This window comes from Nocardia sp. NPDC006630, assembly GCF_040611495.1.
Classification (GTDB): Bacteria; Actinomycetota; Actinomycetes; order Mycobacteriales; family Mycobacteriaceae; genus Nocardia.
Window position 1 is genome coordinate 1 of record NZ_JBEXOK010000019.1, and the last position, 55,846, is coordinate 55,846.

56 protein-coding genes and 3 pseudogenes (1 of these 59 cut by a window edge) are annotated in these 55,846 nt (G+C 65.7%); 27 read left to right on the top strand and 32 right to left on the bottom strand.

Annotated elements, in window-relative coordinates; genetic code table 11:
- From ABZX86_RS37835 to ABZX86_RS37845, 3 genes and pseudogenes are all read right to left on the bottom strand, one after another.
- Positions 1–175: pseudogene (locus tag ABZX86_RS37835) on the bottom strand (helix-turn-helix domain-containing protein); the annotation flags it as partial.
- Between the two features lie 105 nt (positions 176–280).
- A pseudogene (locus ABZX86_RS37840) lies at positions 281–376 on the bottom strand (hypothetical protein); the annotation flags it as partial.
- Between the two features lie 174 nt (positions 377–550).
- Complete coding sequence (locus ABZX86_RS37845) at positions 551–967, bottom strand: helix-turn-helix domain-containing protein (RefSeq protein WP_355130893.1); 417 nt, start codon at positions 965–967, stop codon at positions 551–553.
- Positions 968–1,064: 97 nt separating this feature from the next.
- On the opposite strand from ABZX86_RS37845, the gene ABZX86_RS37850 reads away from it, so the two are divergent.
- The gene (locus tag ABZX86_RS37850) at positions 1,065–1,937 is read left to right on the top strand and encodes an alpha/beta hydrolase (RefSeq protein WP_355130895.1); all 873 of its coding nucleotides are present in this window, start codon (positions 1,065–1,067) and stop codon (positions 1,935–1,937) included.
- A 185-nt stretch (positions 1,938–2,122) separates the two neighbouring features.
- Here ABZX86_RS37850 and ABZX86_RS37855 read toward each other — a convergent pair whose 3' ends face one another.
- The 3 genes from ABZX86_RS37855 to ABZX86_RS37865 all read right to left on the bottom strand — a co-directional run bounded on the left by ABZX86_RS37855 (position 2,123) and on the right by ABZX86_RS37865 (position 4,566).
- Positions 2,123–2,509, bottom strand: coding sequence for a hypothetical protein (locus ABZX86_RS37855; RefSeq protein WP_355130897.1), 387 nt, complete (start codon positions 2,507–2,509; stop codon positions 2,123–2,125).
- Positions 2,510–3,035: 526 nt separating this feature from the next.
- Entirely contained in the window at positions 3,036–3,470 is a 435-nt protein-coding gene (locus tag ABZX86_RS37860; protein WP_355130899.1) for a VOC family protein, read from the bottom strand.
- 193 nt (positions 3,471–3,663) lie between these two features.
- Complete coding sequence (locus ABZX86_RS37865; protein ID WP_355130901.1) at positions 3,664–4,566, bottom strand: LysR family transcriptional regulator; 903 nt, start codon at positions 4,564–4,566, stop codon at positions 3,664–3,666.
- A 155-nt stretch (positions 4,567–4,721) separates the two neighbouring features.
- Here ABZX86_RS37865 and ABZX86_RS37870 point away from each other — a divergent pair, with 155 nt between their 5' ends.
- Entirely contained in the window at positions 4,722–5,033 is a 312-nt protein-coding gene (locus ABZX86_RS37870) for an EthD family reductase (RefSeq protein WP_355130903.1), read from the top strand.
- 212 nt (positions 5,034–5,245) lie between these two features.
- Here the strand turns inward: ABZX86_RS37870 and ABZX86_RS37875 are convergent, their stop codons facing one another.
- Complete coding sequence (locus ABZX86_RS37875) at positions 5,246–6,286, bottom strand: epoxide hydrolase family protein (RefSeq protein WP_355130905.1); 1,041 nt, start codon at positions 6,284–6,286, stop codon at positions 5,246–5,248.
- 38 nt (positions 6,287–6,324) lie between these two features.
- Between ABZX86_RS37875 and ABZX86_RS37880 the strand changes: the two genes are divergently transcribed.
- Both ABZX86_RS37880 and tsaA read left to right on the top strand, forming a co-directional pair.
- Entirely contained in the window at positions 6,325–6,885 is a 561-nt protein-coding gene (locus ABZX86_RS37880) for a TetR family transcriptional regulator (protein WP_355130907.1), read from the top strand.
- 392 nt (positions 6,886–7,277) lie between these two features.
- Complete coding sequence (gene tsaA / locus ABZX86_RS37885) at positions 7,278–7,682, top strand: tRNA (N6-threonylcarbamoyladenosine(37)-N6)-methyltransferase TrmO (protein WP_355130909.1); 405 nt, start codon at positions 7,278–7,280, stop codon at positions 7,680–7,682.
- Positions 7,683–7,752: 70 nt separating this feature from the next.
- Here the strand turns inward: tsaA and ABZX86_RS37890 are convergent, their stop codons facing one another.
- From ABZX86_RS37890 to ABZX86_RS37900, 3 genes are read right to left on the bottom strand one after another with little or no spacing between them, the layout of a single operon-like run.
- Entirely contained in the window at positions 7,753–8,214 is a 462-nt protein-coding gene (locus ABZX86_RS37890; protein WP_355130911.1) for an SRPBCC domain-containing protein, read from the bottom strand.
- A 9-nt stretch (positions 8,215–8,223) separates the two neighbouring features.
- On the bottom strand, positions 8,224–8,928 hold the full coding sequence (locus ABZX86_RS37895; protein WP_355130913.1) for a dihydrofolate reductase family protein: 705 nt from the start codon (positions 8,926–8,928) through the stop codon (positions 8,224–8,226).
- A 3-nt stretch (positions 8,929–8,931) separates the two neighbouring features.
- Positions 8,932–9,270, bottom strand: a complete 339-nt coding sequence (locus ABZX86_RS37900) for a metalloregulator ArsR/SmtB family transcription factor (protein WP_355130915.1) — start codon at positions 9,268–9,270, stop codon at positions 8,932–8,934.
- Between the two features lie 492 nt (positions 9,271–9,762).
- Between ABZX86_RS37900 and ABZX86_RS37905 the strand changes: the two genes are divergently transcribed.
- The 4 genes from ABZX86_RS37905 to ABZX86_RS37920 all read left to right on the top strand — a co-directional run bounded on the left by ABZX86_RS37905 (position 9,763) and on the right by ABZX86_RS37920 (position 14,942).
- A complete protein-coding gene (locus ABZX86_RS37905) occupies positions 9,763–10,239 on the top strand; it encodes a nitroreductase/quinone reductase family protein (RefSeq protein WP_355131077.1) in 477 nt (158 codons plus the stop codon).
- A 355-nt stretch (positions 10,240–10,594) separates the two neighbouring features.
- The gene (locus ABZX86_RS37910) at positions 10,595–11,362 is read left to right on the top strand and encodes a type II CAAX endopeptidase family protein (RefSeq protein ID WP_355130917.1); all 768 of its coding nucleotides are present in this window, start codon (positions 10,595–10,597) and stop codon (positions 11,360–11,362) included.
- Positions 11,363–12,165: 803 nt separating this feature from the next.
- Positions 12,166–14,064: an alkyl sulfatase dimerization domain-containing protein gene (locus tag ABZX86_RS37915; RefSeq protein WP_355130919.1), complete on the top strand. Its 1,899-nt coding sequence runs from the start codon at positions 12,166–12,168 to the stop codon at positions 14,062–14,064.
- 275 nt (positions 14,065–14,339) lie between these two features.
- Positions 14,340–14,942, top strand: a complete 603-nt coding sequence (locus ABZX86_RS37920) for a YdcF family protein (RefSeq protein ID WP_355130921.1) — start codon at positions 14,340–14,342, stop codon at positions 14,940–14,942.
- A gap of 83 nt (positions 14,943–15,025) precedes the next feature.
- Here the strand turns inward: ABZX86_RS37920 and ABZX86_RS37925 are convergent, their stop codons facing one another.
- On the bottom strand, positions 15,026–17,044 hold the full coding sequence (locus ABZX86_RS37925; protein WP_355130923.1) for an ATP-binding protein: 2,019 nt from the start codon (positions 17,042–17,044) through the stop codon (positions 15,026–15,028).
- A 248-nt stretch (positions 17,045–17,292) separates the two neighbouring features.
- Positions 17,293–17,502 (bottom strand): hypothetical protein, encoded by a 210-nt coding sequence (locus tag ABZX86_RS37930; protein ID WP_355130925.1) that lies wholly within the window; start codon positions 17,500–17,502, stop codon positions 17,293–17,295.
- A 380-nt stretch (positions 17,503–17,882) separates the two neighbouring features.
- On the opposite strand from ABZX86_RS37930, the gene ABZX86_RS37935 reads away from it, so the two are divergent.
- Positions 17,883–18,482 carry a QsdR family transcriptional regulator gene (locus ABZX86_RS37935; protein WP_355131079.1) on the top strand — a complete coding sequence of 200 codons (600 nt, stop codon included), beginning with the start codon at positions 17,883–17,885 and terminating at the stop codon, positions 18,480–18,482.
- Between the two features lie 15 nt (positions 18,483–18,497).
- Entirely contained in the window at positions 18,498–19,088 is a 591-nt protein-coding gene (locus tag ABZX86_RS37940; RefSeq protein WP_355131081.1) for a QsdR family transcriptional regulator, read from the top strand.
- A 56-nt stretch (positions 19,089–19,144) separates the two neighbouring features.
- On the opposite strand, the gene ABZX86_RS37945 is transcribed toward ABZX86_RS37940, so the two are convergent.
- Positions 19,145–19,516 carry a hypothetical protein gene (locus ABZX86_RS37945; RefSeq protein ID WP_355130927.1) on the bottom strand — a complete coding sequence of 124 codons (372 nt, stop codon included), beginning with the start codon at positions 19,514–19,516 and terminating at the stop codon, positions 19,145–19,147.
- 899 nt (positions 19,517–20,415) lie between these two features.
- Here ABZX86_RS37945 and ABZX86_RS37950 point away from each other — a divergent pair.
- The 4 genes from ABZX86_RS37950 to ABZX86_RS37965 all read left to right on the top strand — a co-directional run bounded on the left by ABZX86_RS37950 (position 20,416) and on the right by ABZX86_RS37965 (position 23,771).
- Entirely contained in the window at positions 20,416–21,789 is a 1,374-nt protein-coding gene (locus ABZX86_RS37950) for an alpha/beta hydrolase domain-containing protein (protein WP_355130929.1), read from the top strand.
- 249 nt (positions 21,790–22,038) lie between these two features.
- Complete coding sequence (locus ABZX86_RS37955; protein ID WP_355130931.1) at positions 22,039–22,416, top strand: nuclear transport factor 2 family protein; 378 nt, start codon at positions 22,039–22,041, stop codon at positions 22,414–22,416.
- A 31-nt stretch (positions 22,417–22,447) separates the two neighbouring features.
- Complete coding sequence (locus ABZX86_RS37960) at positions 22,448–22,888, top strand: MarR family winged helix-turn-helix transcriptional regulator (protein WP_355130933.1); 441 nt, start codon at positions 22,448–22,450, stop codon at positions 22,886–22,888.
- A gap of 58 nt (positions 22,889–22,946) precedes the next feature.
- A complete protein-coding gene (locus ABZX86_RS37965; protein ID WP_355130935.1) occupies positions 22,947–23,771 on the top strand; it encodes an SGNH/GDSL hydrolase family protein in 825 nt (274 codons plus the stop codon).
- 65 nt (positions 23,772–23,836) lie between these two features.
- Here the strand turns inward: ABZX86_RS37965 and ABZX86_RS37970 are convergent, their stop codons facing one another.
- From ABZX86_RS37970 to cysD, 6 genes are all read right to left on the bottom strand, one after another.
- Complete coding sequence (locus ABZX86_RS37970; protein ID WP_355130937.1) at positions 23,837–25,189, bottom strand: TIGR03118 family protein; 1,353 nt, start codon at positions 25,187–25,189, stop codon at positions 23,837–23,839.
- A 106-nt stretch (positions 25,190–25,295) separates the two neighbouring features.
- Positions 25,296–26,429: a sulfotransferase gene (locus ABZX86_RS37975; protein ID WP_355130939.1), complete on the bottom strand. Its 1,134-nt coding sequence runs from the start codon at positions 26,427–26,429 to the stop codon at positions 25,296–25,298.
- Positions 26,430–26,490: 61 nt separating this feature from the next.
- Positions 26,491–27,285, bottom strand: a complete 795-nt coding sequence (locus ABZX86_RS37980; protein WP_355130941.1) for an SDR family oxidoreductase — start codon at positions 27,283–27,285, stop codon at positions 26,491–26,493.
- On the bottom strand, positions 27,282–28,481 hold the full coding sequence (locus ABZX86_RS37985) for a hypothetical protein (RefSeq protein ID WP_355130943.1): 1,200 nt from the start codon (positions 28,479–28,481) through the stop codon (positions 27,282–27,284). The genes ABZX86_RS37980 and ABZX86_RS37985 overlap by 4 nt, the downstream gene beginning before the upstream one ends.
- 33 nt (positions 28,482–28,514) lie before the next feature.
- Positions 28,515–30,401: an adenylyl-sulfate kinase gene (gene cysC / locus ABZX86_RS37990; RefSeq protein ID WP_355130945.1), complete on the bottom strand. Its 1,887-nt coding sequence runs from the start codon at positions 30,399–30,401 to the stop codon at positions 28,515–28,517.
- Positions 30,401–31,306, bottom strand: a complete 906-nt coding sequence (gene cysD, locus ABZX86_RS37995) for a sulfate adenylyltransferase subunit CysD (RefSeq protein WP_355131083.1) — start codon at positions 31,304–31,306, stop codon at positions 30,401–30,403. Before cysD ends, cysC begins: the two co-directional genes overlap by 1 nt.
- Before the next feature lie 218 nt (positions 31,307–31,524).
- Between cysD and ABZX86_RS38000 the strand changes: the two genes are divergently transcribed.
- Both ABZX86_RS38000 and ABZX86_RS38005 read left to right on the top strand, forming a co-directional pair.
- Positions 31,525–32,430: a helix-turn-helix domain-containing protein gene (locus ABZX86_RS38000; RefSeq protein ID WP_355130947.1), complete on the top strand. Its 906-nt coding sequence runs from the start codon at positions 31,525–31,527 to the stop codon at positions 32,428–32,430.
- Between the two features lie 53 nt (positions 32,431–32,483).
- Positions 32,484–32,871 (top strand): annotated as a pseudogene (locus ABZX86_RS38005) (ADP-ribose pyrophosphatase).
- 63 nt (positions 32,872–32,934) lie between these two features.
- Here the strand turns inward: ABZX86_RS38005 and ABZX86_RS38010 are convergent.
- Together ABZX86_RS38010 and ABZX86_RS38015 are read right to left on the bottom strand one after the other, a co-directional pair.
- The gene (locus ABZX86_RS38010; protein WP_355131091.1) at positions 32,935–33,069 is read right to left on the bottom strand and encodes a hypothetical protein; all 135 of its coding nucleotides are present in this window, start codon (positions 33,067–33,069) and stop codon (positions 32,935–32,937) included.
- Positions 33,026–33,319 (bottom strand): SRPBCC family protein, encoded by a 294-nt coding sequence (locus ABZX86_RS38015; protein ID WP_355130949.1) that lies wholly within the window; start codon positions 33,317–33,319, stop codon positions 33,026–33,028. Before ABZX86_RS38015 ends, ABZX86_RS38010 begins: the two co-directional genes overlap by 44 nt.
- A 158-nt stretch (positions 33,320–33,477) precedes the next feature.
- On the opposite strand from ABZX86_RS38015, the gene ABZX86_RS38020 reads away from it, so the two are divergent.
- The gene (locus ABZX86_RS38020; RefSeq protein WP_355130951.1) at positions 33,478–33,999 is read left to right on the top strand and encodes a L,D-transpeptidase; all 522 of its coding nucleotides are present in this window, start codon (positions 33,478–33,480) and stop codon (positions 33,997–33,999) included.
- A 93-nt stretch (positions 34,000–34,092) separates the two neighbouring features.
- Here the strand turns inward: ABZX86_RS38020 and ABZX86_RS38025 are convergent, their stop codons facing one another.
- Complete coding sequence (locus ABZX86_RS38025; protein ID WP_355130953.1) at positions 34,093–34,836, bottom strand: SDR family oxidoreductase; 744 nt, start codon at positions 34,834–34,836, stop codon at positions 34,093–34,095.
- An 86-nt stretch (positions 34,837–34,922) separates the two neighbouring features.
- On the opposite strand from ABZX86_RS38025, the gene ABZX86_RS38030 reads away from it, so the two are divergent.
- Together ABZX86_RS38030 and ABZX86_RS38035 are read left to right on the top strand one after the other, a co-directional pair.
- Complete coding sequence (locus ABZX86_RS38030) at positions 34,923–35,759, top strand: helix-turn-helix transcriptional regulator (protein WP_355130955.1); 837 nt, start codon at positions 34,923–34,925, stop codon at positions 35,757–35,759.
- 91 nt (positions 35,760–35,850) lie between these two features.
- Positions 35,851–36,333, top strand: coding sequence for a hypothetical protein (locus ABZX86_RS38035; protein ID WP_355130957.1), 483 nt, complete (start codon positions 35,851–35,853; stop codon positions 36,331–36,333).
- Between the two features lie 92 nt (positions 36,334–36,425).
- Here the strand turns inward: ABZX86_RS38035 and ABZX86_RS38040 are convergent, their stop codons facing one another.
- Positions 36,426–37,004, bottom strand: a complete 579-nt coding sequence (locus ABZX86_RS38040; protein WP_355130959.1) for a TetR family transcriptional regulator — start codon at positions 37,002–37,004, stop codon at positions 36,426–36,428.
- 106 nt (positions 37,005–37,110) lie between these two features.
- Between ABZX86_RS38040 and ABZX86_RS38045 the strand changes: the two genes are divergently transcribed.
- Complete coding sequence (locus tag ABZX86_RS38045; RefSeq protein WP_355130961.1) at positions 37,111–38,277, top strand: FAD-dependent monooxygenase; 1,167 nt, start codon at positions 37,111–37,113, stop codon at positions 38,275–38,277.
- Positions 38,278–38,462: 185 nt separating this feature from the next.
- On the opposite strand, the gene ABZX86_RS38050 is transcribed toward ABZX86_RS38045, so the two are convergent.
- Together ABZX86_RS38050 and ABZX86_RS38055 are read right to left on the bottom strand one after the other, a co-directional pair.
- Entirely contained in the window at positions 38,463–39,011 is a 549-nt protein-coding gene (locus ABZX86_RS38050) for an NADAR family protein (RefSeq protein WP_355130963.1), read from the bottom strand.
- A 206-nt stretch (positions 39,012–39,217) separates the two neighbouring features.
- Positions 39,218–40,426 (bottom strand): hypothetical protein, encoded by a 1,209-nt coding sequence (locus ABZX86_RS38055; RefSeq protein WP_355130965.1) that lies wholly within the window; start codon positions 40,424–40,426, stop codon positions 39,218–39,220.
- Positions 40,427–40,617: 191 nt separating this feature from the next.
- Between ABZX86_RS38055 and ABZX86_RS38060 the strand changes: the two genes are divergently transcribed.
- Both ABZX86_RS38060 and ABZX86_RS38065 read left to right on the top strand, forming a co-directional pair.
- Positions 40,618–41,877: an FAD-dependent oxidoreductase gene (locus tag ABZX86_RS38060; RefSeq protein ID WP_355130967.1), complete on the top strand. Its 1,260-nt coding sequence runs from the start codon at positions 40,618–40,620 to the stop codon at positions 41,875–41,877.
- Between the two features lie 163 nt (positions 41,878–42,040).
- Complete coding sequence (locus ABZX86_RS38065; RefSeq protein WP_355130969.1) at positions 42,041–42,844, top strand: SDR family NAD(P)-dependent oxidoreductase; 804 nt, start codon at positions 42,041–42,043, stop codon at positions 42,842–42,844.
- A gap of 176 nt (positions 42,845–43,020) precedes the next feature.
- Here the strand turns inward: ABZX86_RS38065 and ABZX86_RS38070 are convergent, their stop codons facing one another.
- Together ABZX86_RS38070 and ABZX86_RS38075 are read right to left on the bottom strand one after the other, a co-directional pair.
- Complete coding sequence (locus ABZX86_RS38070) at positions 43,021–43,437, bottom strand: cytochrome c oxidase subunit 4 (protein ID WP_355130971.1); 417 nt, start codon at positions 43,435–43,437, stop codon at positions 43,021–43,023.
- Between the two features lie 13 nt (positions 43,438–43,450).
- Positions 43,451–44,443, bottom strand: coding sequence for a cytochrome c oxidase subunit II (locus ABZX86_RS38075; protein ID WP_355131085.1), 993 nt, complete (start codon positions 44,441–44,443; stop codon positions 43,451–43,453).
- Between the two features lie 452 nt (positions 44,444–44,895).
- On the opposite strand from ABZX86_RS38075, the gene asnB reads away from it, so the two are divergent.
- On the top strand, positions 44,896–46,923 hold the full coding sequence (gene asnB, locus ABZX86_RS38080) for an asparagine synthase (glutamine-hydrolyzing) (protein ID WP_355130973.1): 2,028 nt from the start codon (positions 44,896–44,898) through the stop codon (positions 46,921–46,923).
- 511 nt (positions 46,924–47,434) lie between these two features.
- Positions 47,435–48,562 (top strand): SLC13 family permease, encoded by a 1,128-nt coding sequence (locus tag ABZX86_RS38085; RefSeq protein ID WP_355130975.1) that lies wholly within the window; start codon positions 47,435–47,437, stop codon positions 48,560–48,562.
- Between the two features lie 139 nt (positions 48,563–48,701).
- On the opposite strand, the gene ABZX86_RS38090 is transcribed toward ABZX86_RS38085, so the two are convergent.
- Positions 48,702–48,938: a hypothetical protein gene (locus ABZX86_RS38090; protein WP_355130977.1), complete on the bottom strand. Its 237-nt coding sequence runs from the start codon at positions 48,936–48,938 to the stop codon at positions 48,702–48,704.
- Between the two features lie 391 nt (positions 48,939–49,329).
- Here ABZX86_RS38090 and ABZX86_RS38095 point away from each other — a divergent pair, with 391 nt between their 5' ends.
- Positions 49,330–50,229 (top strand): DMT family transporter, encoded by a 900-nt coding sequence (locus ABZX86_RS38095; protein ID WP_355130979.1) that lies wholly within the window; start codon positions 49,330–49,332, stop codon positions 50,227–50,229.
- Positions 50,230–50,292: 63 nt separating this feature from the next.
- Here ABZX86_RS38095 and ABZX86_RS38100 read toward each other — a convergent pair whose 3' ends face one another.
- Entirely contained in the window at positions 50,293–50,892 is a 600-nt protein-coding gene (locus tag ABZX86_RS38100) for a TetR/AcrR family transcriptional regulator (RefSeq protein ID WP_355130981.1), read from the bottom strand.
- A gap of 53 nt (positions 50,893–50,945) precedes the next feature.
- Between ABZX86_RS38100 and ABZX86_RS38105 the strand changes: the two genes are divergently transcribed.
- Complete coding sequence (locus ABZX86_RS38105; RefSeq protein WP_355130983.1) at positions 50,946–51,818, top strand: alpha/beta hydrolase; 873 nt, start codon at positions 50,946–50,948, stop codon at positions 51,816–51,818.
- On the opposite strand, the gene ABZX86_RS38110 is transcribed toward ABZX86_RS38105, so the two are convergent.
- The 3 genes from ABZX86_RS38110 to ABZX86_RS38120 are packed head-to-tail and all read right to left on the bottom strand — an operon-like array spanning position 51,792 to position 54,421.
- Positions 51,792–52,184 (bottom strand): ankyrin repeat domain-containing protein, encoded by a 393-nt coding sequence (locus tag ABZX86_RS38110; RefSeq protein ID WP_355130985.1) that lies wholly within the window; start codon positions 52,182–52,184, stop codon positions 51,792–51,794. The genes ABZX86_RS38105 and ABZX86_RS38110 overlap by 27 nt on opposite strands.
- A gap of 29 nt (positions 52,185–52,213) precedes the next feature.
- Positions 52,214–52,942, bottom strand: a complete 729-nt coding sequence (locus ABZX86_RS38115; protein ID WP_355130987.1) for an IclR family transcriptional regulator C-terminal domain-containing protein — start codon at positions 52,940–52,942, stop codon at positions 52,214–52,216.
- A 6-nt stretch (positions 52,943–52,948) separates the two neighbouring features.
- Positions 52,949–54,421: an APC family permease gene (locus tag ABZX86_RS38120; protein ID WP_355130989.1), complete on the bottom strand. Its 1,473-nt coding sequence runs from the start codon at positions 54,419–54,421 to the stop codon at positions 52,949–52,951.
- Positions 54,422–54,669: 248 nt separating this feature from the next.
- On the opposite strand from ABZX86_RS38120, the gene ABZX86_RS38125 reads away from it, so the two are divergent.
- Positions 54,670–55,846, top strand: partial view of an amidase gene (locus tag ABZX86_RS38125; protein WP_355130991.1) — the 5' portion only. The gene runs 380 nt beyond the window's last position; the window shows 1,177 of its 1,557 coding nt (coding positions 1–1,177); the start codon lies at positions 54,670–54,672; its stop codon lies off the right edge, out of view.

Here is a 55,846-nt window from a genome sequence, read left to right on the forward strand (position 1 = left end):
CTCGCGCCCAGGCCGCCCGGTCGGCGGCCAGTGCGCGGTAAGCGAAACGTCCACCGTGGCGGGCGACTTCACGCGAGATCGTCGAGGGCGCCCGCCCCAAGCCTCGGGCGATGGCGCGTAGTGAGTCACCGGCCGCGAGTCCTCGCGAGATCTGTTCGCGTTCAACCAGACTCAGCCGCAACCGGTTGCGGTGCCGTGGCGTGGGGCGGACTCTGCCGCAGCGTTTGAGCAACTCCCGCACCGTGGATGGATGCCGACGCATCTCCCGGGCCAGGACTTTGATCGCTTGACCGGATCTCCACCGCCGCCATATCTCTTCGACTTCGGCTTCCGAGAGCGGCGTTCTCTTCTCCGACAAGGGTCTTGTTGAGGCCATCGCGCATCACATCCCCGTTCACCAGGCCTAATACCAGTGTTGCGCTGACCCATTGAGACCGCAGGCAGTAGCGGACTTTGGGCTGGCCGAGATGATCTGGCCCCGTTGAACTTCGGGCGCGATGCGTGGCTGATTCAAACCGCGCGGGTAGCGGCATGAGCCCGTGTTGGGAAGCTATTCGCTGGCAGCCGAGTCGGCTCGTGCGTCGTTGACGGCGCCGGCACGGTCGATCTCGGCCATATGATCCTCGGCCCAGGTGCGCAGTGCCGCCAATGGCACCTCCAGGGACAAGCCCAGTTCGGTGAGCCGGTAGTGCACGCGCGGTGGCACTGTCGGCTCCACTCGGCGGGTGACGAGACCGTCCCGGACCAGGTTCTGCAGGGTCACCGACAGCATCTTCTGGGATACGCCGGGCATACGCCGCCGCAGCTCGGCGAACCGCACCTCACCCGGAGCGGCCTGCGCGAGGACCTTGACCGCCATCGACGTCCATTTTGTGCCGATGCGGTCCAGCAACTGACGTGTCGGGCATTGGCAATCGAACAGATCACCGCGATCCGGTGCCTTCGCGTGCGCTGATCGAGCAGTCACCTGGACCTCACCACCTGTGCTCAACGTGCCGTCTTGGCAGCGTACCTAGGGTTACTTATCGTTCTCTAGTCACTAATAGTAACCACCGGGAGGTCCCGTGTCCCGCACACCGCCGCTCCATGCCGCGTCGATTGAACTGCGCCAGATCGACACGAACGGCATACGCGCCAATGTCGCCATTGCCGGCTCCGGCCCCGCAGTCGTTCTGCTGCACGGCTTTCCGCACACCTGGCGACTGTGGAGCGAGATCATCGGCCCGCTGTCCGCGCACTACCGGGTGATCGCCCCGGACCTACGCGGGTTCGGCGCCACCAGCCGTGCGCCGGAAGGCTACGACGCCGGCACGATGGCGGCCGATATCGCCGGGATCCTCGATGCCCTCGGCGAACCCACCGCAGCCGTGGTCGCGATCGACGCAGGCACCCCGGTCGCGGTCCTGCTCGCCCTGCGCCACCCCGACCGGGTACGACGGCTGGTGGTCATGGAAGCACTGCTGGGCACCCTCCCCGGCGCCGAGGACTTCCTCGCCGCGGGTCCGCCGTGGTGGTTCGGATTCCACGCCGTTCCCGGCCTCGCCGAAACGGTCCTGCTCGGCCACGAGGCGCGGTATATCGAGTGGTTTCTCACCACTGGTACCCGTGGCCGGGGCGTGCGGGCAGATATCCACGACGCGTTCGTCGATGCCTACACCGGCAGTGACGCTCTGCGATGCGCGTTTTCCTATTACCGCGCACTGCCGACCAGCGCCCACCAGATCAACCAGGCCCTGGAATCCGACCGGCTCACCACACCCACCCTGGCGATCGGTGCCCACCCGGTCGGCGACGCGCTCGAGCGGCAGCTACGCCCCATCACCGACGACCTTGCAGGAGAAGCGATTCCGGATTGCGGTCACATCATCCCGCTGGACCGACCACGCGAACTGCTCGACCTCATGATGCCCTTCCTCGCCGCCGAGCGCCCCGCCTGACCACGCAACCGCAAAGCCCCTCAAGGCATCCCTCGGCACAGGATGTCGGATTCGACTGCGAATTTCCGGCTTACGAATCTGCGGGAATCGGTTCAGCGAGTTGGTTCGGCTGGTTGCGCGAAGTCTCCGCGAAAACACATAACCCGGCTGGTGCACACGGCTGCCGGGCTCTCATTCTCGGAGCGTCAATAGCTGCACAGCTTGATCCAATCGTCGTCGCTGTCCCGGTTGTCACGGACGAAGAGCCCCGCCCCTTTCACATACGGCACCGCGAGGTCGAAATCGCCCTGGCGGTACACAATCCAGGTGCTCTTCTTACCGTTCAGCAGGCGCGCTTTCTCGACTCCGGACAAGAATCCGTCGAAATCGAAGTCATGATCTTCGTCCTCGAGCGTGTTGTCCGAGATCGAAGCGTACTGATAGGTGTACGCATAGAAGAAGCCCCAACTACCCACCGTCCCGGAACAGCTCCCGGACGTACTCCCGGAGAAGCTGTCCGCATGAGCGGTCCCCGTAGACAGGCCCACAGCCATCCCTAATGCTCCGAGCGCCAGCAGTATTCGCTTCATCATCCCCCGTCCAGCAGGCCGGATGCCCACTCCGAACAAGGCCGACCTTAGGAGGATCGTTCTGGTGATCCGCTTACGGATCCCATAAAACCGCTGGTCGGCTGATCGCGATCACAAGGTGTCGGTGGGATGTGCGAGAGTGGGCGACCTACCCATCACGGGACGAGGAGGCAGCGTTCGGCCGGACTCGAATGGCTACCGCCAGTTGGTCTTCCGACGCCGAGCACTGGCCGATTCCGCCAGCGCGCCATGCGCCTTCACAGGGCGTCGGGTGCCCAGCTCGTGAGCTCACCTTCGCTTCGGTCCAGCCACCGCCGATACCACTGTGCAAAGCCCAGCCGCGTGCCGGCACCATCAACCAGGGGTCTGGGGGATCGCCGGGGGCTGTCCGCCAACCCAAATCGCACGGCCATCGGCATGTCAGTGTATTCGGCCCTCCGAGATGATCTCGGCCGCTTAAACTTCCGGAGCCGTGCATGGCCGGTTCGGTCCGTTGGAGCGCTTTTCCGTGGATACCACTTGTCCCCGGTCAGCCGCCGAAGAGTCGCGCTACCTCACGCGCAACCTCGTCGGCCGGGACGTCGCGGATCTGTTTGCGGACGCCCCAGCGGTGACCGAAAGGGTCGATGAACTGGCCGGTGCGTTCGCCGTAGAACACGTCGTCGAGAGGGTGAAAGATCTTGGCTCCGGCGGCGATTGCGCGTTCGAAGGTGGCGTCGACGTCGCCGGTTTCCACCTGCAACGCCAGATAGGTGCCACCCAGGGTGGCCGGCGACACGATGCCCATGTCCGGGTACTCCCCCGCCAGATGCAGGTGGGTGTCACCGATGCTGAACTCGATGGCGAAGGCGGTGCCGTCCGGCAGCGGGATTCGGCTCACCTCCACCGCTTCGAACACCGCTCGATACCAATTGAGGGCCTGTTCCGGGTCGGAGACAACCAGATGCGGGGAGATATCAGCCATGACCGACTCCTTCGATTCGACAGCACGGTGCTCTCCAGCTTCACCCCTCAACCCCACTCGAGGTCAACCCCTGTCGATCGAAAAGCTCATGGCCGCCCTGGAATGACACTCCCCTGAGACCGGCGTGGACGCCGCGGCAGTCGTCTCTCTGGTGTCGGCCTCGCCACCGCCGTCTCGAGTGACCTGCTGCGCGTCAGTCCGGCAGCCAGTGCAGCTCGTGCGCCAGGGTTTTGTCGACGGTACGAATGCGGCGGTGTAGTGGTGACTGCACGCGCGGGAGGACCAGGTGGAACGTCACGGTGGGTGCGCCCCGCAGCGGTCGCCACGTGACACCGGCCGGTGCTGCCGTGACCGCGGTTTCCCCGGCCGGGGCGAGGGTGAGCCCGTCCCGTAGGTCGCGCTGAGACATGTCGAAAGAGACTGCGGGCGTGTGGAATCGGGGGTTCGGCCGGACGTCGCGGAACAGTGCGGAGAACTGATCGTGGATCACGGGATTGGCCGCATGGTCGGGGAGCCGCAGCGGATACGCGGCCGCCTCGGCGATCTCGATCTCCGGAAGTTCGGCCAGCGGATGATGCTGCGCCAGTTGGACTCCGACGCGCACCCGCCGCAGCAGAAACCGGCGCACGCCACGACCCGGCTGTTCACCGCGGGTGATCCCGGCATCGATGCGGCCGTCGGCGACCGCGGGAGAGATCTCCGGTGTCGCCATCGGGACCGCGCCGACCTCGAGTCCCGGGCTGCTGCGAATGAGCCTGTCCACCAGGGCCGGCGCCGTCTCGGCCCCCGCGCTGAGGCTGTATCCGATGCGCAGCGTGCCCAGTTCACCGGCCCCCGCGTTCCGGGCGGTGTCCCATGCCCGGTCCAGCGCCGCCAGCGCGGGCGGCGCGGACTCCGCCAAAGCCGCACCGGCCGTGGTCAATACGACGCTACGGGTATTGCGAACCAGCAGGCTCGTACCGAGTTCCGCCTCCAATCGGCGCATCCGGGCACTGAGCGCGGGCTGCGCGATACCGATCCGTGCGGCCGCGCGGGTGAAGTTCAACTCCTGCGCCAGCACCAGAAAGTACCGCAGGCTCACCGTATCCGGCGCCACATGCCCTCCCCCGCGATTGATAACGACCCGTTCTGAGTCTATCCCGACCTGGTCTTTCCCTCGACCGCACATCAAGCCCTAACCTGCGCATATGACAATTCAACCGACCGCGGCACCGGACACCGCACCCACACTCAGCGATGCAGGAGGCAGTCATGCATAAGTTGGTAGTCCTGTATCCCGAGCCCGCCGACCCCGACCACTTCCGCGACTACTACGTGACCAACCACCTTCCATTGATCAGGAAGTGGCCCGGCCTGCTCGCGTACCGCTACAGCTTCGACGTGGCGGCGAAGCGGGGAGAAACGCCGTATTTCGCGGTCTTCGAAGCCGACTTCGCCGACGCCGACGCCATGACCGCGGCACAGGAGTCGGAGTACGGCAAACGGGCGACCGCCGATGTCGTCAACTACGCCACCGGCGGTGTGGTCGTCATTCACTATCCGGTACAGGACGGCACCGTCTGAGGCGGTACGCCCCGGGACGCGTTCGGCCGGGTCCGACTCTCGGCGGAAGGCCCGGTCCATTGAGCGTCGAAGGTGGCCGACGTCCTGACCGGATGTCACGGTGGTTGATGCGTGCGTACGGCGCGACGGCCGGGGCGGGAGCCCCGCGCCGGGGCCGACGTTCAGCCGTGAACGATCGATTCTGTTCGGCGCCAATGGGTTTCGGCGGAATTTCACCCGCCCATCTGGACCGCTCGGCGTAGGTCGGCCGCGTACGCCTCGGGCTGTTCCCACGCTGCGAAGTGGCCGCCCGCAGGGTGTTCCACGTAATCGCAGATGTTAAGGAACGCCTCGGCGTAGCTCCGGGGCTCCGGTTTGATGTCGCGCGGGAAGACGGAAAGCACTGTCGGCGTGTCGATCCGGCCAGGCAGGGTGGCCGGTTCGACGTAGGTGGCGAACGAGGTGCCGATCGTGCCGGTGACCCAGTAGGCGGTGACCCAGGTGAGCAGTTCGTCCTCGGTGAAAGCCGAATCATCGGACCAGGACTCCAGTTTCTCGACTATCCAGGCCGCGAGGCCCGCGGGTGAGTCGCCGAGCGCGACGGCGAGAGTGTTCGGCCGCGTCGACTGTTCGGCGATGTATCCCCCCTCCGTTCGGAACCAGTGCGCCCCTTGGTCGAGGTAGGCCACCGCATCGGGCGCGAGCATCGCGCGATCCGCCGTGAGCGCACGAAGTGGGGCGATATTCGTGAGGTGCAGGGCGGCAACCCGGTCCGGGTGTTGTGCCGCAAGGATTTCCGCGACGGTGCCACCTACGTCGCCGCCGGACACCGTGTAGCGCGCGTAACCGAGCTCAGCCAGTGCGTCCGCGACGATCTCGGCGATCCGGTTGACCGACATACCTGAACCTTCGAGCGGGACCGCGAACGGGAAGCCCGGCAGCGCGGGAACCACCACGTTCATGTCCGCGAGTAACGGCAGGACGCGCTCGAACCGCAGCACCGAGTCGGGCCAGCCGTGCAGTAGCACGACGACCGGGGCTCCGGGTGACACGGACCGCCGGTGTATCACACGGAGCTCGGTATCGCCCGCTTGCACTGTTACCCAAGGCAACTCGGCAATGCGGCGCTCGTGCACGCTCCAGTCGTATCCGTTCACCCAGCGTTCGAGCAGTTCGTCGAGGCGAGTTCCGGTGATGCCCCGCGTCGCGTCGGCACTCCACGGCGTTGTGACACGTCGCGTCCGCTGGAGTCGTTCCCGAAGGTCATCGATCATGTGTATCAGCGTACACATGAATGTGTATGCTCGTACACATGACTTTGCGTAACGCGGCCGCCACCAAACAGCGCATCCTGGACCATGCGCAACGCCAGTTCGCGCAGAACGGATACGCGGCGACCACGGTCAAGGGGATTGCCGATGCGGCCGGGGTGTCGCCCAATCTCATCACCCGCTACTTCGGTGGCAAGGAGGGCGCCTTCTTGGCGGCGACGCGGGTGCAGATCCCGGTCTCGAATTCCTTCGACGGCAACCGTTCCGAGCTGGGTTCGCGCCTCGCGGCGAGCATCGTCGAGCGCTGGTTCGGTGTGCCCGAAGAGGATCCGCTGCTCGTACTGCAACGCGCATCCGGCGAACGCCCCGAAGCGGCGGAGGCGCTTGCCGTATTCCTCGACACCAACTCGCTGGAGCCGCTGTACCGCTACCTGCGCGACAGCGGCCTCGACGACGTCGACGCCCGCACGCGAGCCGCGGCGATCGACGCCTTCGTGCTGGGCGTATCGACGCGTCGCCGGGTTCTGCGTTCAGAACTCGGCGAGCCCGCCGAACTCCAAGCCTGGCTGAGCACCACCATCCAACGCCTCACCGACGGGTGATCCGAAAGGTTCCGACACCCGGTCATTGCACTGAAGCCGATCGGCACATACCGCGCGACGCCCTGGCTCGACCGGAACTGCGCAGTGAACCCGGCGGCAGCGGAGATGCGGTACGTACACATCAGCATGATGACGCGTTCCGCAGGCGTCGAATCGCCACGGCGAGTTGATCTTTCGCTGCGGCACCTGTCCGTTTGAGTCAGCGCGACCAGCGGCAATCGAGTGCGTTCAGTTCAGCAACGGGCCCGTGGGTAGGTGTCAGGTGCCAGCGCATCAGAAAATTCTTGACCTGCAGTGCGGTTGAGGTTTCAGGATGATGCGGTGACTGATGACCGAATCAAGCTGCATCGCTCCGGACTTCCGGGGTGCCGACGCGGACCGGGAGGTCCCTCGTGACCGACTACCTGTTGCATCCGATCGGACACGTCGAGTCCGAACTCACCGAACTCGGCAACACACCACGCCAGCCCGACGAAGGGGCCCCGCCGGCATGGGTGGTTCTCGACGACCGCTACGTCGGCGCACTGGAAGGCCTCAGTTCCGGCATGGACCTGCTCCTGTTCACCTGGCTCGACCGCGCCGATCGCGACGCCCTCACCGTGCACCCACGCGGCGACACCGCCCGCCGGCTCACCGGTGTCTTCGCCACCCGCGCACCACACCGGCCCAACCCGATCGGCCTGCACCACATCCACATCCTCGCCATCACCGGCAACCGCATCCACGTCCGCAACCTGGAAGCCTTCGACGGCACACCCGTCCTCGACCTCAAACCCCTCCTCACTCCAGATCGCTGACTACCCATCACGTAATCGGCAGTAGCGATAGCACGAGTTTCGCGGAAGTGGACTGACCCTCACCGAGCCGTCATCGAAGGTAGTTGCCCAAAGCATCAAGCAACCCCCGGCTGCCTTGCTCACGGTTCGGTCCGTCGGCCCAGAACTGGTCGAAGAAGACACCGTGCTCGGCATGGGTGAACCGAGTGCCCTCGGCGATGGGCTCGAACTCCAGCGAGGCCACCGACGTTGACATGTGAGTCCCGTCGATCCACATGTCGTACGTCGTGACGATGCGGTTGTGCTCGACGATATCGGTGTAGGTGGCCTCGTACCGCGACACCGGACCGTCGTGGAACTTCCCCTCGGCGACATCACGGCCGCCGACGCGGAAGTCGAAGACCCACTCGCCCGGCTCTATGGCGTCACCGGCGCCCCACCAGGCCAACTTCTGCTTCTCCTCGGCGAACGCACTCCAGACGCGCTCAACGGGAACCGGATAGCTGCGAGTCAGGGTGAACTCGGCGCGGGCGAGTCGGCGTTCGGTCGTCATGTGCGCGTCCTAACGGGTGAACGTGACGTGGATCGTGCCGCTCTCGGCCACTTCCGTCGTCACCTTGTGGGTGAGGTCGAGACCGCCCAGATCGTCCCACAGCCCAGTTCCCCGGCCCAGGACAATCGGCGCGACCATGAGGTGCAAGTCGTCGACCAGGCCGGCGCGCAGGAAGGCGCGTGCGGTGCCGACGCCGCCGCTGATGCGCACGTCCCGGCCGCCCGCGGCAGCGGTCGCCTCGGCGAGCACGTCTTCGATTGCGCCGCTGCGGAAGTGGAACGTGGTCCCGCCCTCCATCGCGATCGACGGCCGCGGGACCACGCGGTACGCGTATCCACCCGGCGGGGCCGGTATTGACGAATCTTGGCGTCGCAGTGTGTTGGTGAGGACGTAGACCGGCGTGCCGAACGGCGGCCGACCACCCCACCAGCCCTTCCATTCCGGGTCGCCGGGAAACGCGTGCAGCCCGAACATGCCCGCGCCCATGATCTCGGCCCCGACTCCCTCGAAGAACGCGGCGGTGTAGCGGTCGTCGACGCCGGTCGTGCCGGCGCCACTGGTGTCGCCGAACACGCGCTCGCGGAAAGTGCGGGTCGCGACGTGGCCTGCCGAGAGGCGCCCGAAGTCCTCGCCCATCGGATTGTCGGGGGAGTTGTCGGTCGCCGAGGTGAAGCCGTCCAGCGAGACGAACAAGTTGATGCGAACGCGGGTCATAGGTCAGTTCTCCTTCGGAGCGGTGCGGGTCAGGTGGATTCCGAGCCGGTCGGCTTGGTGTTCCGCGGGGGTTCGCTGCTCGCTGAGCCACAGGTACAGGACGTCGAGCGCGCCCGGTCGCAGGCTCACAGTGCGAACGCGTCCGAGCTTGTGTGACGTCACCACCCCCGCGTCCTCGAGGACGCGCAGATGCTGCATCAGTGACGGCAACGCCATCGCGAACGGTGCCGCCAGCTCGGATACGACGGCCGGCGACTTCGCCAACCGCTCGACGATGGCTCGGCGCGTCGGATCCGCGAGAGCGCGGAGCAACGCGTCGAGCTCACCATGATACTTAGGCACAGACCTAAGTATTGCAGCGGTGCCAGGATCGGTCAACCGGTTCAACCTCGGATGATTTGGTGGCGGGGAATCGGCGCCCGAGCTCCGCGCAGGTCGCGGCGATGTAGTGCGTCCAGTGTCCACGGCCAACATGATCAGCCCCACCGTTCCGTGCAAGCCGAAACGGCGCTGGTGGTCACGTCGCAGCTGACCGCGCTCGTCGAATACAGATCCAGCGCTCATCGGCAGTTGGGCACGCGCGGACGGCCCCGGATCGGTACGGCCAGTTGATCTTCCGCGAGCGCGCGCCGACCGGTTCGATCAGCGCGGTATGCGGCATGTGAGCGCAGTGTCAGGCGGGCCTCAGCGGCATCGTGGGGTAGCCGACGTTTCCGTAAGAGGCACGGGCGCCGAGGACTTCCGGCCCTGTCGGGCTCGAACTACCGCATGATTCGATGAGGTGGTCAGACGGGTCGGGCAAGCCGTCCTCCGGCAAACGAGGCGAGCGTGAACATGCAGAGCCATCCCTATCACCAGCGATTACGCGCGATGTATCAGGGCAGGCGCGCTGGGCCGTCCGCGCGGCGTTATGCGCGCGTGTGGGCCGCCGTATTCTCCTGGGGGGTGCTGCCCCGGCGGTGGGTGACACTGGAAGTGCCTGGTCGCCGCACTGGCCGTCTCACCCGGTTCCCGCTCGGTATGGCCCACTGGCAAGGACAGTGGTACCTCGTCTCGATGCTCGGGAACGAGTGCAATTGGGTGGCCAACGTCCGCGCCGCCGACGGCCGCGCCCGGCTGCGCCGCCGCACAGCCCTCGAATGCAGCCTGCGCGAGGTTCCGGCCGGGCAGCGCGCACCGATCCTCAAGCAATACCTGAACGAAGTGCCCGGCGCCCGCGCACACATCCCGGTCGACCGGCACGCCTCGGTACAGTCCTTCGAAACCATCGCCGCGCAGTACCCGGTCTTCCTCGTCACCACCGCCACGTAACCCTCGAGGTGGGAGCGAACCGAAAGGTCCGCCGCTGGCAGGTCGACGGATGCGGCACAGTTGTGCTCGAGGGTGGTAGCGACGACATGTATCCGATGGCTGGAGGCCCCGCCTGCAAACCTCGGATCGGATCCGCAGGCATAGAAAGACATTGGAAAGGCCTGCCAGGCAACCGATCTGGGCCTCAGACCAATCCGACCAGCGGCTTTCAGCTCGCCCGTGCCCACTTTAGCCAGCGCGGGATCGGGGCGGGCGTGCCGCCGACAGCCAGAGGTCGAGGTCTCCATGTCCGAGCAGTAGTCACCGGGTCTTCCTCGCCCCGAATCCGGCGACCTGTGGACGTGTCGTGGTTGCGGTGACCACTACCGGTCGGCCACTCCGGTTTCTGGGTCTGGTCGCGGTGGTGTCGGTTCCGTTCTTCGTGCTCGGCGCGTTCGGCGGTGTGCCACGGGTGGGGGCAATGCAGCTGCCGGTCAGCGCGGTCATGTTCGTGGTGCCGGTGACAGTCGCCGCTGTGTTGACCTGGCTGGAATCGGGACGACCCGCCGTAGGGGCGCTGCTATTGAGGTCCCTACCCCGGCGCGGTGATGCGCTGCGCTGGAATGTGTTGGCCGTCGGGCTGATTGCGGCGATCACGGTATTGTCGTATCTGCTGTTGCGATGGGCCGGATACCACGAATCGATGCCACCGCTGTCTTTACTCGCTGCGCCGGCAGTGATCGTGGTCTTCTTGCTGGCGGCGGCCTGCGAGGAACTCGGCTGGACCGGGTACGCCACCGACCCGCTGCAGCAACGTTGGGGATCGGTCGTCACCGCGGTCGGTCTCGGCGTGTATTGGGCGGTGTGGCACTTGGTCCCGCTCTTGCAGATCGGCCACGACAACTGGTGGATCGCTGGATGGTTCACCACAACAGTCGCTGTCCGCGTGCTGATCATCTGGTTGTACAACCACACCGACAGGGTCTATACAGCCATCCTGCTGCACACCACGGTCAACGTCACCGACGCTTACACACCGGGCCTCGACCGCGCCGCGACTGCCCTCACCACCGGCGCCCTGACCGCCGTCGTGGCGATCGCAGTCACCACCTGGCCACTCCGGACGCGCGTCGCCCGGGCTTGAGAGTGCCTCTCCGAGCATCGAAGACGTCTAGTCCAACAGAGCGACATCGGCCGATGGTGCAGCGGTCGCGTAATGCCCTGGGGTAGGAAATCTTTAGGCAGTACGCACATCGGCAGAGAACGGAGGTTCGTCCGGTCCGTCACCTGACCGCCGATCAATTCACTCGCTGCCAACCCGCTCAGGCAGGCTCGAGCCGACAGACGGTAATCGGCAGAATTGTGCGTTCGGCAGACACGCCCAAGCTGCTGGACACACCGACTGGTGACGTCAATTATCGCCGATGTCAACAGATCTCGACCGGGCCGCACCACGTCATAGTTGACCGATGATCGACGTCGGATTTCGCCCAGCACAGTCGGCTGGTGCCTCACCGTGGCGAAGTTGCGGTGTATTCGCCGAGTGATAGATCGAGGTGCTATCGCGTCGTGCCCTCAGTGCGACCTCGTGGTGCCGGATCGGGCGGATCGGCCTGCGGGATTTGGGCGGATGCGGATGGCGGCGGACTCGCTGCGCGAGTGCGTCGGCTTGTCGCCGTGGTGGTGCATCGCAGCGGTCGGATGGCGGTGGCGTAAGTGTTCGCCCGGCCTCGGAACGCCACAGCAAGCTGACCGTTCGACAACCCACTGGCCGATTCGGTCAGCGCGCCATGCGGCAGTTGAGTGCGTTTGTCGATGGCTCCGAGGTCCGCTCTGCGTGTGGATTCGCAGCGCGGGTTCACCTCTTTCGGGTGACCCAATTGTGATTGCCGGAAGTTAGCCTGGCTGTGTCGAGCGAGAGATCTCTCCCCCGCGAACGGAGTCAGCATGTGCTACCAGCCCAAGCCCGCGACGACGCATACCGCGCAGGTCAACCGTGATGCGGCCGCGCTCTACGACCTGCAGAACACGCAGGACTTCACCGATTCCCGCCGCGGGCTGATCGCCGAGCTGCCAGGAAACGTCACCAAGGACGACGGGACGGTGATCTTCGATCCACAGGATTTCGACTGGATCGGCGATGAGGCCCCCGCGCCGGACACGGTGAACCCGAGCCTGTGGCGCCAAAGTCAGATCATTCGCCACGGTGGCCTGTACAAGGTCACCGATGGGCTCTACCAGGTACGCAACAACGACATCGCCAACCTGACCGTGGTCGAGGGCACCGACGGGCTGATCATCATCGACTGCATGGCCGGGGTGGAATCGGCGCGTCAGGGCATGGACATGATTCGCGAGCACGTCAGCGACAAGCCCGTCGCGGCGGTGGTCTACACCCACACCCACATCGACCACTACGGCGGCGTCAAGGGTGTGGTCAGTGCCGAGGATGTCGCGTCGGGGAAGGTGCCGATCATCGCGCCCGGCCACCAGTTCGACAAGCATGCGCTCGGGGAGAACGTCATCGCCGGTAACGCCATGGCCCGGCGCAGCTTCTACGCTTTCGGTGGCCTGCTGGATCTGAACGCCCAGGGACACATCACCTGCGGCCTGGGCATCGTGAGCACCGCCGGCCCGACGATCTCCTACATTTCTCCCACGGACCTGATCACCGAGACCGGTACCAAGCGGGAGATCGCGGGCATCGAGTTCGAATTCCTCTACGCCCCCGATACCGAGGCGCCGGAGGAAATGCACATCTGGATTCCGCAACTCAAAGCCTTGACCTGCGCGGAGAACGCCAACCACTCACTGCACAACATCCAGACCCTGCGCGGCGCGCGGACCCGCGATGCCCGCAACTTCGCCCGCTACCTCGACGAGACCCTCGAACGCTGGGGCGACGAGGCGCAGGTGCACTACGGCCCGCACACCTGGCCGGTGTGGGGCAACGAGCAGATCACCGGATTCATCGAATCACAGCGTGACGCCTATAAATACATTCACGACCAGGCGCTGCGCTTGGCGAACAAGGGATACACGCCGCTCGAGGCCGCCGAGGTCATCGAACTGCCCGAGGAGTTGCGCCGGAACTGGGCCAACCGCGGCTATCACGGCACCCTGCACCACGATGTGCGCGCGGTATTCACCAAGGAACTGGGCATGTGGGACGGCGACCCGGTCTCACTGCACCCGCATCCCCCGGTCGAGTCCGCGCACCGGTTCGTCGAATTCGCCGGAGCCGACGCCATTCTCGCCGAGGGCAAACGCGCATTCGAAGCCGGCGACTACCGGTGGGCCACCGAGATCCTGCACAAACTCGTCTTCGCCGACCCGGACAACACCGCCGCACGCGAGCTGCAAGCCGACGCCTACGAGCAGATGGGTTATCAAGCCGAGGGCCCGCAGTGGCGCGGCATCTTCCTCAGTGCGGCAAAGGAACTGCGCCTGGGAGTGCAACCGCCGCCGTACGTGACCGCCAGCCAGGACACCATCCTCGCGATGCCGGTGGAGCTGCTGCTGGACTTCCTCGCGGTACAGATCATCGGCGATAAGGCTGTCGACTCCGATATCACGATCAACCTGGACTTCACCGACCTCGGCGAACACTGGACGCTGTGGATCAAGCGCGGGGTTCTCAACGCCCGCCGCGGACATGCTGCCGATGCGCGTCTGACCGTCACCGGCCCCAAACAAGCCCTCACCGGCGTTCTGCTGAAACCGGCTGCAGCCGAGAAGCTCTCATCGAGCAAAGCCATCCAGCTCGACGGCGATCCGGTGGCGTTGAAGGAACTGGCTGAGGTCCTGGACGTCTTCGAGCCGACATTCCCGATCGTGACACCCTGATCCGGCCTCGAGGTGGGCCACCTACCTCAGGTAGCCCACCCTTTGCTGACTACCTGAGCCACTACCGCACTGAGACGCGTGCGATCAGCTGCCCTGGTCGTCGAATCTGCGGCCGAACACACGCCATTCGGCAGTAGCGTGCGTTCGGCGGATGCCAGATAGCCAGGGCCCCTTGATATTTCGCAGTGTGTTCTGGTCGTTCCGAACAGCGCGCAACGCGGCAGTAGAGGAGGTTCGTTCGATCAGTTCGTCGACGTGTGTGCTTGGCTGGATCGGTGAGCAATCGGACCTGGGTCTTCTTCGGCGGCGGTCTCATCCTGGCCGCGGTGTGGGGTGAACTGGAGAACTGGCGCGCATCTCGCAGGTTCACCGGAAATGTCCCGGGCGGCTCCGAAGCCGTTGTCGTCCTGGGGTATCGCAATGCCGGCGACCGCGCCAATCTCATGAATAGGTGGCGTGCGCGTGCGGGGCTGCGGTCCATCGATCCGACTGCCACCGATACTCGGCTCATCCTGTGCGGCGGAGCATGCGCAGGCGCGTACTCCGAGGCGTCGCTGCTGGCTCAGTACGCCACCGGCGCGTGCACGTATCGCGGCGAGGTCATCCTGGAGGAACAGAGTCGAACCACTTGGGAGAACATCAGTTTCGCGATCCCCTACCTGGAGGACGTCGACAGGATCAAGATCGTGTCGCTGCCATTTCACGCCGAGAAGGCCAGACGCTATCTCTGGCGACAGCGTCCGGACCTGGGCCGCCGCCTGGTCTCGGGTGGCGAGTACCGGTTCGGCGAATGGTTGCCGCTCAAACCCCCGCTCGCACTCTATGGCTGGTTGAAGGACGCGCGCGATCGGACGCCGCTGGATGCCTTCTCCCGTTGATCCTCCGCGGTGCGGCGCCGGCCGTCCCGAACAAGCGCGGCTCACCTGGAGTTCGGTCAAAGCGGGAGGCCGGACGGCTGCCCTCATCTGGTCAGCGGCCGGCCGGCCGTAGCTGAGCCCGGCTCGCTGCCCTGGCCGATGGTTCGGAGCAGCAGCGGGGGGAGGATGACGACGGCGGTGATCCCGGATCCGATCCTGCCGCTCACCGAGGAGCGCAAGCTCACCGTGACACCGTGTTGTTCGGCGAGCCGGCCGACCACGAACAAACCCATGCGCCGTGCGGTATCCGGCTCGATTTCCGGTGTGCAGGAAAGCCTTTCGTTGAGCATCTCGAGATCCGCGACGCCGATCCCGATACCGTGATCAATGATTTCGATGATGATGCCACCCTCACGCGTACGTTCACACAGCACAGACACCTGACTGTGCGGCGGCGAGGCGCGCAGTGCGTTGTCGAACAGTTCCGCGACGAGGTGGACGATGTCGACCGCGGCGCCCCCGGTCACCGCCGCGTCCGATACGGGCATGATGTGGACTCGCTGATACTGCTCGACCTCGGATGCCGCGGCTTGCAGGATGTCCCCGATCGACACCGCCGGCCGCCGTTCCCGCGGCCGGGGTTTACCTGCCAGGACCAACAGGCTGTCACCGTTGCGTCGCATTCGGGTCGCCAGGTGATCGAGTTGGAACAGGCTCGCCAGGCGGGCCGGATCTTTTTCGTTCTCCTCGAGTGCGTCGATCAGCTGCAGTTGGCGGTCCAGCAGCGACTTCGTCCGCCGTGCCAGCGCATCGAACAGATCGTTCACCATCAGCCGCAGCTGCCGTTGCTGACCGGCCAGATGCAGCGCTTGACCGTGGATGTCGTCCACCGCCCTGGCCACTCGCCCGATCTCCTCATCGGAGTACACGGGCACCGGCGTGAAGAACACGACATCGTCGGCAGTGTCCGCGTTGATCTGCTCGACTTCCTCCGGAAGCTCGACTTCGGCGACCCGCCGAGCACTGTCGTGCAGCCTGCGCAGCGGTCGCAGCAGTGCGATGGACACCAGAGAGGCAATCACCACACCGACCAACAGGGTCGACAGCAATACCGCGACGTCCCGCACGGCCGCACTGCGCGAGCCGGACACTCGTGCGGCGACCGTGGTCGCGAGGGTGTCTGCGGCCTCATCGACCAACTGGTCGTAAATGCCTTGGTCTTTGGCCAGCGAATCACCGAAGCCGACATCGCGAATCGCCGCCGGGCCATCGGGGAGCGCCGCGCGCACCTGGGCCAACAGCGGAGCTTCGGTGGTCAAACCCTTGTGCAGGGAGGCAATACGCGCGTCATCGCTGCGGTAATAGTGGCCCACCCTGTCCAGTAGTGCGGCATTCGCACCGTTCGCCTCGATCAATACGCTGTCGGGAGTACTGGGATTTCGGATGATGACGACCAGGGCCGCCCCGACCGCGAACACCTGCCGGCGTGCCGCCCACAGATCCAGCAGCCAGTTCTTGTCCTCGATCACCTCGATCGAGTTCATCGGCGCCAGTACCGATTCCACAGCGGCATCGGCATCCGTCGCGATGGTCCGCTGCGCCTGGAGCATCAGCTCCAGCGGCACCGGCGAGCGCGCACTGGCCCCGTGCACCTGCAGCGCCGCGTCGTACATGTCCGCCATCGCCGCTGCGGCCCGCTGGGGCAGTCCGGGTTCTCGGCGCACCTGATTCAATTCCGAGAGCGCCGTGTCCAGCGCCGCGAGATCGGTGGACACCATCGTGCCCGCCGCAGCTCGGCCTTCCACGGCTGCCGCAGCGGACTCGGTCGCGATGAGAGCGTGCAAGCTGTCCACATGCTTGGCGGCTCCGGTGAGGTGGACCGCTTCACGAATCTCGCCGGAGAGTCGAATCGAGCCGAGCGTGAGAGCGACAATCAGTGGGAAGACAGCTACCACAGCGACTTTCGGGCGTAGCCTCCAGCGCTCGAGACTCCATCGCGACGGACCCCGCGACGCGGGTAATCGATCCTCGACCTCATCGTCGCGCTCCGACGATGCCGTCTCCGGGGTCGCCACATCGTCACGGCCGTCCCAGCGGTCTACATACACTTCAGTCTCTCCCATCGGCTCTCTCGAACCGTTCCGCGCGACCGGCAGCTGCTGTGCACGGATCAAGGGCATCCCCCAGGGAGATGCCGCAGCGAGCTGCGGTCACACAGAGTCACGAATAGTGTTGGCCTACAAGGCCATTGATGTCAGATGCCGTTCGCCGATCCGGTTGCACGCTGCGCCCGCACCAACCCCGAACGCAAACGTCCGCACGCCCGGCATTGCGCCGTTGCCGACACCAGCGAGGCACTGACGAACCCTTGCTACGTCCAAAGCCGCGCACAGGGGAGGAAGGGGAATTCTTCGTCGACATTGTCGTCGACGGTCACAATAATGTCGGAGGTTAATCTGCCGATTTCATTAGCAATACTTACCGCTTGTTCGGCCGGAGCGTTGTAGTCGAGTAGTAACTCGCCTGATTCGATACGAATATGACGGAGCTTTACAGTTGCGCGTGCATCAGGAATGGACATGAAGTGCACCATGTCGCCTTACGGGATTTACGGATGGCCGACGAGCCAATCCTGTGGTCGGATCAAAAAATGCAAAGAGTTATTTCGTGCGAATGAGCTCCCCGCGGGCCCGTTCGCCGACAGTCACCGAGACACAGTTACTATTGTGTCTCCGATTCTGAGACACTATCCCATTCGTGTCCCAGGTGCAACAGTCGCGCGAGACAAGCCCCTGACGTATGGAATGCGTGCTCTTGCAACAGGATTGAAACGATCGGTCGATGGCGGATCAGCGACAGGTACGACGACCAGCACAAAGCGCGGAAGATCGCCTGGTGCGCGGCCGCCGAAGGGCCCGCGCTATGCACACCCCCTCGATTCCGTGAAACACTGCGGCAGTGATGTCTCATATCCCCGCTCCGTCGACCCCCTTCGCCTCGGACGATCCGGTGATGAAAGTCGCGATCGCGATGTTCCAGAGAGATGGCTGGATCGACGCCCGGTTGCTGGCGAAAGAGGCCGGTATCGGGCGCGCCACGATCTATCGCAAATATGGCGACCGTGATCGAATCCTCGGCGAGGTGGTGTGGGCAACGCTCCTCGCCATAGGGGAGGGTGAGTGGGGGGACTTCCAAGGCCGAGGCGCCGACGGAATCGCGGAAGCGATCGGCAGATCGCTACGGGCAGTGGCCGAGATGCCGGCAGTGCGCAGATTCGTCAGCGAACACACCGATACCGCGCTGCGAGTCATGGCCTCCGGCCACGGTGTCGTACAGCAGCGGTTGATCGCGTCGATCGCCCTGCTCATCACGCTCGAGATCGGGGACCCACCCGATATCGACGCCGAAAGCCTCGCCTATGCCGTAGTCAGAGTCAGCGAATCGTTCTACCACCGCGAGCTCATCACCGGCGATCCCCCGGACTTCGCCGCCGCGACCGTGATCATCAAGCGGCTGCTCGACTATCGTCGCACGTTTCCCGTGGCGGACCAGGTTCCATGAAACACTGCACACGTGATGTCTCGGGAGTCGAAGGTGCCGGAGCCGGAGCCGTTTCCACCGGACGATCCGCTGTTGCAGGTCGCAACCGCGATGTTCCTGCGCGATGGCTGGCTCGACCTTCGGCTGCTGGCCAAGGAAGCCGGTATCGGCCGCGCCACGATCTATCGCCGCTACGGCGATCGCGATCGGATCCTCGGTGAAGTGCTGTGGGCGATAGCGGTGACGATCATCAGGGAATCCGCGCCGCAGTACCGCGGCCGCGGCGCGGAGGCCGTCGCGAAGACGATCGGCGCGGTGACGCAGCACAGCGCGAGCATGCCCGCCATGCAGGTCTTCGTCTCGCAGCACACCGAAACCGCCCTGCGTGTCATGACGTCCAAACATGGTGTGGTGCAACACCGCTTCATCGGCGCGATCGCCTTTCTGATCGAGCGCGAGGTCGGGGTGCCGCCCGATATCGACATCACCACACTCGCCTACGCCGTACAGCGGGTGAGTGAATCCTTCTACTATCGCGAACTCATCACCGGCGACCCGGCCGATATACCCGCCGCCGTGATCATCATCGAACGCCTACTGAGCTACCCGCCCACGAAGCGCCGATAGCGGCGCGCTCGCCACGGGATGCGGTGCGCCGGTGTCCGATCGCGTCTTCTTTGCGATCACCACGACGTTCGCCAGCCCCGGCAACCGCAGCTGCATCGGAAGACCCCGGCCTGCCGCGGAAGGAAGGTTTCCCCGACCGCGTCAGAGAAGTGGCCCGTACTCGGCGGGCCCTTGTCGAGCTCCGCCGCCACGGCCAGCTCGTGCGCTGCCGCAGCGCGCTGCGCGGCGAAAACCCGGCCGGGGCCCGCTTCGGATCGATCGCCCGCTTCTATCGCCGCGGCCTCCATGTCCTGGGCCACATCCCGCAGCGTGCGCGCTTCGATTCGGTTGTCCGCAGCGACCACGAGACTATCGCCGGGACCGCCTGCCATTCCCGGATCACGCTGGACCGAAACCGCCCTCGCGATCTCCAACGGGGTCGGTGCCATAACAACTCCTCAAACACGATGAGACACACTGACTATTGTGTCTCTGCTCTGCCGAGACACTAACCCCATCGTGTTTCAACCGCAATAGCTATCAACGCTCCGATCTGCGCTTTTGCGAACTGGTCAGTTGAATTCCAAACTCGGCAGCTGGGCCTTCGACTCTGCCCGCCGGGCTATTCACCTCATCGTTCGCATCTACTCGAGCGGCTGGTTCGTGCCCCATAATCGTTGGCCGCCTGCACATTTCGGCAACCCGTTGCCCGGCAGTGGAACCGGCCGACCGGGACGGTCCGCGCCTGGATCGAAATCAGGCGACCCCAACCCGCCCCGGCGATCTCACTACCGCCGTGCTGCACCACCCTCGCTGTCGGCCGACGAGTTCCATCGGCATCTCGAATGTGACAACACGTCGCTGGGGCGTGATTCAGCGAATCGCCGCCGAGCTTCGCCCGCAGCTCGGATTCGAACGACATAGGTCCCGCATTCAGCAGGGCGTTTGGCCGGCGCCGAATGCCCACGGACGGTTGATCTTCAAAGGTGCCGCGCTGGCCGATTCGGTTCGGTGGCCGCACCGGCGGCACCGTAAGCGCAAGGGGGTGAACGCGATCGCGATTCGGCACGTACCGCACCTAGTCTCTGGATATGGCAGACACCTCCGGCGTACGGATGACTGACACAGAAATCAGGCAGTTCTTCACGCTGCTGCAACTGCCCGCAGGCTGGTTGGGCGAAGCCGGCTGGAAGCTCCACACCCGAGTCGATCCCGCGCGCCGATTCGGCATCGGGCGGGTCACTCCGGCTTGGCCTGACAGTGGCGCGCCGATCGAATCGGCCGGCACAAAGTCACTGAAGATAGTTCGGCGATTGTCGAAAAACCAAGCACTTGTTAGGGTTTCGAGATGGAGCTCTCCGGTCCGGTGGCGGGTCAGACCAACCTGATCTCGACGTTCTTCCCACTGGCCGATGTCGGTTACGTCGCTGAGGAGTACTTCCTGTCCGGCACCGCCGGGTCCTACCGCCTGACCGGGCCGGCCGGTGACGACGGGGAGTGGGCGACCGAGCCGGACGGCCTCGCACCGTTCACGACCAGACTCGTGGTCTACCGGCCGGTGGAGGGCTACTCCGGGACGGCTGTCGTGGAGTGGCTCAACGCCTCCTCCGGTGCGGACACGCCGCCGATCTGGCTGCTGGCACATCGGCATCTCCTCCGGGCCCGGATGGCCTGGATCGGGGTCTCCGCGCAGTACGCCCCGATCCACGGCGGCAGCGTCATGGCCGCGGCCGCCCAGGAGGACGACACCTGGAACTCGGTCCTGCTGCCACCGCTGAAGCAGGCGGATCCGGTGCGGTACGCCGATCTTTCCCATCCTGGGGATGCCTACTGCTACGACATCTACCGGCAGGCGGGAGCGGTGATTCGAACGCTGCTGGCCGGGACTCGGCAACTGCTCGCGGCCGGGCAGTCACAATCCGCGGCCACGCTCGTCACTTTCGTGAATGCCATTGCGCCGCACGGCTCACCCTACGACGCCTACCTCATCGACGGGCGGCCCGGCCGCCCTGCCACGCTGGCTGACTTCGGCGACCCCGACGCGCTGGACGGCGGCACGCGGGTCCGCGCGGATTCGACCGCGCCGGTGCTCGTGCTCCAAACCGAGACCGACGTGGTCGGCCTCATGCGCTCGATCGGCTCCCGCCAGCCCGACTCGGACCGGTTCCGGCTCTGGGAGCTGGCCGGCGCCGCCCACGCGGACTCCTACACCGTCGGTGCGTCATTCACCGACTCGGGCTCGCTGACCGCCGAGGAACTGGCCGAGCGGATGGCGCCACGACGCAATCCGCTGGGCGTCGAATTCCCCGAGCCGATCAATTCCGGGCCACAACACCACTACGTCGTGCAGCAAGCTATCGCGGCGCTGTGCCACTGGGCCGACGGCGGACCCGCTCCGGCACAAGCAGATCGGCTCACGGTGTCCGCCGGGGAACTGGTGCTGGACGTCCATGGCAACGCGCTGGGCGGTATCCGCACGCCGTGGATGGACGTGCCACTGGCAGTGCTGTCCGGTCTCGGACAGGATGGCGGCGGCCCGGCGATCATGTTCGGTTGCACGCGACCACTCCCGGGACCCCCTCCCGACAACTACCTCGCGGCATTCCGAGCGGCAACCGACAAGACGGTCACGGCAGGCTTCCTGCTGGCTGAGGACGTACCGGAAATCCTCGCCCTGGCAGCCGCGAATCAACCATCGAGCCCCGAGCACGCACCCCGGTAACCACCACCGATCTGCCGGCGGTCACCGCGCTCGAACTTGTGGCGTCGGTGAATTCGCAAGTGATGCTCGCGGATTGGCGCCGGAGACACGGCTTGGCCGTGCGGCGCGGGCGAAGAAGTCGCAGGCATTCGGTCGGGCTAATCAATTGACATCTAATCGTTCGATATCTAACGTTTATCTCGGGTTGAGACGACCGAGGAGAACCGCGATGGGTCTGCTCATCAACGCACATCCGCGAAAGGAACAGCAGTGAACACACAAGATCAGGTACGCGAACTGTGCCGGCGCTGGGCCGAGGCCGAACAGCTCGAAGATGTTGTGGCACTGGATGAGATGTCCACGCCCGATTTCGAGGTGGTCGGTCCCGCCGGCTTCGTACTCGACAAGCCCGCGTGGCTGGATCGCTTCCGCACCGGCGCCCTCCACATTCGATCCGTGACGTGGCAGGACGAGATCGGCGTGCGTGACTACGGCACCGCCGCGCTCGCGATCGGCCGGTACGTCCAGGACGGCGAATACCAGGGCAATCCCGCCAATGGCCGCTTCCGGAGCACGCACTTCGCGATCTTGCGGGACGGTGGCTGGCTACTGGCGGGACTGCACCTGAGTACCAGCGTCGGACCCTAGCGGCGCGGATCCATCGAGGTACGTTGAGGGAATGCCAAGACCCACTGGAACACCCGTCGGCCTAGCCCTGGCTCGTACAGCCAAAACGGTCAGCCGCGCCTTCGATGAGACGCTGGCGGCCGCGGGTGGCTCGATGCCGGTCTGGCTGATCCTCCTGACCTTGAAAACGCAGGAACTCGGCAATCAGCGGGAACTCGCGAAGGCGGTGGGCATCGAGGGCGCCACCCTCACCCATCACCTCAATGCGATGGAGAGCAACGGCCTGGTCACCCGCCGCCGGGATCCCAGCAACCGCCGGGTTCATCAGGTGGAGCTCACCGACGCCGGCGAGAGTTTGTTCCGCCAGCTTGCCGGTGCGGCCACCGCCCACGATCAGCGCCTGCGTACCGGATTCAGTGACGCCGAGATCGACACTCTCACGAGCCTGCTCGATCGATTGCAGCGCAATATCACCACGCCGATTGTCCCCTGACCTCAGATGCAAGGTCATTTCGGACGTCGGCGCCGTCCGAAGTGAATTGGAGTAACCCATGAACGCCGAGTTGATCGCGAAGCTGGTGCGGTTCCAGCAGCCGGAGAAGGCGTTGCCCTACTTGAATGGGCTCGATGAAGCCCGTATTGCCGCACTCTTCGACCTCGACCTGCTCCAATACCGTGACCTGCGTGCGGGATTCGTCGATCAGACCCGCAGCGCCGCCGAAGCCCTGTTGGAAGATGCGCAGCTCGCCGCACAGGTGGATCGACTGCCCTTCGAACCGGGTCAGCATGTATTGGCGCTGGGGGAAAGCTCCACCGCAGATCGCCTGTCCTGGTTCGAGATTCTGCGTCAGCTGCTCGCAATCCGCCGTCCGGATGACGCCATCGAGCTGACGAATGCGGCCGTAACCGGCTGCACCACAACACAAGCGCTGACAATGCTACCCGCCCTGAGCTTCCAGCGTCCCGACTGGGTGCTGTGCCAGCTCGGCGCCAATGACGCGCAGCGTCTGGGCAGCGCCCGAACCAGGCTGGTCAGCGCCGACGAGACCGCCCGCAACCTACTTCTGCTGCGCGGCCGAGCGCTCGAACTCACCTCCGCGCAATGGGTCTGGCTCACGCCGGCAGCGGTGGACGAGAGCAGAGCGGCCGCCTTCTTGCATTTTCAACGAGCTGGAATCTCTTGGGCCACAGCCGATATGGCTGACACCGCAAAGATCATGTCGGACCAGCCGGAACCGGCCGTCGATGCCCTGCAGGCCACCATGCCCTTCTCTGGTAGCGGTTTACATCTCGATGACGGCGTACACCTGACCCTGGCTGGTCAGCAAGCCGTCACGGTCGAGGTGGTGGCGAAACTGGCACAGCCGGCCCGATAATCGCCGTACCGACGCGAAGGCCCCGAGTCGAATACGACTCGGGGCCTTCGTATTACAGCGTCGGTTTACTTCAGGCGCAGGCTGCCGAACAAGCCATCGGTCTCATCCTTCGGCCCGGCGGTGAAGTACAGCGCGTCGGTGTCGCCGAGGCTTTCACCATTGCCGAAGAGCAGGCCCCAGAGGCCGTCGATGGCGATGGGCTTGCCGTCGGTGTCCCGGGCGTAGTCCTGGAACTTGCCGGTGGAGTCGTCGAAGGCGAGCAGGCGGCCGGCGCCGCCGAAGTTGCCTACCAGCAGCTTTCCGGAGAGCGGGCCGAAGCCCTGCGGCGCGAGAGCCACGCCCCAGGGGGCGTTGAAGCGGCCGCCGTCGTCGAGGGTGCGGACCAGCTTGCCGCTGGCATCGAACTCGGCGACCTTGCCCTTTTCGGGCTTGCCCTTGGCGGAGGCTTCCTGATCCTTGTCGAGCTTGTTCTCTTCGCCCTTGTAGATCTTGGTGGCGTCCTTCTCGTCGGCCTGCGTAATGGCGTAGGTGACGAAGATGCGGTTGCCGATGGTGGCGACATTGAACGGCGCGGGATCGCCGATCTTCACCTTCTTGCCCTTGCTCGCGTCGGCCGGGTCGACGGCGTCACCGGTGGCGAAAGGATTGGCGAAACCGGTGGTGGACACCAGCTTCCAGTCCTTGTCGAAGGTGCGGACCTGCGGGTCGGAGCCGAAATCGGCGGCGATCAGCTTGCTGCCGTCGGGGCTCAGGGAAATGCCCTTGAAGCTCATTCCCTGTGCGGTGCCGTCGAATTCGAGCACGGCCGGACCGTCGTGCCGCACCACCGCGCCGGGCGTGGCGCCCTGTTCGGTCCAGCCGGAGATCTTGCCGGAGTCGGTGGCGAAGATGAAACGCGCCGAACCGGTGAGCTTTTCATCCTTGCCGTCATAGCTGACCGGCTGATCGTGCACGGCGAAGATATCGGAGGTGATGGGCGCCGGGTTGAAGATGACCCCCGTGGTCTTGCCCTCGCTGTCGTCGTCATCGCCGACCACGGCATCCGCGCCCGGCACCGTGACGACCTTCAGCGGATCCTGGAACATCTTCTGGTACTTGGCATCCGACGATTTGGTGACATCACCGACGAACTGGAAGGACTTGCCGCCCGCGCCAACCCAGAAGTGGCCGCCCGCACCCTTGGGCCGATCGGCGATGCCCCAGGCATTCACCATATCGGGATAGGTGAACTGCGCCTTGTAGGAATCCTTGTTCGCAGCCAGATTGATCTGCGAGTAGTGGTTCCCGTCCAGCGACTTCACATCGGTGGCGTCCGGCTCCGATTTCGAGCAGGCCGCAGCGAGCAATAGCGCCGCGCCGACCGCGGTAATGCGCATCAGGTTCTTGCGCACCGGGGCGTCGTTCCAGCGTCCGTTCAATTCCCTCGTCCTTCCAGTCCAGACCGCGTGACCCCACGGTTAGGAGACGCTAACCATAACTGGTTTAGGTGACGCTAACCATATCTGGAAGGACTCAGGACTCCCGTCAGGCGTCGAATGCCGCCCTGACCTGCTCTTCGGTCAAGCCGTAGTCGGCCAGCGAGTACCGGTGAACGGGCCTGCGGTCACCGCTCTTGCTCTCCTCATCGAGCGAACCCATCGAGGCGCGCGCCGGATCGGAGAACTCCAGTCCGAAGGCGGTGTAGATCTTCTCCACGGTCCCCATCGGATCGGCGCGCAGCTCGTCGAACTCGATATCGATGAACTGCTCCGGGTTGTAGCGCGCCCGCGCGGCGGTGAATTCGTGGAGCCCGCGCGACCACAGCTCCAGCTGCGTCGCACCGATCTTGTCGCCGACGAAGGTGGTGGACCAGCCCGCCGCCGCCTGATCGGAGAGGCTGCACGAGGACCCGACGATCGTCACCGGATCACGATGGGTCTGGATGATGAGCGCATCCGGGTACACCGCCATGAGCGCATCCAGCGCGAACAGGTGGCTCGGATTCTTGAGCACCCAGCGCCGGCTGTCACCGAGCCCGATGAGCTGCAGATTCTTCTTGTGCCGCGTATAGGAGTCGGTCCAGTCCTGCTTGCGCAGCCACTGCGAGTACGTCGGCAGGTAGGCCAGCGATTCGTAGGAGATGGATTTCATCGTCTGGCGCAGCAGCTGCCAGCACTCCTCCACATCGGCGGCGCTCATGTAGTGCACGCCCATGAATTCCGGATTCTCGATGCGATGCTGCGCGAATCCGGCGTCGATGCGCTGGTAGATGGGATTGTCGGCCCAGGTGTCGCGCGGCGGCCGCGGCTGCGGGAAATCCGCCAGCCACATCTCCAGCGCCTGATGCCCCGGATCGGCCGCCAGCAGCCGATGCAGTGCGGTGGTGCCGGTGCGCGGCAGGCCGGTCACGAAAATCGGCCTGGCGACCGAGGTTTCGGCATAACCGGGATTGGCCTTCCAGGAGGCCTCGCTCAGTGCCCGGGCGACCAGCGCCCCGCGCAGGAAGTACCGGCTCATCTTGGAGCCGAGCTCGGTGAGCCCGGCATCGCGCTGGTAGGACTCCAGCAGGACGCTCAGGCCCTCCAGGTAGTCGTCCGAGCCGAAATCTTCGAGGCCGCAGACCCGGGTGGCCGAGGCGTGCAGATCCTCGACGGTGCCGACGGAGGTGCGTGCGCTCATAGGTAGAACTCCTTCTGGAGCCGGGAGCCCCTGTCGCGCAGGGACTCCCGGTCGTTCGTAATCAGACGTGGTACTCGCCGCAGTTGACGTCGAGGGTCTGGCCGGTGATGGCATTGGCCCACGGCGAGGCGAGGAAGACGACGGCCTGGGCGATCTCATCGGGCAGCGGCAGCCGCTTGAGATCGGATTTGGAGGCGGTCTGCTGGTACACCTGTTCCTGCGTGATTCCGTACTTCTTGGCGATCTCGCCGAAGTACCACTTCAGCTGTTCGGTCCAAATGTAGCCGGGAGCAACGGTATTGACGCGAATACCCTTCTCCCCCAGCTCGGTCGCCAGCGTCTGCGACATGGCCAGCAGCGCCGACTTGGCGACCTTGTAACTGCCGTAGCGGGGCTCGGAGTGCCGCAGCACCGCCGAATTGATCATGACGACATTGCCCTTGGTCTCGGTGAGCACCTCGGTGAACGCCTGCGTCATTCGCAGCCCGCCGAGCACCGTGAGTTCGATGCTGTCGCGAATCTGCTGGAAGTCGGTGCGCGCCAGCGGCTTCATGGACGGCACCGAGAACGCGTTGTTCACCAGCACATCAACCTTGCCGAAGGTCTCCACGCTGCGCGCGAGCAGGTTCTGCACCTGCTCGTCATCGGTGATATCGGCAGGCACGCACAGCGTTTCACCGCCCTCGGCCTCGATCTCGGCCGCCACTTCCTTCAGCTTGGATTCGGTACGCGCCGCGAGCACCACCTTCGCGCCCGCCGCCGCGGCCTCCAGGCAGATGGACCGGCCCAGGCCCGGTCCGACGCCGCTCATGACGACAACCTTGTCGTTGAGCAGTCCCGTTTTGAGCCTGGTCATCCCAGCATCCTCCCTGCGAAAGCCCGCTGACGAGTGGCGATTCGATCACGCCAGCCCGCCTCGTCGATCTGATTGTGCGCGAAGTGCGGCAGCCGTTCGGCCACCTTGTCGAAGGGCACCAGTTCGATGGTGGGCCCCTGCTCCGGAGTAATGGGTGCGGACACCCGCTGCCAGCGGAACTGCAGAATGCCGAGCTTGCGCCCGGTGGTCTCGATCCAGTTGGCGATCCCGGGATTGCGCGCGGAGACCACCATGCGAATCAGGCCGTCCGGATCGACCTGTGCCTGAGCATGATTGAGGCTGGTCTGGTGGTTGGAGTAGTCCAGCGAGATGTACCAGCGGCTGCCGAGCTGGAAACCCTGGTACGGCGCATCGGATTTCGGCACGGTGATGATGAGCGCCTGATCGTCCTCGAGCTCGAAATGCCCCACCGAGGAGTACTGCGTGCTCAAACCACCCGGCGTGAGCCGGGGTTCGGTCAGGGTATTGACCGGCAGGTTCAGATAGAACCACTTGGGGAAGTTGAACCAGGTGTTCACCCGGGTCAGAAGCATGCGGCCCGCCGCGCGGTACCGCTTGCGCAAGGCGGTCACATCGGCCTCGACCGGCGCGGTGCCGATGGTGTCGACCCGCTCGATCCGAATACTGCCCTTGCGCTCAGTCGCCCAGTCGCTGTACACCTCTCGCACCGCGAGCATGGACGCGCCCTCGCCGAGCACGAAGTAGTTCGGCCCCGGATTCTCCTTGGGCGGGCCGAACCGCAGCTGATAGCTGCCGTCCGCGGCGATCTCGAGCCGCCGGTCGTCGAAGGCATCGTCGCCATTGGGCACATCGGTGGCGGTGTAATCGCCCTTGAGCACCTGGAAGCTCAGGTCGGCCGTATTTCCGCGCACACCGGTGAGCAGGTATTCGCCGTCCGGATCGACGGTGGCGTGGTAGTACAGCGTGTCCGGATTATCCAGGCCCATCTTGGTATACGGCCCGGTGGAGGTCACGAAGTACGGGTGCGATTTGCCGTGCGCCCGCGAAAGCTGCAGTACCGCGGCAATACTGCCCTGCAGATAGTCGTAGCCCTCGGCGAGGTCATGCTCGTCGCGGATGAATTCCGCTCCGGCGATGAGCTTCTCGGCCTCCGCGACCGCGGCCAGGAAAGGCTCGGTCAGCGGTAGTTCGGCCTGGTCGTTAGTGGGTTCCATCAGGCGTCAGCACTTCCTTCTGAGAGATGGGGCCTAGGAGATAAGGCCGAGTTCGGTGCGGATGCGCAGGGCGACCTCGGCCGGGGTGCCCTGATCGGGAGTAATGGTGAGTTCGGCGTACTCGGGCCGCTCATACGGTGAGGAGATGCCGGTGAACTCGGGCAGCTCCCCCGAACGCGCGCGCTTGTACAGACCCTTGGGATCGCGCAGCTCGCACTCCTCGAGCGGAGTGTCCACGAAGATCTCGTGGAACGGCAAATGCTTGCCCGCGTGCAGCTTTCGCGCATCACGCCGCTGTTCCCGGAACGGGCTGATCAGCGAGACGATGGCAATGGTGCCCGCATCGGCGAACAACGCGGCGGTTTCGGAGACGCGGCGGATGTTCTCCCGGCGGTCCTCATCGGTGAACCCGAGATTGCTGGTGAGCCCGTGCCGCAGATTGTCGCCGTCGAGCAGATAGGCGGGTCGCCCGGAGGCGATCAGCTGCCGCTCCAATTCCACTGCGATGGAGGATTTTCCGGATCCGGACAGGCCCGTCAGCCAGATCGTCGCACCTTCGCTCAGCCGCTGGGTGCGCTCCACCGCGGAGTTGTGCCACACCACATTCGCCCGCGGCCGCCGTCCCGTGGCGCGATGTCCGCGATCACTGGTGGCCTCGGTGAGACCCGGCGTCCGGGCGGTGATCATGCCCGCTGCCACAGTCTGATTCGTGGTCTCGTCGACGAGAATGAAACTGCCGGTGGCGCGATTGTCCCGGTACGGGTCGAACATGATCGGCTGCCGGGTGTGCAGGGTGACGCGCCCGATGTCATTGAGCGCCAGCTGATCCGCCTCCGTCTGCCGGTGCAGGGTGTTCACATCGAGCCGGTAGTCCAGCTCGGTGACCCGCACCTTCGAGTTCTGGGTGGCGGTGCGAATGCTGTAGTCATTGCCCGCGCGCAGCTGCGCGGTATCGGAGAACCAGCACACCATGGCGTCGATCTCACGATCCTGATGCGGCTGATTGCCGGGCCGGGCGAGCATATCCCCACGGCCGATATCGATTTCGTCGTCGAGAGTGAGCGAGACCGCCATACCGGCGAACGCTTCCTCGATCTTGCTGCCGCCCGGTCCCCAGATCTCCGTCACGTGACTGGTGCGGCCCGACGGCAGCGCCACCACCTCATCGCCGGGCTTGAAGATGCCGCCCGCGATGGTGCCCGCATAACTGCGCTGGCTCTCGCCGTGCGGGCGGATCACGTACTGCACAGGCAGTCTCGTATCGATTAGGTTGCGGTCGGAGGCGATGTGCACCTCTTCGAGATGCCGTAGCAGCGTCGGCCCCGGGTACCACGGTGTGTGCTCGGACATATCGACCACATTGTCGCCGTGCAGCGCCGAGAGCGGAAGGAAACTGAGGTCGCCGACATCGAGCTTGGTCGCGAAATCCGCGAATTCCGAACGGATTTCCTCGAAGCGCTGCTCGGACCAGTCGACCAGATCCATCTTGTTCACACACAGCACCAGGTGCCCGACGCCCAGCAGCGACGACAGGAAGGCGTGCCGGCGCGTCTGCTCGGAGACGCCCTTGCGGGCATCCACCAGAATGAGCGCCAGATCCGCGGTGGACGCGCCCGTCACCATGTTCCGGGTGTACTGCACGTGCCCCGGGGTGTCCGCGATGATGAATTTCCTACGCGGAGTGGTGAAGTAGCGGTACGCGACATCGATGGTGATGCCCTGCTCCCGCTCGGCGCGCAGCCCGTCGGTGACCAGCGCCAGATCCGGCTGACCGCTGCCACGCGCCAGGCTGACCCGCTCGAGCGCGTCGAGCTGATCGGTGAACAACGATTTGGAGTCGAACAGCAGGCGCCCGATGAGGGTTGATTTGCCGTCGTCGACACTGCCCGCCGTGGCGAGCCGTAAAAGGTTGCGGCGCATCAGAAGTAGCCCTCTCGCTTGCGATCTTCCATGCCGGAGTCGGAGATTCGGTCGTCGGCGCGGGTGGCGCCGCGCTCGGTGAGGCGGGTGACCGCGGTTTCGGCGATCACGTCGGTGGCATTGGCGGCATCGGATTCGACGCAGCCGGTGCAGTCGGCATCGCCCAGGGTGCGGAAGCGCACGGTGGTCTCGAACACCCGCTCGCCGGGCTGCGCGGTCAGGAATCTGTTGTCCGCCAAAAGCATTCCATCGCGCTCGATCACCTTGCGACGGTGCGCGTAGTACAGCGACGGCAGCGCCACCTCGGCGCGATCGATGTACTCCCAGATATCGAGCTCGGTCCAGTTCGAGAGCGGGAAGACGCGAATGTGCTCGCCCTTGCGGTGCGCGCCGTTGTAGAGGCTCCACACCTCGGGGCGCTGCGCCCGCGGATCCCACGCGCCGAACTCGTCGCGGAAGCTGAACACCCGCTCCTTGGCCCGCGCCTTCTCCTCATCACGCCGGGCGCCACCGAAGACCGCGTCGAAGCGCTCCTCGCGAATGCTGCGCAGCAGCGTGGCGGTTTGCAGCCGATTGCGGGTCTCCCCCGCGACCTCGGTGACCCGGCCGGCGTCGATATCGTCCTGCACCCGGCCCACCAGCAGCTGCGCGCCCAGGCGCTCGGCCGTCTGATCCCGGAAGTTGATGACCTCGTCGAAATTGCGCCCCGTATCGATGTGCATCAGCGGAAAGGGCAGCGGTGCGGGCCAGAACGCCCGCCGCGCCAGTTCCAGCATGACCGCCGAGTCCTTACCGCCGGAGAACAGCAGCACCGGCCGTTCGAAGGTGGCGGCAACCTCTCGAATAATGTGCACCGATTCCGCCTCCAGGGCGTCCAGGTGCGACAACTCGTATCCCGCGCGCATTCGCTTCACTCACTCGCCGCGTCTTCCGGCAACGTGCCCGTCCGGGTGGTGTCCGCTCCGGGCTTGCGTTGTCGAATATTCGACGCTATTGTTCGATTATGTGACACCGACGATAGGTCGCTAGCCTGTGACGGTCAATACCCCGCACCGAATTGGTACGTCACATCCGGGCGCCCACCCGCCGGAAGCCGCAGCAAGTACGAGCAGCAGAGGTCACCGTGTCTGAAATCAGCTCCGCCACCGCGCTGTCGGAAAACACGCTCACCAGCGAATCGAATGCGGTCTCCCCGCCCACCCGGCGCGTGGTGCAGACCATCGAACTGCTGTCCCGGCATCCGGCCGAACATCTCTCGCTCGCGCGCATCATTCGCGGCACCGGCATGTCCCGCGCCACCGCGCACGCCGTGCTGACCCAGCTCACCTCCGACGGCTGGACCATTCGCGACGAGGACGGCAATTACTGCCTGGGCCTGGGTTTGATGACGGTCGCGCGCCGCGCCGAGGCCGCCTTCCCCATCCGGCGCCTGGCCGCCGACGCCATGCGTGAATTGGCGCAGGCACATCAGGTTCCGGCCTTCCTCGCCGAGCGCGAGCAGAATTCGATCCTGATCACCGAGATGATCGGCACACCGTCGGTGCATTGGATGCGGGCCGGTCGCCGTATGCCCTTCGCACCGCCGGTCTGCCGCGAATTCATCGCATGGGCTCCGGAGGCCGCCCGCCGGCAGTGGCTGGCCGGCGCCGAACCCGCGCATCGGCCGCGGCTGAATGCGGTTCTCGATGCCATTCGCACCCGCGGCTACTCCGTCGAGCGTCTCGCCGACGATTCCACGCCCATGCTGGAAGCTCTTGCGGCACTGCGGCATTCACCGGTCACCGATCCGCTGCGGCATCGGCTCAGCGCCATGATCACCGAGCTCATCACCATCGACTACCTGCCCGACGAACTCGGTGAGGACAATGCCGTCGTCTCGGTCTCGGCCCCCGTCTTCTCCCCCGACGGCACCGTGGTCGCCTCGATCGTCGCCTGCCCCGACACCCACCTCCCCGCAGCCCGCCTGCGCGACCTCGCCGCCGCCACCGTCACCGCGGCCGCCACGGTCGGAACCGCACTGCGCCGATGACAACACCGCCCGGCGCCGATGACAGCGCGGCGGGACTCGGGCAGGATCACGGGATGGACGTCCTCACCTCCCGCGAGATCTACTCCAACCAGTGGATAACAGTCCGCGAGGACATCATTCGCCGCCCCGACGGGGAGCAGGCCATCTACGCCCTGATCGAGAAGTCCGATTTCGCGATCATCGTGCCGCAGGACGGCGACCGCTTCCACCTGGTCGAGGGTCGCGCCCGCGCCCGCCACCAGCACCCACTACGGCCGCATCTACCTGGCGACCGGGTTGACGGAGGGTCCGCACGAGCGCGAACCCTCCGAACAGGACATGCGGGCGGCGTGGTTCTCCCGGGCCGAACTGGAATCGATGATCACCGAGGGCGTGGTCGTCGACGCACAGACGGTCGCCGCCTACGGGCTGCTGCTACTGCACGAGCGCGATAACCGCTGAGCTCCTGCCCGCCCGCATTCATCGAGCTGAGCTACTGCACCGCGCCCGCGTCCTCGAGCCGAGTTACTCCGCCGCGCCCGCGTACTTGATGAGTCCGGCGACGACGTCGGGGAAGTCGGCGGTGATCTGAGCGCCGATTTCCGGGCCCGCGGCATCAGCGGCGGGTCCGGTGATCGGTGCGGATCTCGAAGCCCTCACCGGTGAAGACGTCGGCCCAGAGCCGGCCCTCGATGATCTCCACGAACCGCAGTTCGACGGTGTCACCCTCCGGTGAGGTCATCCGGAATGTCGTCCCGACGGCGAAAGGCCCGTCCAGCTCGAAGCTTTCGATGCCCGGATTCCATTCGGGCCACCGGTCCGGATCGGACCAACTGCGCCACAGCGCCTCCGGATCGACATCGGTCTCGGCGCTGTATTCGTACTCCCACATGAAGCGTGAGTCTTCCACTTCAGCGCTGTACACGCCGGTTCTCAACGGTGGCAATACGGCCGAATCCCCGTTTCTGCCCCCTAAGATGCAGTGATAGTTCCTATGCATGACCAAGAAGGTGGTCCCCACCACCGGCGCGCACTGCTGCGCCCCTGGATGAGCGAGGTTGGAACGTCATGAGTGGCAATCATTTCCGTAATCGCACGGCCTGTACCGCGGTACTCACCGGCATGGCGGCGGTGTCCCTCGCCATGGCGGGTACCGCCCAGGCCGATGCGCTATGGCCCGGCGGGCCCGATGTCCCCGGCGTGCCGTCCATTATTCAGCCGCCGGCGCCCGCGCCGGTCACGGCCCCCTGCACGTCCGAAGGGGCCCGAGTCTGCATGAGCCTGTCCGACAATGAGGCCTGGCTCATGGAGAACGGCAAGGTCACCTACGGTCCCACGCCCATTTCGCACGGGCGACCCGGGTTCGAGACACCTCCCGGGGTCTTCCACGTGGCCTCCAAGAAGGAGTACCACTGGAGCACCATGCACAATGCCGAGATGAAGTGGGCCGTGTTCTTCAACGGTGATATCGCCACCCATATCGGCCCGATCGAAGAGAAGTCGCACGGCTGCATCCGCATGACTCCGGAGGGCGCCGAAACCCTCTACCGCTGGGTCAACCCGGGCGATGTGATCGAGGTCGTCCGCTAGATCCGCACCACGCACAGATACATCCGCACCACGCGCAGACAAGCGCCCCGCCGAGAACTTCGGCGGGGCGCTTGCTTGCGGTGAGACCTGCAATCACCAAGGGAGCGGACCGTATTCGACGTCGCCGCCGCCCCACTGGTAGCCCCACAGCTGACCCGACGGCCCGTCTGCGGGGAGGGTGGCGAGGTGGACGGAGGGCTCGGCTCCCTGCGAGGGGGTACGGAAGCCGGTGTTGTGATTGAGATCGGTGGCGGTGTAGCCGGGGTTGGCCGCATTGACCTTGATGGGGGTGTCCCACAGCTCCTTGGCGTACATGGCGGTGACCATATTGAGCGCCGTCTTCGAGGTGGGGTAGGGAATGGAAGCCATCTGCCACATGGGCCCGTCCTGGTTCATCATGAGCTCGAGCGAGCCGACCTCACTGGAAACGTTCACGATGCGGGCGGCTTCGGCGCGCTGCAGCAGCGGCAGCAGGGCGTTGGTCACGGCCACCACGCCGAAGACATTGGTTTCGTAGGCCCGGCGCAGCGAGGCGACGGCGGTGGTCGACGGCTTCTCACCGTAGGTGCCGCTGATGCCGGCATTGTTGATCAGGATGTCGAGGCTGCCGAATTCGGCGTCGATCCAGGCGGCGGCGCGGGCGATGGAATCCTCGTCGGTCACGTCGAGCTGCACGAAATGCGCCTGTGCGCCTTCGGCTTTCAGCTTGTCGGCGGCGGCCTGGCCGAGATCCTTGTCCCGGGCCGCGACGAGAACGGTGATGCCGCGGGCGGCGAGTTGGCGGGCGGTTTCGTATCCGATGCCTTTGTTGGCTCCGGTGATGAGTGCTGTAGTCATGTCCATAAGCATCAACCCCGGAGGAGGCCGCGGGGAGGACCAGGTTGTACCACCCATCCGGCGCGAAAATAGCCGACACTGGAGGTATGGCGGATCGAAACGAACTGGCGGATTTCCTGCGCACCAGGCGGAATCGATTGCGGCCCAGTGATGTCGGGCTGCCGGACGGCAGCAACCGGCGCGCGCCGGGATTGCGCCGGGAGGAGGTCGCGCAGCTGGCCGGGATATCGGTCGACTACTACATCCGGATGGAACAGGCGCGCGGGGCGAAACCGTCGCGGCAGGTGCTGATGGCGCTGGCGCGGGCCCTGGTCCTCACGGTGGACGAGCGCGACTACCTCTTCCGTATGGGCGGGGAGAATCCGCCGACCGTTGCCGGACCGAATCGCACTGTCCCGCAGTCGGTTCGAATCATCCTGGATACGCTCGCCACGCCGGCGTACGTCGTGGACGCCAGCTACGAGATCCTCGCCTGGAACGAGCAGGCCATCCCCTTCATCGGCGATCTCGACGCCCATCCCGACCATGAACGCAATATGGTCCGCTGGATGTTCCTGCAGTCCCGCGACCACCCGCAGTGGTCGGACGAGTCGATCCTGCACTTCGCCCGCTCCACCGTCGCCGATCTGCGCTCCGCCTACGCCCGCTATCCGGGCAACCCAGTCCTGGCCCGCCTGCTCACCGAATTACTCGGCACCGCACCACGTTTCGCCGAAATGTGGAACTCACACGACGTAGCGGTCCGGCGCGGCCACAACAAACGCATCGACCACCCCGCACTGGGCCTCCTCGAATTCGAATGCCAGGTCCTCCACATCTCCGACACCGACCAGCGCATGATCGTCTACTGCGCCACCCCCGGCACCCCCACCGACACCGCCTTCCGCACCTTGGCCGCCGCCCGCCCAACGACCGGGATGTAACCGGGCGCCCTATCTCTTACCGACAGCCGCGCCACACCGCACTTCACCGAAGTCGTCACGGGCGCAGGATTTCTCGCTGACGGGTGCATTCATGTTCAAATCTCTCACACTGCTCGCCTCGCTCGCGGTAGCCGCGAGCAGCTTCGGCCTCACCGCCGCCGACACCGGCACGGAAGGCGGCCCCGCCTGCCTCTGGGCGGGCGCCGCCTACCCGCAGGGTACGGACCTGAGCGCGGGCGGCTCCCACTACACCTGCGGATCACAGGGCTCCACGCCCTATTGGACCCGTGGGCAAGCGGCGGCTTTCAGCACCGCGCCCAACCCCGGCGCGGACACCAATCCGTCGGGCAGATTCAGTGCGGGCGCACGCCAGCCCGGCACCGAATACGAGGACACCTGCGTCGGCGACCAATTCATCCCGGGCCCCGACGACGTCTACCAAGCGGTCCAGACCAACGCCGGCCTGCTGTGGAAATCCGCAGGCCCGATCTCCCAATGGACCTTCGACCCCGGCGCGGTACACCCACAGACAACCCGCTCCTCCGGCCTCTGCATAGACGGCGTCCTCACCTGACCCGCCCGTCCCGCCGCCCCCGAAATCCGTTGCGCCCCAGCAATGACGCTGGGCAGTGGATGACCAACGACGTTCATCCCCCGCACCGACGGTCAGGCGGTGGGGCTCGAGATCAGGTAGCGCTGGATGGTTGGGCCGATGTCGGCGATCAGTTGGTCGGGGGTCAGGGCTACTACCGGGGGGATGCGGAGGACGTAGCGGCAGAGGGCTATTCCCAGCATTTGGGTGACGATGAGGGCGGCGCGGCGGGGGGCGTCGGCGGGGTCGCCGACGGTGAGGACCGAGGGCATGACCTGTTCGGCGAAGATTTGGCGGACGCGGTCGGTGACCGTGTCGTCGGTGACGGCGGAGCGCATCAGGGTCAGGATGATGTCATTGCCGGGCGCCTCCTCCCAGAGTGCGAGGAAGCGGCGCACCATTACTTCGCCGAGCGAATCCGGCTGTGCGACACTGAGATCCGGCAGGTCCAGGCGGATGTCCACGGCGGCGGCGAACAGGCCGTCCTTATTGCCGTAGTAGCGCATGACCATCGACGGGTCGATTCCGGCGTCGGCCGCGATGGCGCGAATGGTCGCCTTCCGGAACCCGTCCTCGGCGAATCTCCGGCGCGCGGCTTCGAGGATCGCGGCGCGGGTGGCGTCGGATCGGCGCGGGGTGCTCTCGGCTGTCATGCCAACGACTGTAGGCCAACAAGTGTTGACACACCCGCGACGGGGTCCTAATGTTTAAGTCAACAGATGTTGGCCAACGGTTGTTGGCAAAGCTCGAGGAGTCGACATGAACACCCTTCCCGCCACCACCACCGTCGCCATCGTCGGCGCGGGTCCGGCCGGTCTGACCGCGGGCATCGCGCTCGCCGACGCGGGCATCGAGGTGGTACTGCTCGACCGCCTGGCCGAGGGCGCGAACACCTCCCGGGCCGTCGTGGTGCACGCCCGCACCCTGGAAGTGCTGGCGGACTACGGAATTGCCGATCAGCTCATCGAACACGGCATCCAGACCCCGAACTTCGTCATGCGGGACGGCGAGCACGTACTGGCCCGGGTCTCGTTCTCGAAGCTACCCACCCCGTACCCCTACGCCCTGATGATCGGGCAGGAATCCACCGAGGCCATCCTGCTGGCCCGGCTGGAGAAGGCGGGCGGGCAGGTGTACCGCCCCTACGAGGTCACCGGTCTCACCCAGGGCGGTAGTGGCGTCACGCTCGAATACACCGGCCCGGAGGGAGCGGGCTCCCTGCGTGCGGACTATGTGATCGGCGCCGACGGCATGCACAGCAAGGTCCGCGAGGCCGCGGGCATCGGCTTCACCGGTTCCACCTACCAGGAATCCTTTGTCCTTGCCGACATCCATATGACCTGGCCCGACCCGCGCAACGAGGTCTCCCTGAGCCTGTCCCCCGAAGGCGTCACCGTCGTCGCGGCCCTGCCCGATGCGACCGACACCCGCTACCGCGTAGTCGCGACGATCGCCGAGGCCCCCGAGAAGCCGAGCCTCGAGGATGTGCAGGCGATCCTGGACCAGCGCCGCCCCGACTCGAACGTGAAAGTCCATGACGTGCTGTGGAGCTCACGCTTCCGCGTCCACCACCGCCTCGCCGACCACTACCGCGCCGACCGCGTCTTCCTCGCCGGCGACGCCGCCCACGTGCACAGCCCCGCCGGCGGCCAGGGCATGAACACCGGCATCCAAGACGCCGCCCTCCTCGGCACCCTCCTGGCCCGCACCCTGCACGGCGCCCCCGACCTCCTCGACACCTACGAAACCACCCGCCGCCCAATAGCAGCCGGCGTAGTGAAATTCACCGACCGCCTGACCCGCATGGCCACCCTTCGCCCCCGCCCCGCCCGCCTTCTCCGAAACCTCCTGATCACCACCGCAACCCGCATCCCCGCAGTCCGCAACACCCTCGCCCACCAACTCTCCGAGCTCTCCACCCGCTAGCCCCACCCCCACCAAAAACTCCGCCCCCAGCCTCGGCCGGGGGCGGATGTCGTTATCCCGCAATAGCACTGGGATCCAGTTGAACAACCGATCACCAGGAACTGATGGCAGCATCGCCCGAGAACTACCCGCCACCATTTCCTGGTGATCGTGAAAGTCAGTTCGGGTGGGTGTGCCGGGGGTGGTCAGCTTACGGAGACGAGGGCGTCTCGGGCTTCCATGAGGGCGAAGCCCAAGAGGTTTTCGCCGCGCCATTGGGTGGGGTCGGCGGCGGCTGGGTTTTCGGCGCCCAGGCCGATGCCCCAGATGGTGTCGCGGGGGGCGGCTTCGACGAGGATTTTGTCGCGGGTCGCGAGGAGAAAGTCGCGGAGGGGGTCGTGCTGGCCGAATTTGGCGATGCTGCCGCGCATGACGATATCGAAGCGGTGGGCTACCCAGGTGGTCTGGTCGAAGCCGCGGACCTCGCGGCCCAGGCGTTTGGCGTCGGCGGGGGTGGCGCTGGCCAGCACCCGGTCGCGGACCTCCTCGTCACCGAAGAGGCGGGCCTTCTCGCCCATCATGAAATGCTCTGCGCTGCGGTAGGTCTGGCCGTCGACGGTGAATTCCACCGGCCACCACTGGCTCAGAACCCACTTGCCCACCTCGTATCCGGGAGTGCGCGTATGCCCCCAGAAATAGAGGAATTCCGGTGTTGCCCCCGCCGCCATTTCGGCGGTCAATTGTGCCCTGTCCACAAATCCCGACCCTAGTCGACCGCCATGACAGCCTCCGACTCAATATTCGCCACACCGCCGGACCCGCCGCCGAAACTGGGACCAACCGGACGATCCTCGCGAGACTTCGCACCCCGACACACCATCGGGTCAACAGCCGGTGTGGATCCCGGCCAAAAGCGTGCCGAGATGACAGGCACTGGAACCGGACTATATCGCGAACAGGCTCAGTAGCCGGGCAGCGTGCGCAGGCAGGCCATGACCTCGGCTGACGGGTGGTCCTTCACTCGATAGCGGGGCGGGTCGTACCCGTCGACCGGCGTCAGATCGATATGCGCCACAACGTCTTCCCACGCCACCCGGACGACCTCGCCACCACTGGTCACCATGCAGACGAAGTGCGCTTGCGGCAGCAGCGTGGGAACACCGTCGGTCCAGGGCGTCATAGTGTGCGAAGTCCCATCGGGCGCACGCACATGCATGAGTTCGCTGACCGCTTCCTCCCGAAACCGATCGGCGCGTAGATGTTCGGTCTGGCTGCGATAGGTACTGGATGCCAGCCCCACCTCGAGCCGCCGCAGCGCATGCCAGGCCGCATGCTCTTCCGGCAGTCGCAGCGGCACCAGCTCGCCCTCCTCGTCCACCGTGTACGGCAGCGGTGAGAGCGGCCGCAGGGCCTCGCCGTATTTCTCCTCCGCCATTTCCAGGAAGATCGGCAGCTGTTCCTCCGCCGCCCCCAGCACCACGAACATCCCCAGATGCCCGGGTAGCAACACCATCGGACGCACACCCGTCCGCGCCCGCACACCGGCCAGCCAACCGCCGAGCAGCGGTAGCGACCCGACATAACTCTCGCCGTCGTCATCGGCGAATTCGAGAACCCTGATCCCCGTGCAGGGTTCGAATGTCTCCAGCGTATTCATCGCCAGCCCCGCCATATTCATATGCGCGGACCGGAACACCCGATCGGCGTCCACACCCCAGCGCTGCAGATCAACGGTGGTGACAAAATGCACCGTGCTCGGATTGTCGACCACGATCATCTCGATCAAATACGGCAGCGCCGGCCGCCACACCATTACCCGGCGGCTGTCGAAACCCTCGAAATCCAGGTGAATACGCCCGGATCCACGCAGCACCGGACGTAGTCGCCCCACCACCGAATCCCAGGTGTCCGGCGCACCCTCGGACAGAAACGCCTGCAGCAGATCGGCGACCCGGCGCCGGCGCTCCTGATCAGGCTGCCCCTGACAACGTTCGAACAGCGTGTGCAGCACTATCTTCCCGTGTCCGGTATCCCGGAATCGGAATGCGACCTCGAACGCCTCGATATCGAATTCCGCCGAATCGATCCCCTCGTACTGCTGTACCTGCGCAAGCACCTTGTTGCCGAACCGATTTCGCTCCAACCTCATATCCCCGCCCGAAGAACTCATGGCGCGGACTATACGTATATCCACCGACAGTTCGGGCCGCTTCCGGCCCTGCGGCCAACCCCCGCGAATTCACAGCGAACCGAGCCGATGTAACCGGAAACATGCTGTTCACACCGTGTCTCACCCCCGCTCACCGGGACGGCGGTCCAACTGCGAGCACAACCGGCGCGACTATGGTTAGCTGTAGCGCCATGAGCACGTCCCTCTCCACCCCGCCGGCAGAATTCCTCCCCCGCGATACCGCGGATGTGGTTCGCACCGTGCGGGATTCGCGCACGGCAACGAAACCGCTGATCATCCGCGGCGGAGAGCGCCCGGACGAGGAACTCTCCCTCCCGGAGCAGGGCAGCGTGCTGTCCATGCGCAGGATGAACCGCGTTCAGGTCGTCGACGCGGACGCCCGCACCGTGCGGGTGCAGGCGGGGGCGCGGCTGTCCGATATCGACCGCACCCTCGGCGCACACGGCCTGGGGCTGCCCATCGTCGGCGATCATCGGGATATCACCGCGGGCGGATTCGCGGCGGTCGGCGGGCTCAGCGCCGCCTCGCACCGCTTCGGCATGTTCAGCGACAATGTGGTGGAACTCGAATACGTCGATCAGGACGGACGTTTCGGCACCTGCGGCCGCAACCATCACACCGAGCGCTTCCGCCGAATTCTGGGCGGCGGCGGCCGCACCGGCATCATCACCGCGCTCACGCTCGAGGTGACCGATGTGGACAAGGACCGCACCTGGCTCACCACCGACGCGCATCGCTTCCTGGACTTCGACACCTTCGTCGAGCAGTCCTACAAGGAGATTCAGTCCCCCGGCGGCGCCATGCTGCAGGTGGGCCGCTGGGTGGACACCGCACCGCTGAAGGTCTCCCGCCCGGTCGGCACCGGCTCCGTGCAGCTCGGCACCGTCCGCTTCGGCCAGTGGTCCTCCCTGCACCCCACCGCCCCCAATCTGTCGCTGCGGGCGCGGCGTGAGGTCGGCGCCCGCGCCCGGAAGTCCTTGGGCGCCATTGCCGCCTCGGCCGGCGGCCGCGCCGGTATGCCGGTCCGCAATGCCGCCGCCGGTGCGCTCATGTTCGCTCCGAAGGTGCTGACACTGCGCGATGCGGAGTACCTGGCCGATACCGTCATCAGTTCCTCGGAACGCGGAGCGGCCTACCGCATCTCGGTTTTCGCGCCCATGTCCACCTATCCGCGGGTCTTCCACCGCCTGCACGATCTGTTCTCCGGCCATCGCGAGAGCACCGGCTGCTTCACCGTCATCTCGGCCCTCACCTATGGTGTGCGGTCCACCTACCTGCACGAACTCGATGACGAGGACCACGGCTTCATTACCTTCACCTGCCGCCTGCGCCCGGCCGCGCTGCCCTCGGAACTGTTGCGGGACATCGTTTCCTCGATCGACGAGATCTGCCTCGCCGAACGCGCCCGGCGTTATGACCCGACCGATTAGAATGTGTTCCGCCGCACCGCCAGCAACCGGTTAGCAGCCGGTTCGGCGGTGCGGACGGTATCGGTACTGTCGGCGGGGCACCGGTACATGGTTCAGCTCAGTAGTCCGTGTCACCCCACGAGGGTCGGCGCGGATCTCCACGTGACTGAAGGTTGCCTGTCCCATGGTCGAATTCCGTGCTGCCCGCCGCCCCCGTCCCGCCGTGAATACCATTGCGGGTAAACGCATTGTCATCACCGATGCGTGCTCCGATATCGGCCGGGCCACCGCCCGATTACTCGCCTCCCACGGCGCAGAGGTCCTCCTCGTCGCGCGCCGCGGGAGCCAACTCGTCGAAGACTGCGCTGCCATCATCGAATCCGGCGGGCGCGCCCACTGGAACCGCTGCGATATCTCCGCCCTCGGCGATGTCGATCAGCTCGTCGAATGGCTGCTCACCGAATTCGACAGCATCGATGTTCTTGTCAACAATGCCGCCCGTCCCTCGCGCCGTCCCGTCCTGGAATCCCTGGACCGCTTCCGCGATTACCAGCGCACGATGGCCGTCAACTATTTCGGACCGCTGCGGCTCACCCTCGGTCTACTGCCCGCCATGCTGGCAGGCGGCTCGGGCCATGTGGTGAATGTCGGCCCCTGGAGTCCGACCACCGGCGCCGCACCGAATTTCGGGGCCTACGCCAGTTCTCAGGCTGCGTGGACCACCTTCGGTCAATGCGCCGACGCCGAATTGGCCCCGCGCGGTATCCATGTCACCGCGGTGCACTATCCGGCCTTCCGCATGGACTCCGCCGCACCGACCTACTACACCCAGCAGCCGATCCTGAACCCCGCGCAGGCGGCCGGTTGGATCGAGACGGCAATTCGGACCCGCCCCAACCAGATTCAGCCCCGCTTCCCCCGCGCCCTGCTCGGCCTCGCCGGCATGGCCCCGCGCACCAGCCGCCTGAAATACGCGCTCGGCATCTGAGGACCAGCTCCATCCGATGAGGGGAGGCGGGGTGCCCGGCAACGGCCACCCCGCCTTTCGGATACAGCACCCGTCATCCCGGCGTGCTTTTCGGCCGGGATCCACAGCCGCCCGCACACAGCAAAGCGCCCCACCGGAATCCGGTGGGGCGCTTCACGAATCTCAGTACGAGTGACTCAGTGCTTCTCAGGTCCGATGTGGTACTCGAACACCAGCCCGCCGGCCGAGAACAAGATGCAGAGCACGCCGACCGCGATCAGCCAGTACTGGAAGAACGCGAAGCCGAGGGCGGCAACGGAACCCGAGGCGGCCAGCAGGATGGGCCAGAACGAACCGGGCGAGAAGAAGCCCAGGTCGCCGGCGCCGTCCGCGATCTCCGCCTCTTCGAAGTCTTCCGGACGCAGGTCCAGTCGACGGGCGACGAAGCGGAAATAGGTACCGACGATGATCGCCAGACCGGCCGTCAGCACGATGGCGGTGGTACCGGCCCATTCGACGCCGGTACGCGACTGGCTGGTGAAGTAGCCGTATACGACGCCCACGATCGCGAAGAAGACCGCGAGCAGTTCGAAGATGCGAGCTTCGACCTTCATATCAGTTCATCCCTCACTTGACTTCGGAGGCAAGTTCATTGCCACGCGCATCGCGCTTGGTATTGAACGGCTGGGTGGTGACTGCCAACGGTGCCTCGCCGATACTCTGCAGCGCCGCGGCATTCGTCTCGCCTGCCTTGCGCGCATCCATGTACTTCGTGAAGTTCTCCGGCGTGACCGCGCGAACCTCGAAGTTCATCATCGAGTGGAACGTTCCGCACATCTCGGCGCAACGGCCGACGAACGCGCCGGTCTTCTCGATCTTGGTGATCTGGAAGATGTTGTCCGAGTGGTTCTGCTTCGGGTTCGGCATGACGTCGCGCTTGAACAGGAACTCCGGCACCCAGAAGGAGTGGATGACGTCCGCGGCGGCCAGCTGGAACTCGATGTTCTTACCGGTGGGGAGCACCAGGATCGGAATCTCGTTCGACGTGCCGACGGTCTCGACCGTGTCGTAGTTCAGGTACGAGATGTCATTGGCCGGCAGACCGTTGTTCGGTCCGGGCTGCGGGTGGCCGTCGGCCGTCCGCTCCTTGTACTCGTCCTGGATCTGCTGGTTCACATCCTGACGGGCGTGATCCACACCGTCGAGCTGGTAACCGCCCGGGCCCTTGAAGTCGACCTTCTGGTAACCGAACTTCCAGTTCCACTGGAAGGCCGTCACATCGACGGTGACATCCGGATCCGGAACCCGCTCGGCCACGTAGTTCTGCACCACCACGGTGAAGTAGAACAGCACCGCGATGATCACGAACGGAGCGGCCGTGTAGCTCAACTCGAGCGGCACGTTGTAACCGGTCTGCCGCGGGAACTCCGGGGAGTCCGCCTTCTTACGGTGGAATGCGATCGTCCAGAAGGTCAGACCCCAGACCAGCACGCCCATCACCAGTGCGGCGATGACCGACCACGTCCACAGCTCACGCATTCGGGTGGCCTGCGGCGTGACGCCCGAGGGCCAACCGAATCGCAGCCACGGGTTGTCGATCGAGCAGCCGGAGCAGAGCATCGCGGTGATGCCCAAGGACACCGCCAGCCCGGCCCGTCGAAGGATGCGGCCCCGTCGACCCTGGGCGGGTCGTGCCCCTATCGCTTCGCTCGCCTTGTGCGCCACGCTCAACGCCTTCCTGGTCGTCTATTCGACTGGCATCGCCCGGGCTCCCTTCCGCCGGGCGACACAACTACAGCACGTTTGGGAGCTCTGGGACCGACCCCGCGCAACGCACGACCGGCCCCGGGAGTTCCCGAGTACTACGCAGCGTAGACCAAACGGGGCACCGCATTGTGGTGGGGTCCGCTTCGACACTCCGGAAACCTCATAAGCCGTGGATACAGCCTCTGGCGGCGTGATCGGCACGCGTGCGGCATACTCGGACAGTACGTTTCGCGTCCCGCGCGACCTGACGATGTATGGGTCCCGGGACGACCGACCTTGACTCCGGAAACGAGGTTCTGCCCGCAGTGTGTGGACTGCTCGGATTTCTGACGGCTCAGACGGCGACCACCCCGGATGGGCGGACGGTCGAGACCACGGCGGCGCAGGTTTATGAAGCGCTGCACTGCCAAAGGCACCGCGGACCCGATGAGAAGGGCACCTGGAACGACGATCGCATGATCTTCGGCTTCAACCGCCTCTCGATCATCGATATCGAGCATTCGCATCAGCCGCTGCGCTGGGGCCCGCCGGAGAACCGGCAGCGCTACGCGCTCACCTTCAACGGCGAGATCTACAACTATCTCGAATTGCGGGAAGAGCTGAAGGCCGAGCACGGCGCGGAGTTCGGCGAGGAGCCGATGTTCCTGACCGAGGGCGACTCCGAGGCCATCGCGGCCGCGTTCCACTACTGGGGCGCCGAGGCCTGTAAGCGGCTGCGCGGCATGTTCGCCTTCGCCATCTGGGATACCGAGCAGGACCGGCTGTTCATCGCCCGTGACCCGTTCGGCATCAAGCCGCTGTTCCTGGCCACCGGGCCGGGGGGCACGGCCTTCGCCAGCGAGAAGAAGAGCCTGCTGGAACTGCTTCCGGCACTGGAACTCTCCGATGAGCTGGACCCGCGCGCGCTCGAGCACTACACCGTGCTGCAGTACGTACCGGAGCCGGAGACGCTGCACAAGAACATCCGGCGGCTCGAATCCGGTTGCTACGCCTGGATTCGCCCCGGTGTGGCGCCGAGCTTCACGCGCTACTTCGATCCGAAGTTCCGCGTGGTGCCCTTCGCCAAGGACGGTGAGGTGACGGCGCATACGCCGACCACCAATCCGCGACCGGCCACGCAGCGTCCCAATACCGCAGCCAATCGCTATCGGGAAATCGCCGAGGCGCTGGAGGATTCGGTCGCCAAGCATATGCGCGCCGATGTGACCGTCGGCTCGTTCCTGTCCGGCGGCATCGACTCCACTGCCATTGCGGCGCTTGCCATTCGGCACAACCCGAACCTGCTGACCTTCACCTCCGCCTTCGAACGCCAGGGGTATTCGGAGGCCGATGTCGCCGCCGAGACCGCGGAGGCCATCGGCGCGAAGCATTTCATTCGCATGGTCAGCCCTGAGGACTTCGCGGGCGCGATTCCCGAAATCGTCTGGTACCTGGACGAACCCGTGGCCGATCCGGCGCTGGTTCCGCTGTACTTCGTGGCCAAGGAAGCGCGCAAGCACGTCAAGGTGGTGCTGTCGGGCGAGGGCGCGGATGAGCTGTTCGGCGGCTACACCATCTACCGGGAACCGTTGTCGCTCAAGCCGTTCGAGTACCTGCCCAAGGGTGTGCGCAAGCTCGCGGGCAAGCTCTCGGATCGCATTCCGGAGGGCACCCGCGGTAAGAGCCTGCTGCACCGCGGCTCGCTGACGCTCGAGGACCGCTACTACGGCAATGCCCGCAGCTTCAATGACGCCCAATTGCGTTCGGTGCTGCGCGATTTCCGGCCCGAATGGACGCATCAGGACGTCACCGGTCCCATCTACGGCGTGCAGGATCGCGGTATGGATCCGGTGGCCCGCATGCAGCATCTGGACCTGTTCACCTGGCTGCGCGGCGACATCCTGGTCAAGGCCGACAAGATGACCATGGCCAACTCGCTGGAACTGCGTGTCCCCTTCCTCGATAACGAGGTCTTCAAGGTTGCCGAGAAGATCCCGTTCGAGCAGAAGATCACCAAGGACACCACCAAGTACGCGTTGCGCCAGGCCCTGGACGGCATTGTCCCGCCGCACGTCCTGAACCGCGCGAAGCTGGGTTTCCCCGTCCCCCTGCGGCATTGGCTGCGCGGCCCCGAACTCTTCGACTGGGCCCGCGAGCAGATCACCGAATCGGGCACAGATCACCTGCTCGACAAGGCCGCCGTCATGAAAATGCTGGAGGCGCACCGCGCGGGCCCGATCGACCACTCCCGCCGCCTGTGGACCCTGCTGATCTTCATGGTCTGGCACGGCATCTTCGTCGAACACCGCATCAAGCCCGATATCCAGGAGCCGGTCTACCCGGTCAACCTCTGAACGACGCAGCATGCGGTGGCCGCACACCTTCCCGGGTGCGCGGCCACCGCCATGTCGCGGGGAGATCATCGCGAGAACGACATCGCCTTCACAACCGCACGCACGATCAGCGCCATCAGCACGCGGCCATGCAGCCGCCCGTCATCGCGGGGCGAGCGTCATCGCGAAACGACACCGCCCTCACGACCGCAGGCACGATCAGCGCCATCAGCACACGGCCATGCAGCCGCCCGCCATCGCGGGGCGAGCGTCATCGCGAAACGACACCGCCCTCACGACCGCAGGCACGATCAGCGCCATCAGCACGCGGCCATGCAGCCGCCCGTCTTCTCGTGGCGAGTGTCATCCGTTCGATCGCAAGTCATGACCGGACACGCAGCGACTCGCAGCCACGAACGACATTCCGGCGCGTTCTGCCCAGCCGCCTCAGCACTGCGATCAATGCGCGACGTAGCGTGATCATGGTGCGCGAATTCCTGGCCGGCGGCGCTGACTTCGCAGGCGGACGACTATGTGGGTGATCTTGGCCGGGCTGGGCGCGCTCGCCGTTGTCACCGGGTGGCTGCCGTCGGAGGTCGCGTATGACATCGGCGTCACCCGGGCCGCGCCGATTCTGGGGTTCCTGGTCGCGGTCACGGTGCTGGCCGAACTGGCGGATATCGCAGGGGTTTTCGATATCGCGGCGGTTTGGTGTGCGCGGTTGGCGCGCGGTTCCACGCTGCTGCTGTTCGGGTTGACGGCGGTGCTGGCCACGGTCACGACCATCTGCATGAGTCTGGACACGACCGCCGTGCTGCTCACCCCGGTGGTGCTTGCGCTGACGCGCCGGCTCGGGCTGGCGCCGCTGCCCTTCGCGTTTCTGGTCGTATGGCTGGCCAATACCGCCAGTCTGCTGCTGCCGGTTTCGAATCTCACGAACCTGCTGGCCCTGCAGCACGCCAACACCTCCACGCGGGCGTTCGCCGCACACATGGTGATCCCGCAATTGGTGGCGGTCACCCTGACCGTCGTCTACCTCGGCATCGTGTTCCGCCGCCACCTCACCGGCAGCTATGCGGCCCCCGAACCGGTAGCCCCGGCCGATCGCCTGACCTGCATCGCCTGCGCTCTCGCCTGCGGCGGTTTCGCCGTCGCCATCATGGCCGGCGTACCCCCGTGGCTGGCCGCGACGGCAGCCGCTGCCGCGACACTGGCGATCTTCGCCCTGCGCGGCCGCAAGCACCTGAGCTGGACCCTGCTCCCCTGGCGCCTGATCCTCACCACCGAGGGCCTGTTCCTCACCGTCACCGCCTTGGTCCACCACGGCCTCGGCGACCTGCTGGTCCGCTGGTCCGGCGGCTCCGGCGCCCGCACCACCGCGGTGGCTGCCGCCGCATCGAACCTCATCAACAATCTCCCCGCCTACCTGGCGATGGAAACCGCTGTCCCCCAGGGCAACCCGAACGGCATCTACCCGGTCCTGCTGGGCACCAATATCGGCCCCCTCGTCACCGTGTGGGGCTCCATGGCCACCCTGCTCTGGGCCCAGCGCTGCCGCGCCCGCGGAGTGCCCATCAGCGCAAGAACTTTCGCCACCATCGGCATCATCGGCATGCCGATAGTCCTGCTGGGCACGTGGTTCGCCCTTCCCGGCCGCTAGCCGGGTAGCGCCCGCAGCCGGTACGCAGCCGCCCGCGGCGTGCGGTGAACCGCAGCGTCGCACGGGATTCGGCATGTGGCTGATACGACTACATGCGGGAACGCCCGTGCGACGGCGGCGTGGAGCTATCTGCCGATGATCAGCATCCGGCCGGGGGCATCGTCGCCGCCGACCCTGTGAAGCAACCGGGCTGGAGCTGCCGGAGCAGCGAGACCAGGAGGTTGATGCCGGTGCTGCCGGTGCTACTGCCGCTGTCGGCGTCCGAAGGTGCGGCGACCGGCACGGCAGCCGGCGCGGCGAAGGCGAGGGGCGAGCCCGCGGAAACGGCAGCGGCGACGGCGATCCCGATGAGGGTGGTGCGGATGGTTCGAGTCACGATGAGAGATCTACTTTCGGTACAGCGGCGGACGCCTATACGCCCTATTGAGCCTCGATCAATGTACAGAGCTGTTCGCAATTAGGAGGCACAACCGATATCCCCAATGCCGGGAAATTCAGCCGGGCAGCCCAAGGGGCCCACCACGGTCGGCTCCGCGGCACATGATCGGTCGTCGTCGGGTGATGTTAGGGTCGCCTGGAACGTGAACGCGTCTAGGGTTCCGCGAGCAGGCCGTCAGTCAGTACCCACAATCAGGCCTGCGAGGACTGGTCCGAGCGACGCCACGATGGGGCTCACCGGAGTTCCGTCGTCATATGAAGGGACAAAAGCCTGGAGTACTCCCCCTCACCTGCCCGCATGACGGGCCGATGACAGAGAGTGCTGCCTGATGGATGTTCTGTTCGCTTCTTCGCAATCCGTTGTGGCGCTGGGTGATTCGCATCGGATACCGCCCACGGTACTGATCGTGACCCTGGTGGCGGCATGTGCGCACGCGGTCTGGAACGCGATCGCGCACTGGGTCCCGGACAAGCTGGTGTCGATCACACTCGTGAACGCGGGCGGCGCCCTGTGCGCAATTCCCCTGGTACTCATGGCCGCTCCCCCGGACCCGCGCTGCTGGGTATTCCTGGGCGCCTCGACCGCACTGCACATCGTCTACAACGCGATGCTGATGATGTCCTACCGCCTGGGCGATCTGAGTCAGACCTATCCGCTGGCGCGTGGCACCTCACCGCTGGTGGTCACCCTGATCGCGGCCGTGATCTTCAGCGAAACCCCGCGCAACGGCCAGCTCGCCGGCATCCTGCTCATCTCGATCGGCTTGGCCTGCTTGGTGTTCTGGGGCCATCGCACCAATCCCAGCCGCCCGTCGGCCATTACCGCGGCCGTCGTGACCGGCACCATGATCGCCGCGTACACGACCGTCGACGGCATCGGCGTCCGCGAATCCTCCAGCACCTTCGGCTATATCGGCTGGCTGATGCTCCTGGAGGGCCTGGCCGTCCCGTTCTACGCGGTGGCCACCCGTCGCGGCCGCCTGTGGTCGGAAATCCGCCCCGTCTGGAAGATCGGCCTGACCGGCGGCGTCCTGAGCTTTCTCGCCTACGGCCTGATCCTCTGGGCGCAGACCCGCGGCGCACTGGCAGATATTGCGGCGCTGCGGGAATCGAGCATTATCGTCGGCGCGCTGATCGGAACGCTGATCTTCGGCGAACGATTCGGCTCGGCCCGCATCGTCGCCACGCTCGCGGTGGTAGCGGGCATCGGAACGCTGTATTTGGCGTGAGCAATGCCAGACGGTGCGCGCGGGGGCAAGCGTAGGTCAGCGGCGCGCGCGGCACCAAGTAAGTCAGGCGGTGCGCGCGGCAGCAAGGAGTTGGTCGAGGCGGGCGGACATGGCCCGACCGGCGGAGCGCAGCGGGTCGGTGGAGCGGAGGGTGCGGCTCAGGATGAAAGCGCCCTCCAATGCGGTGAGCACGGCCAGAATCATGTCGCGGGCATCAGCGGGTGAAAGACCGCGGCGGACAAGGTAATCGGAGCCCTGGTCGATCCAGGAGGTGATGACCTCGGCGGCGACAGCGCGCAATTCCGGTTCACTGTCGGCGATTTCGCCGGCAACGGTCCCGACGGGGCACATATTGATCCAGCCGGATTGCTCGATGGTTTCGGCAGCGGCCTCGAAGGCCGCGGGGACAGCTTCACGGAGGTCGTCGTACGGATCCATGAGCATCGGCAGCAGCTGGATGTACGCCGCACCCGAGGTGCGCAGGGCCTCGGCGGCGATCTGCGGTTTGCCCTGCGGGAAGTGGTGATACAGCGATCCCATCGGCGCATCGGCAGCGACGGTGATCTGTTTGACGGTGATGGCGCTGTACCCGTGCCCGCGCATGAGTTCCGCGACCGCGGTGACCAAGCGCTGGCGGGTGGTGGTTGACATCTTCTCGGCCATGGTTCCAGACTAGAGCAAACGCACTAGAGCAAACGCTCGAATGGAGTGGGAATATGGCGACAGTCGATCTCCCCGCAGGTCAGATGCACTATGTGGAGCGCGGCGAGGGCCCGCCGGTGGTGCTGCTGCACGGGCTGCTGATGAATCACACGCTGTGGGATCAGGTGCTCGAGCTGCTGCCGGAGGGATTCCGGTACGTGCTGCCGGACCTGCCGTTCGGCGCACATCCGATACCGCTGCACGACGGCGCGGACCTGAGTATGCGCGGCATGAATCAGCTCATCGCCGATTTCCTCACGGCCCTGGATCTGCGCGAGGTGACGCTGGTGCACTCGGATTGGGGCGGTGGACTGTTCCTCACCGCCTACGGCCTCGACGAGCGGGTCGGCAGGTTGATCGTGCTGCCCTGCGAGGCGTTCGGCAACTTCCCACCCGGCCTGCCCGGCAAGACGGCCACCGTAGCCGCCCATCTGCCCGGCGGAGTCCTGTTGGCGCTCAAACAGTTCCGTATCTCGTGGCTGCGCAGCTCGCCACTCATGTTCGGCTGGATGGCCCGCCGCCCGATCCCGGGCGAACTGGTCGACGGCTGGACCGAATCAGGCCTGCGCGATAAGCGAATCCGCCGAGATCTACTGGCATACGCCAGATCACACTTCACCAAGCCCGAGCTCATCGCGAATACCGAAGCGCTGCGGAACTTCTCGGGCGAGGCGCTGATCCTGTGGTCCTCGGCGGGCAAGGTCATGCCCCGCGACCACGGCCGCCGCCTGGCCGAACTCCTTCCGCACGGCCGGCTGCTGGAGATCGACGACGCGTACGTGCTGTCGATGCTCGACCAGCCCGAGGCGGTGGCGGCAGCCATATCGGCCTTCCTCACCGGAAAGCCGATCGAGACGCCCTCAGGGCTTGATGAACTGAGCCAGTAGCTCGGTCTGCTCGAACATGGCGGCCGTTTCGCGGGCCGAGGGGTCTCCGGCATCCGGATCGGCGCCCGCCGCCACGAGCGCGCGCAGAATCCCCGGCTCACCCTTGAACACCGCACCGGACAGCGGCGTCTGACCGGCGGCATTGGTGATATTGGGGTCCGCACCGTGCGCCAGCAGAGTGACCACGGCCGCCTCGTGCCCGTAGTACGCGGCGAGCATGAGCAGATTGTCGCCACGCGCATTGGTCAGGTTCACCGGAACCCCGGCGTCGATATACGCGCCCAGCTTCTCGGCATCCCCCGCACGTGCGAGTTCGAAGATCTGCCCGGCCAATTCGAGAACTTTGTCCTCGTCGTCAGTACTCACGGCTCCACTACTACCAGGTTCGGGCGAACTCAGTAGAGCAGTGGTCCCAACTCCTTGGCACAGCTGCGCGCCTGATCGTCATGACCGAGCAGCGCCCCGACCCGGCTGCTCGGCCCGGAGATGCACAGCGCACCCTCGACGGTGCCCGTCTCGTTGTAGATGGGATAGGCGAGACAGGCGAGTCCCGCGACGAGTTCATTGACCGCCTGGGCGAATCCAGCTTCCCGGACCATGCGGATCTCTTCCGCCAGCACCCCGTGGTCGATATGCGTATGACTGGTGACGCGCACCGGTTCGGGAACCATGGCCCGCCACTGGGTTCGGCTGGCGAGCAACAGCTTTCCGGCCGCCGAGGCGTGCAGATACCGCACGAGTTCGCGTTCGCCCAGCACGGGATGATCGGGATCCTCGCTGATCACCTGCACGGTATCGGGCCGGAAGTTCATCAGATGCACGGCGAAACGCGTCGAATCGCGGAACTCGGTCAGGCACTGCCGCGCCGCACCGGTGACCACCGAGGTCTTCATGGCCTCGGCCAGCCCGCGCAGCCGCACGCCGAGCCCGAAACCGCGCAGATCCGCGGTGCGCACCAGAAATTCGTCGGCGACCAGCGCATTGATCAGCCGGTAGGCCGTCGCGGGCGCCATGCCGAGCCGGTCCGCGATCTCCTTGGCGGTCACCCCCACCCCGCAGTCCGCGACGACCTCGATAATGGCCAGTGAACTGGTGACGGTATTCGCGCGCCGTGAGTCCTTCATGCGCCGCTACCGGAACGTCTCGGTCTGCAGCAGATCGGCACGCTGCGGTTCGTCGTAGATACCGACCCCGCGCAGCCGCTCCGGCGCGAAGATCCGTAGCCCCAGGGTGAACACCAGAGAGGCGACCATGACCGCCGCATAGCTGAGCAGCAATTCGGTGTTGTAGCTCTGATTCGAGAAGCACGCCGCGACCACCAGCAGTGCGAGCAGGACAGCGGTGACCGTGCCGAGCACCGTGATCACCCGGCTCGATTCCCGAATCCGGTGCAGCAGTGCGGGACCGGCGAGACAGGCGGGCAGATAACTGCCCAGATAACCCAGGGCGCTCAGGGTCAGGAACGATCGAATGCCGTCCTGCGGCGCCATTCCCGCCAGCAGCGCCACCACCGCACACGAGGTCACCACGAGCATGCTGAGCACGATCGCATGGGCGGGCGTATGAAACCGCGGGTGCGCACGCCCGACCACCGCGGGCGCAATGCCTTCGCGCCCCATGGTGAACAGCACTCGCACCAGGGCGTTCATCGAAGCGAGTGTGCAGGCGAAGAACGAGGCGGCAATACCGAGGTCGACCACCCCCGCCAAAAAGGCCGAATTGTCCCGCAGCAGCAGGTCGGTCACGGGAGTCATGCTCTCCGACACCGTCACCGACCCGTCGGACAGTGCGACCGACTGGCCGCACACCGCCACCAGATAGATCACACCCGCGGCGACCGGCGTCCAGACCAGTGTTCTGGGCACCGAACGGAACGGCCGATATGACTCGGAGGAAAGCGTTGTGGCACTTTCGAATCCGACAAACGCGCTGATGGCCAGGACGGCGCTGATGGCCAGCGTGCCGGGATCGACGGGTGCGACAAAATCATGCGGGATCCGCGGCGTCTGATTGTCCCGGGTCATCAGATAGACCATCAGGGCCAAGATCCCGGCGACCGAAACACATTCGATGAGCAGGGTGGTCCCGGCGGAGATCCGAATGCCGCGCGCCATCAGGAGCAGCGCGATCGTCGCCGCGAGCACCACGATGAGCACGATGGCGAAGGTGCTGCCCGAGCCCGCCATCCCCGCCGCACCGGCGACCTGATCGAGGTAGGTGCCGACCGCGAACAGGCTCGATACGCTCACCGCGCCGTAGCCGACGATCGCGGACCAGCCCACCGGAATCGCGACGCTCGGCCCGAGCCCCTTCGCGACATAGGTGTAGAGCCCGCCGGTCACCGCGAGCCGCTGCGCCATCGGCCGGATGACGAGTGCGACGCACACGGCCAGCACCGCCGCGGCCAGGAAGACGAGCACGCTCGCGCCGCCACCGACCGCACTGATCACGAACGGCGGTGTGACAGCGGCGGTTCCGGAGGGCGCGATGGCCGCGACCGATTGTGCGAACACCGGCAGGAACGGAAGTTTCCGGCGCACCAAGCCGCGGATGGATGAGCGCCGCACCACCAGCGGCGGGCTCGGCGTGCGCAATTGCCTCACAGAACCCTTTCTCCTGATATGCGGTGGAGGCACAGCGTGCTCGATTCGTATGTCGAGCAGGTTAATTCCGGTAACGCCCGCTTATCGCGGCCCGAGAAAATTCCGCCGCCATTTCTCTCACTTCCGGTCACCGCTACACGAATCAACCGGTAACAGAGCACAACTAGCGTTCCGGCACATCGGGCTGCACACAGCACGAATCGATCGAATTGTGGCGCTCGCCATAGGAATGGAAGGACGGAATTTCCGTGGCACTCAGTGAGGCCCGCCGCGACGGCGAATTCGATCGCCGCACCGCCCTGGGACTGGCCGCGAAGGCGGCCATCGCATTCACCGCATTCGCCGGTGGCACGACCGCCCTGCGGCCGGTCCGCGCGGCGGCCGACGCCGGTGACGAGGCGGAGCTGGCCTTCGCCCCGGCCACCGACCTGGCGGCGCGCGTCGCCTCGAAGCAGGTCTCGGCCACCGACCTGGCCACCCTGTTCCTGGGTCGTATCGACCGGCTCGGCCCCGCTCTCAATGCCTTCACCACCGTCATGCACGAGCAGGCTCTGAGCCAGGCCGCCGACCTGGACGCGAAGCAGGCCCGCGGCGAGCGGCTCGGCCCGCTGCACGGCGTGCCCATCGTGGTCAAGGACGAAGACCATGTCGAAGGCATTGTCACCACCTACGGCGGCGCGGCCTTCTCCGTTCCGGCAGCGCAGGACAGCGCGGTGGTGGCCCGGCTGCGAGCCGCCGGCGCGGTCATCCTCGGCAAGACCACCATGCCGGAGTTCGGCATCTGGGCCTTCACCGAATCCGATGCGCACGGCATCACCCGCAATCCGTGGGACACCACCCGCTCCACCGCCGGTTCGTCGGGCGGCACCGCCGCGGCCGTGGCGGCGGGCCTGGCCCCGATGGGCGTGGGCGGTGACGGCGGCGGGTCCATCCGGCTGCCGTCCTCGTGGTGCGGATTGTTCGGTCTCAAACCGCAATTGGGACGCGTCAGCTCCGCGCCGAACCGGGAATTGTGGAACAACCTCGGGGTCATCGGCTGTCTGTCCCGCTCGGTCGGCGATTCGGCGCTGTTCTACGACATCACGCAGGGGCCGACACCCGGCGTCGATACCTACATCGCCTCGCCGCTCGCGGGCAGCTTCGTACAGGCGGCCGCCACGCCGCCCGGACCGCTGCGCATTGCGATCTCGACCAAACCGACCAGCATTACCGGCACCGTGGATGCCGAGACAGCTAACGCACTGCACGCCCTGGGCGCTGTCCTGGAATCCCTCGGACATCACGTCTTCGTGGGCGAGCCGGAATATCCCGACATCACCGCGGCCTTCGAACCCATCTGGCTGGTCTCCCCCGCCGCCGAATCGCGCCGCGCCGATCATCCCGAACTGCTGGAACTGCGGACCAAGGAACTCGCGCTCTACGCAA

Excerpts from the sequence above, each read along its gene's own strand:
- ABZX86_RS37925 (WP_355130923.1), bottom strand. The coding sequence starts at position 17,044 with ATGGGAGAGACTGAAGTGTATGTAGACCGCTGGGACGGCCGTGACGAT.
- cysC (WP_355130945.1), bottom strand. The coding sequence starts at position 30,401 with ATGCGCCGCAACCTTTTACGGCTCGCCACGGCGGGCAGTGTCGACGAC.
- ABZX86_RS38105 (WP_355130983.1), top strand. The coding sequence starts at position 50,946 with ATGGCGACAGTCGATCTCCCCGCAGGTCAGATGCACTATGTGGAGCGC.
- ABZX86_RS37895 (WP_355130913.1), bottom strand. The coding sequence starts at position 8,928 with ATGACCCGCGTTCGCATCAACTTGTTCGTCTCGCTGGACGGCTTCACC.
- ABZX86_RS37855 (WP_355130897.1), bottom strand. The coding sequence starts at position 2,509 with ATGATGAAGCGAATACTGCTGGCGCTCGGAGCATTAGGGATGGCTGTG.
- ABZX86_RS37860 (WP_355130899.1), bottom strand. The coding sequence starts at position 3,470 with ATGGCTGATATCTCCCCGCATCTGGTTGTCTCCGACCCGGAACAGGCC.
- ABZX86_RS37890 (WP_355130911.1), bottom strand. The coding sequence starts at position 8,214 with ATGACGACCGAACGCCGACTCGCCCGCGCCGAGTTCACCCTGACTCGC.
- ABZX86_RS38055 (WP_355130965.1), bottom strand. The coding sequence starts at position 40,426 with ATGAGTTCTTCGGGCGGGGATATGAGGTTGGAGCGAAATCGGTTCGGC.
- ABZX86_RS38025 (WP_355130953.1), bottom strand. The coding sequence starts at position 34,836 with ATGACTACAGCACTCATCACCGGAGCCAACAAAGGCATCGGATACGAA.
- ABZX86_RS37875 (WP_355130905.1), bottom strand. The coding sequence starts at position 6,286 with ATGATCGATGACCTTCGGGAACGACTCCAGCGGACGCGACGTGTCACA.
- ABZX86_RS37975 (WP_355130939.1), bottom strand. The coding sequence starts at position 26,429 with ATGAGCGCACGCACCTCCGTCGGCACCGTCGAGGATCTGCACGCCTCG.
- ABZX86_RS37880 (WP_355130907.1), top strand. The coding sequence starts at position 6,325 with ATGACTTTGCGTAACGCGGCCGCCACCAAACAGCGCATCCTGGACCAT.
- ABZX86_RS37870 (WP_355130903.1), top strand. The coding sequence starts at position 4,722 with ATGCATAAGTTGGTAGTCCTGTATCCCGAGCCCGCCGACCCCGACCAC.
- ABZX86_RS37940 (WP_355131081.1), top strand. The coding sequence starts at position 18,498 with ATGTCTCGGGAGTCGAAGGTGCCGGAGCCGGAGCCGTTTCCACCGGAC.
- ABZX86_RS37930 (WP_355130925.1), bottom strand. The coding sequence starts at position 17,502 with ATGTCCATTCCTGATGCACGCGCAACTGTAAAGCTCCGTCATATTCGT.
- ABZX86_RS38030 (WP_355130955.1), top strand. The coding sequence starts at position 34,923 with ATGGCGGATCGAAACGAACTGGCGGATTTCCTGCGCACCAGGCGGAAT.
- ABZX86_RS38115 (WP_355130987.1), bottom strand. The coding sequence starts at position 52,942 with ATGAAGGACTCACGGCGCGCGAATACCGTCACCAGTTCACTGGCCATT.
- ABZX86_RS38085 (WP_355130975.1), top strand. The coding sequence starts at position 47,435 with ATGTGGGTGATCTTGGCCGGGCTGGGCGCGCTCGCCGTTGTCACCGGG.
- ABZX86_RS38035 (WP_355130957.1), top strand. The coding sequence starts at position 35,851 with ATGTTCAAATCTCTCACACTGCTCGCCTCGCTCGCGGTAGCCGCGAGC.
- ABZX86_RS37945 (WP_355130927.1), bottom strand. The coding sequence starts at position 19,516 with ATGGCACCGACCCCGTTGGAGATCGCGAGGGCGGTTTCGGTCCAGCGT.
- ABZX86_RS38020 (WP_355130951.1), top strand. The coding sequence starts at position 33,478 with ATGAGTGGCAATCATTTCCGTAATCGCACGGCCTGTACCGCGGTACTC.
- cysD (WP_355131083.1), bottom strand. The coding sequence starts at position 31,306 with ATGCGCGCGGGATACGAGTTGTCGCACCTGGACGCCCTGGAGGCGGAA.
- ABZX86_RS37935 (WP_355131079.1), top strand. The coding sequence starts at position 17,883 with ATGTCTCATATCCCCGCTCCGTCGACCCCCTTCGCCTCGGACGATCCG.
- ABZX86_RS38095 (WP_355130979.1), top strand. The coding sequence starts at position 49,330 with ATGGATGTTCTGTTCGCTTCTTCGCAATCCGTTGTGGCGCTGGGTGAT.
- ABZX86_RS38045 (WP_355130961.1), top strand. The coding sequence starts at position 37,111 with ATGAACACCCTTCCCGCCACCACCACCGTCGCCATCGTCGGCGCGGGT.
- ABZX86_RS38070 (WP_355130971.1), bottom strand. The coding sequence starts at position 43,437 with ATGAAGGTCGAAGCTCGCATCTTCGAACTGCTCGCGGTCTTCTTCGCG.
- ABZX86_RS37905 (WP_355131077.1), top strand. The coding sequence starts at position 9,763 with ATGCAGAGCCATCCCTATCACCAGCGATTACGCGCGATGTATCAGGGC.
- ABZX86_RS38060 (WP_355130967.1), top strand. The coding sequence starts at position 40,618 with ATGAGCACGTCCCTCTCCACCCCGCCGGCAGAATTCCTCCCCCGCGAT.
- ABZX86_RS37960 (WP_355130933.1), top strand. The coding sequence starts at position 22,448 with ATGCCAAGACCCACTGGAACACCCGTCGGCCTAGCCCTGGCTCGTACA.
- ABZX86_RS37950 (WP_355130929.1), top strand. The coding sequence starts at position 20,416 with ATGGAGCTCTCCGGTCCGGTGGCGGGTCAGACCAACCTGATCTCGACG.
- ABZX86_RS38100 (WP_355130981.1), bottom strand. The coding sequence starts at position 50,892 with ATGGCCGAGAAGATGTCAACCACCACCCGCCAGCGCTTGGTCACCGCG.
- ABZX86_RS38040 (WP_355130959.1), bottom strand. The coding sequence starts at position 37,004 with ATGACAGCCGAGAGCACCCCGCGCCGATCCGACGCCACCCGCGCCGCG.
- ABZX86_RS37965 (WP_355130935.1), top strand. The coding sequence starts at position 22,947 with ATGAACGCCGAGTTGATCGCGAAGCTGGTGCGGTTCCAGCAGCCGGAG.
- ABZX86_RS37985 (WP_355130943.1), bottom strand. The coding sequence starts at position 28,481 with ATGGAACCCACTAACGACCAGGCCGAACTACCGCTGACCGAGCCTTTC.
- ABZX86_RS37915 (WP_355130919.1), top strand. The coding sequence starts at position 12,166 with ATGTGCTACCAGCCCAAGCCCGCGACGACGCATACCGCGCAGGTCAAC.
- ABZX86_RS38075 (WP_355131085.1), bottom strand. The coding sequence starts at position 44,443 with ATGCTCTGCTCCGGCTGCTCGATCGACAACCCGTGGCTGCGATTCGGT.
- ABZX86_RS38065 (WP_355130969.1), top strand. The coding sequence starts at position 42,041 with ATGGTCGAATTCCGTGCTGCCCGCCGCCCCCGTCCCGCCGTGAATACC.
- ABZX86_RS37980 (WP_355130941.1), bottom strand. The coding sequence starts at position 27,285 with ATGACCAGGCTCAAAACGGGACTGCTCAACGACAAGGTTGTCGTCATG.